A 57,069-nucleotide genomic window follows, 5' to 3' on the forward strand; every position below is an offset into this window, starting at 1 on the left:
ACCCTCGGGGTTCGTCGCCTTCAGCAGCAGCATGTGGGCGGCCAGCCAGCCCTCCCCCTCGCCGATCTTGGAGGCGATGCGCAGCGCGAACCCCTTCTTGGCGAGGATGGCGTTGCCGCCGTAGGCCGAGCCGTAGGACCAGATCTCGCGGCTCTCCGGGTAGTGGACGATGTATTTGGTCTCGTTGCACGGCCACACGACGTCCTGCTCCCCGGGCAGCAGCGGCGCGCCGACGGAGTGGACCGCCGGAACCCACTCGGTGTGGGGACCGATCTGCGCCAGGGCGTCGGCCCCCATCCGGGTCATGATGCCGGTGCTGATCACCACGTACGGCGAGTCCGTGACCTGGACGCCCAAGCGAGCGAGCGGGCTGCCCACGGGCCCCATCGAGAACGGCACGACGTACATGGTGCGTCCCCGCATGGCCCCCTGGAACAGGCCGCCGAGCGTCTCGCGCATCTCCGACGGCGGGGCCCAGTTGTTGGTGGGGCCGGCGTCGTCCTCATGCTCGGAGCAGATGAACGTGCGCGATTCGACCCGGGCCACGTCGCTCGGGTTGGAACGGGCCAGGTAGCTGTTGGGGCGCTTGGCGGGGTTGAGCTTGATGAGCGTGCCGGCGGCGACCGACTCGTCGAGCATGCGCTGGCGCTCATCCGCAGAGCCGTCGCACCAGACAATGCGATCCGGCTGGGTCAGCTCGGCGATCGAGTCCACCCAGTCGACGATGCGGGAATCGGCGTTGTCGGGTGCGTGACGGGTGAGAGTGGCGGTGGCGGTCATGAGATTCTCCAACCTTGTGGGGTGTCGCTTCGGTGCGGGATGAGCTCTTGGTTTCACCATACGGAAGGGGGAGGGCGGTTCGGGTGATCAGAATGCTGTGAACTTCGAGCATTCTTCACGTATCGTGAACTCCATGGCAGATCTCTCCACACTCGGGCACCGCATCCGGCATTTCCGCACCAAGGCAGGTCTGACTCTGGAAGAACTGGGAGAGATCACAGGAACCGCCCCCAGCCAGCTGTCCATGATCGAGAACGGGCACCGCGAACCCCGGCTCTCCCTCCTGGAAGCACTGGCCAGCGCACTGCATGTGACAACCTCGCAGCTCCTCGCCGCTGAACCGCCATCCCCGCGGGCCGCGCTGGAGATCGAACTCGAGAAGGCGCAGGCCTCACCCGCCTACAGGGAACTCGGGCTTCCCGTGCTACGCCCAAGCCGTGCCATGTCCGACGCGACGCTCAAGACGATCGTGGGCCTGCACCGCGAGCTCGATCGGCGCGCCCGGATGGCGATCTCAACTCCGGAGGAGGCGCGGCGGGCCAACACCCAGCACCGCAGCGCCATGCGGGAGCGGAACAACTACCTGCCGGAGATCGAGGTGATCGCTGAGCAGGCCACCAAGGCCGTGCGGCACGCCTCAGGTGCGCTGACCCACCGCACCGTCGCAGAGATGGCCAGGCGGGTGGGGCTGACCATCGTGCACACCGACGACCTCCCCCACTCAGCGCGCGCGGTGGTCGATCGGGAACACGGCCGCATCTACATCCCCCCGGCATCCATCCCCGGCGGCCACGGTCTGCGGTCGCTCGCGTTGCAGGCCGTGGCCAACACCGTGCTCGGGCACCAGGAGCCCGTGGACTACGCCGACTTCCTGCGGCAGCGCTTGGAGGCCAGCTATTTCGCCGCGGCCTGCCTGATGCCGCGTTCCGCATCCGTGGACTTCCTGGAGCGCGCGAAACGGGACCGCAACATCGCCATCGAGGACTTCCGCGACACCTTCGGCGTCACGCACGAGGGCGCGGCGCTCCGGTTCACCAACCTCGCCACCCAGTACCTGGGGATCACGCTGCACTACCTGCGCGTCGAAGGCGACGGCAGCGTGGTGGGTGCGTACGAGAACGACGGTCTGCCGCTGCCCCAGGACGCGACCGGCTCCACCGAGGGCGAGGTGGTGTGTCGGCACTGGAGCGCACGCCAGGCGTTCTCCCGGACGACTCGCACCAGCGAGCACTACCAGTACACGGATACGCCCGCCGGCACATTCTTCGAGTCGACCCAGACCGGAACGGGAACCACCTCGGAGTTCTCGATCACACTGGGAGTCCCTTACGCCGAGTCGAAGTGGTTCCGGGGGCGGGAATCACAGACGCGCGCGGTGTCGACGTGCCCCGACGCGCGGTGCTGCCGCCGGCCGGAGGACGGGCTCAATGAGCGGTGGAAGGGTCAGGGATGGGCGTCGCCCAGAGTGCGGACCCACCTCTTCGCTCCGCTCCCCCAGGGGACGTATCCGGGCGTGGATGACCGCGAACTGTACGAGTTCCTCGACGCGCACGCACAGGACTGAGTGGTACGGGGCGCCGGGCCGCCGGGCCGTATGGTGGGCACGTCTAGTCGAGCGCTTTGGGAGTTCCCGTTTCAGCCTCACGAGCCTCCGAGCACAGGGGAACTGATTTTCACGAGCGGGGGTGTTGACACGGGCCCGGTTCCCGTCTAACCTTCACGTTATACGCATAACTCCGAGAGGTGTTCGATGGAGAACCAGCCCACCATGAACGACGTCGCCGCAGCCGCCGGCGTGTCGCAGGCCACGGTGTCCATGGTGCTCAACGGGGCCCAGACCGGGCGCGTCTCCGCCGCCACCACCCAACGGGTACTCGACGCCGCCAGGCAGCTCGGCTTCCGGACCAACGTCCACGCCAAGGTCCTGCGCGAGGGCAAGTCCCGGATGATCGGCCTCATCGGCGACGAGGTGGCCACCACCCCGTTCGCCGGCGAGATGATCCTCGGCGCCCAGCAGGAGGCCTGGCGCCAGGGGTACGTGTTGCTCACCGTCGACACCACGGGCGACCCGCGCCTGGAAAAGGCGGCCATCTCGACCATGCAGTCCTACCGCGTAGCCGGCGTCATCTACGCGGCGATGTACCACCGGCAGGTGGACGTCCCCACGGCCCTCGCCAACACCCCCACGGTCTGCGTCAACTCGCAGGATCTCACCGGCTCGGTCACCAGCATCTTCCCCGACGAGGTGGCCGGTGGCCGCGCGGCCGCCGACGTCCTCCTCAACGCGGGACACCGTCGCATCGCCATGATCAACATCTCCGAGGAGGGTTCCACCCTCCCAGCAGCGTCGGGCCGCCTCCAGGGATTCACCGAGGCCCTTCAGGAAGCGGGCATCACCCCCAACCCCCGACACCTGCGTTTCGGCCACGGCAGCTACGAAGAGGGCCTCACGTACGGCGCGGAGCTCCTGCGCCAGGGAGACCGCCCCACGGCCATCTTCTGCGGAAACGACCGCACGGCTCTGGGCGCTTACCACGCCGCCCAGCAACTCGGCCTCTCCATCCCCGACGACGTCAGCATCGTCGGCTTCGACAACCAGTCACTGTTGACCCCGATGTTCTCCCCGCGCCTCACGACGTTCCAGCTCCCGCTCGTGGAGATGGGGCGCCTCGCGGTCGCCGAGGTACTGAGCCGCAGCTCAGCGCCGAGGCGGCTCGCCGTCGAGTGTTCTCTCCAGTCCCGCGACTCCGTCGCGTTCGCAAAGGTCCCCGCATGACTACCACCCTCGCCGCACCCGCCCAGATCCAGCCCCCGGGCCAATCCAGCAAAGCCGCTGCGTCCCCACCGCCGCGAAGGCGCGTCTCGCGCCGCACGGCGATTCTTCGCTCGTGGCAGTTATACGTATTACTCGCGCCTGGCCTCGTTTACCTGATCATCTTCAAGTACTGGCCCATGTACGGCGCCCAGATCGCGTTCCGCAACTACAACCCGGCCTCGGGATTCACGGGGAGCCCCTGGGTGGGCCTCATGCATTTCGAGCGATTCATCAACTCGTTCCAGTTCGAGGAACTCCTGGTCAACACCCTGACCATCAACACCGTCGGCCTGCTCGTCGCCTTCCCGGTGCCGATCGTCCTGGCGCTGATCGTCAATCAGCTCTCCTCGGCGCGGTTCAAGAAGATGGTGCAGACAGTGCTGTACGCGCCGTCGTTCATCTCCGTGGTTGTGGTCGTGGGCATGATCTTCCTGCTCTTCAGCCCGGGCGCAGGCATCGTCAACAACGTCATCGAACTCTCCGGCGGAGATCCCGTCTTCTTCATGGGCGACCCGGACTGGTTCCGGCCCCTGTACATCGGCTCGGATGTCTGGCAGAACGCAGGCTTCTCGATGATCATCTACCTCGCGGCGCTGACGGCCATCGACCCCTCGCTGCATGAGGCCGCAAAGATGGACGGCGCCAACAAGTTCCGCCGGATCTGGCACATCGACATCCCCGGCATCCTGCCAGTGGTGACGATCCTCTTCGTCCTGGCCATCGGCAACATCTTCAACCTCGGGTTCGAGAAGGTCTACCTCATGCAGACCCCGCTCAACCTCGAGACCTCCGAGATCATCAACACCTACGTGTACAAGGCGGGCCTCCAGCAGGCGCAGTTCAGCTACTCGGCCGCCATCGGGCTGTTCAACTCGGTCCTCAACCTCATCCTTCTCGTGACGTTCAACTTCGTCGCCAAGAAGGCCAACCAATCCTCTCTCTGGTGAGCCCCATGACCACGACCACTGCACCCCTGCCCCCGGCGTCGTCCCTGGCGAAGCCCCGCGACGGCGTCGCCACCCGCATGGCCGACCCCCTGTTCAACATCCTCAGCGTCAGCATCCTCGTGATCGCCGTCGTGCTGATCATCTACCCGCTCTACTTCATCCTGATCGCCTCGGTCAGCGACCCCAACCTCATCGCCCAGGGCAAGGTGTGGCTACTGCCCAGCGGCTTCACCCTCGAGGGCTACCAGACCCTGTTCGCCAACGATGCGATGCTGCGCGGCTTCGGCAACTCGCTGCTCTACACGGCCGTCGGCACCCTGGTCAGCGTCTCGATCACCCTGACGACGGGCTACGCCCTCTCACGCCGCGACATGCCGGGCCGCAGCCTCTTCATGATCCTGTTCATCATCACGATGTTCTTCGACGGCGGCCTCATCGCCCGCTACCTCGTGGTCCGCGACCTCGGCCTGCTCGACACCATGTGGGCGGTCATCCTGCCAGGCGCGGTCGGGGTCTGGAACCTCATCATCGCGCGTACCTTCTTCGAGACCAACGTGCCGCCGGAGCTACGGGAGGCGGCGCAGATCGACGGCGCCAACGACTTCCGGTTCTTCTTCCGGATCGCCCTCCCCCTCACCAAACCGCTCATCGCACTGATGGCCATGACGCACATCGTGGCGTACTGGAACTCCTACTTCGACGCGATGATCTACCTCAACGACGAGGCGATGTACCCGCTGCAGCTGGTGCTGCGCAACGTGCTCGTCGAGTCGCAGGCATCAGCCTCGCTGGACACCGGATCCATCGACTCCTACGCCGCCGCACAGCGCCTGGGCGAACTGATCAAGTACGGAATGATCGTCGTCTCCACGGTGCCGCTGCTCATCATCTTCCCCTTCCTTCAGAAGTACTTCGTGAAGGGCGCCACCCTCGGCGCCCTCAAGTGACCCCACCCCCGAAAGGACACATCAATGATGATCAAACGACGCAGCATCCTCGCCGGGATCGCGGCACTGGCCGCCTCAGGCCTGGTCGCCGCCTGCTCCAACGGATCCGACGCCGGGTCCCTGCCCGCCGACGGGTCCGACGCCTTCGGCTTCAACAGCGAGGGCCTCCCCATCACCGACAAGGCCCTCCCCCTCGTCTTCTCCGGCACCAAGTCCGCGCTGGCGCCCGACTACGAGACCATGGCGCTCGTCCAGCGGTGGAAGAGCGACACCAACATCGACATCGCGTGGAACAACCTCCCGGACAACGTCTACGCCGAGAAGAAGAACCTCATGCTGGCCTCCGGCGACCTACCCGACGCGCTGTTCAACACCGGCCTGACCGACAGCGACGTGGTGACCAACGGCTCCAACGGCACCCTCATCCCGCTCGAGGACCTCATCGACGCCCACGCCCCGATCCTCAAGGGCATCCTCGATGCCCGCCCGGACATCCGCGGCGCCATCACCGCCTCCGACGGCCACATCTACACCCTGCCCGCCGTCGAGGAGCTGGGCATCCTCGCCTACCCGAACTTCCTCTTCGTCAACAAGACGTGGCTCGACGAGGCGGGCCTGCCAGTGCCCACCACCATCGACGAGTACGAGGCCGCCCTGCGGGCGTTCAAGGCCCGCGGCGCCGGTGTCGTCCCGCTGTCGTTCCGCGTCGACTCGTTCTGCGCCAACGTCGCCGACCTCATCGCGGCCATCGGTGGCCTGCCGGACAACAACGACCACCGCATCGTCCAGGACGACAAGGTGATCTTCACCGCCGCCCGCGAGGAGTGGCGCACCGCCGTGAAGCGTCTCGGCGAGTGGTATCAGGAGGGCCTCATCGACCCCGAAAGCTTCTCTCAGGACGACTCCACGTACCTGGCCAAGGGCAAGGCCGACCCGATGAGCCTCGGCTCGTTCATCTGGTGGGAGATGAAGGAGGCCGTCGGCGAGGACCGCGTGGCTGACTACGCCCACATCGGCGTCCTCAAGGGCTTCGACGGCGCGCAGCGCGCGTCCGTGTCCAACTACGCCGAGATCAACCGCGGCGCCTTCGCCATCACCAGCGCCAACAAGTACCCGGCCGCCACCATGCGCTGGGTGGACCGACTGTACGACCCCGTCATGTCCGCCGAAACCCGCTGGGGCCCGATCGGCGTCACGATGGAGAAGAACGCCGACGGCATCCTCGTCCAGATCCCGGCCAAGGAGGGCGAGTCCGAGGGCGAGCGCCGCCAGCAGGTGGCCCCGATGGGCCCCTGCATCACCACGCGCGAGCACTTCGAGACGGTCGTGGCCCCCGAGCCGCGCGCCAAGGAACGCCAGGACATGTGCCAGGAGTTCTACGAGCCCCACCGCGCCAACGACGCCTACCCGCCGGTCATGCTGAGCAACGAGGAGCTCCAGCAGATCGCCGATGCCCAGACCGAGATCAACACCTACGTGGGCCGGCAGTTCGCGACGTTCATCGTCGAGGGCAACATCGACGCCAAGTGGGACGGTTACGTCGCGCAACTCGAGTCCATGGGCCTGTCCAAGGTGGTGGAGGTCTACCAGGCCGCCTACGACCGCTACAAGAGCGCCTGATCGTTCACCCACTCCGACGAGGTTCTTCTTCTGATGCTGCACACCCCCCACTACCGTCCCGCAATCCACTTCACGCCGCGGTCCACCTGGATGAACGACCCCAACGGCCTCATCCGCCACAAGGGCCTCTACCACCTGTTCTTCCAGAACAACCCGGACGGCCGCACGTGGGGCAACATCGGCTGGGGGCACGCGGTGTCGTCGGACCTCCTGGAGTGGGAGGAGCTGCCCATGGCCATCCCCGCCACCGCGGAGGAGATGGCGTTCTCGGGGTCCGTCGTCTGGGACCGGGACAACACGTCCGGTCTGGGCGACGGGCCCGAGGGCCCGCTGGTGGCACTGTTCACCAGCTCCTACACCGCCGGTCACCCTCAACGGGCGGGGCTGCAGGCACAGTCACTGGCCTACAGCCTCGACGACGGGCTCACCTGGAGCCGGTATCCGGGAAACCCGGTGCTGGACCGGGGCTCGAAGGAGTTCCGCGACCCCAAGGTGTCGTGGCACGCGCCCACCGGCCGCTGGGTGATGGTGACGGTGGAGGCGGTGGACCGGCAGGTGCTGATCTTCTCCTCCTCCAACCTCATCGACTGGGTCCAGGAGAGCAGCGTCGGTCCCTTCGGGGAGCCGGGACTGCTGTGGGAGTGCCCTGACCTGATCGAGGTGGACATCGAGGGGTGCGGGGTGTCGCGGTGGGTGCTGCTGCTCAGCACCAATCCCGGCGGCTTCGCGGGCGGATCCGGCATGCAGTACCTCGTCGGGGACTTCGACGGCGGCGTCTTCACGCCCGACGCGCGCGGGCTGCGCTGGTTCGACCACGGCCCCGACATGTACGCCGCCGTCTCCTTCCAGGGCGCCGACGAGCCCACCGTGCTGGGCTGGATGAGCAACTGGACCTACGCCAACGACACCCCGACGCGTCCCTGGCAGTCGGCGATGACCCTGCCGCACACGCTCACGCTGACGCCGGCCGAGGGTGGCCCGGTGCTGCGGCACACGCCCGTGTACCCCGTCGTGATGCCTGAGGGAACGCACCGGGTGGAATTCGAGTTCCTGGGCGCCGGTGAGGTCGTCCTGGAGACCGGCGACGACGACGCGATCAGCCGGTTCGTGTTGCGGCGCCTGCCGGACGGTGACCTGGTGGTCGACCGGAGCGCGGCCGACCCGCACGGCGTGCACGCGGGGATCAGCGTGACGCCACCCATCCCGCTCCCGGACGGTCGGGTTGCGGGTGTGCTGATCGAGGACCACGGGCTGATCGAGGTGTTCCTCGACGGCGGGAGGGTCGCGGTGACCACGCAGACGTTCCCCCACGTCGGCCCGGTACGGGTGAGGGCGTCCGGGCTGGCACAGACATGGACGCCCGACATCGTCGAGGCAGCAGGTGCCCCCCTCGCTGTCCGGTAGATGTGACGGCGAGTACGCCACCACATCTACCACTGCGGTTCGGCGCTGAGCGCGGCGGATCGCTGCCCAGCGCACAGGCTCGGCCTACGATGGAAGAGACGCGACGCCCGGCTCCCAGCCGGGACCCGCTGGGAGGTGGAGCGAGATGATCCCCGTCCGAATCGCAGGGCTTGCCCTGGACACGAGGTCGCTGCCGGTGGTGATCCTCAAGCCCATCGACGAGGAGGCCGGCCAAGGGCGGATGCTCCCCATCTGGATCGGGGGCCTGGAGGCCGCTGCGATCTTCGCCGGCGCCGAGGGCACCCCACCCCCGCGCCCCATGACCCTGGATCTGATGCGCGCCATCATCGAGGTGCTCGACGCCGAGGTGGAGCGCATCGCCGTGACCAGAATCCAGGACGGCACGTTCTACGCCGAGATCACGCTCAACACAGCCAGCGGCCAGCGGGTGCTCGACGCCCGCCCGTCGGACGCGATCGGGCTGGCGCTGCGGACCGGCTCGGTGATCTGGGTCGCGGAGGCGGTGCTCGGCGAGGCTGGGATCGCGGACGAGCGGGAGGAAGCGGTGGACGAGGAGGCTGAGGTCGCGGCGTTCAGCGAGTTTCTCGCCAACGTCGACCCGGAAGACTTCCAGGGCTGAGCAGGACGGCCGCCGGCGCCCGGTCGACGAGGTGTCCCCGGACGCCTGGCGGGGCCTCACTCAGTCCGGGTCAGTGCCGAGAGCCACGACGAGGGCCACCACCGTGCCGGCCACTGCCAGCGCTCCCGCGACCACCCACCAGGGGCCGAGAAGGCCGTCGGGCAATGCGGCCACCGCCGTGACCAGCGCCCCCGCCGCGACACTCGCGCCCACGAACACCACCGCTCCTCGCGCCATGCGACCAGCGGCACGGGGCGTGATCGTCGCGTACGACGGCGCGGCCGCAGCGAACGCCGTGGTCAGGTGAAAGACCGCCACCACCGCCGCGATCACGAGCCACTGCCACCACGACGCGCCCGCTCCCCCGGCCAACCACGACAGCGCGACGACGGCGACGAGCCCCAGCGACGCCGCGGAGTCCGGCCGCGCCACGGACGCGAACGCCAGCAGCACCGTCGTCACCAGGAGCGCCGTCGAGACCACCACCGGGAACCACAGCGCGCACAGGACTGCCGCGCCGAGCCCCGAGGAGAGGACGATCATCCGCAGCACCCACTGCTGGCCGCTGGTGATCCGCAGTGCGTAGATCCACCCCGCGACGAGTTCGGCGAGGTCCCTCATCGGCCGAGCACCCGCCTCGGGGCGGAACGGGCCGCCTCCATCGAGAGGAGCACGCTCGCGAGGCTGCTGGTTCCCCGCCACGGCGTGACAGGGATGCCGATGGTCCGCAGCCGCTCGATGGCGTCGTCGCGCTCCATCCGCCGGATCATCCACGCCTCGCCCAGGAACGTGTCGCGCCGGAACGACGCGATGTCCTCGAATCGCCCGATGCCCTCCGGCAGAGTGTCCACCCCGATCACCTCGGCGCCCAGCCGGCGCAGGCGCACCAGCTCGTCCTGCGACTCCCGCTCCAGCAGCGGTGAGCAGAAGAACACCAGCATCCCGCTCGTCACCGTGCCCACCGGCCGCAGCATGTCCCAGTCCGGCACGCTGCGATTCGCCCGCGACAACTGGTTGAGCACCACCCGCGCCTGACGCGGCCCGGTCCCGGAGCGGACGTGACCGATCCGTCGGCCCAGGTCATGGATGGCCACTCGATCACCGAAGCCGACGTAATGCCGGGAGATCGCCGCGATCGCCCGCACCGTCGCGTCGAGGCTGGTGGGTTCCGCGGGAGCGGCGGGGACCACGTCGAGGAGGGTGTCGGCGACGATGAGCACATCGGTGTCGCGCTCGGTGAGCGTCGAGTTCACGTGCACCTTCCCCAGCCGCGACGTCACGCGCCAGTTGATCCGCCGCAGCCTGTCGCCGGGGCGGAACTCGCGCACGTCCGCCAGGTCGCTGCCGTCGCCACGGTGCCGCGAGCGGTGCATCCCGACGATGCCGATCGGGTGCGCCACCCCGCTCCCACCCTCCAGCGTCGACGACGCGGGCCGGACCGTGACCTGGGCCCTGGGCAACGCCGTCGAGGCGCGCCAACTTCCGCTGAGATCGGTCACGGCGACGACCCCTGGGCCCACGTCGTAGCGGCCCCAGCGCTCAGGCTGCACCGCGACCCGCACGCCCTCAGGCACCGCAGCATCCAGCGCAGTGCCCGAGTCGGGCTCCAGCGCGATCCCCGGCCGCACGGGCCACTGCACCGCCACGAGCGCCGACGGCCATGCCCCGACCGCCCGCGCCACCAGCGGCACCGACTCCCCCTCCGGAATCACCACCGCCCTGGGCCGCACCTCCAGCTCAGGCTCGGCCCGCCGCCGGCCCCACCATCCCCACGCCAGGTGCACGACGAACGGCGCCATCAGGACCACGACGTCGGCCCGCTGGGCGACGATCGCGAGCACCCCCGACACCGCCGCGGCCGCGAGGGACCGCAGCAAGGCCGGGGTGTGCGAGACGCGCATCAGAGGGTCTCCGCGTCGGGCACCGGCACAAGGTCCAGGACAGCCCGGACGATGGACTCGGGCGCCACGTTGTTCAGCCACAGCTCGGGGCGGATGACGATCCGGTGCCCGAGCGCGGGCACGGCGAGGCGCTTGATGTCCTCGGGGATGACGAAGTCGCGGCCCTCGATCAGCGCCAGCGCCCGCGAGCACAGCAACAGCGCCAGCGATCCACGGGGAGACGCCCCCACCAGCGTGTCCTGGTGCTCACGCGTGGCGCGCACCAGGTCGATGGCGTAGCGACCCACGGACTCGGCCACGTGGACGTTCTCGACGCAGTCCTGAACGGCGAGCAGGCCTGCCGGATCGAGGACCGGCGCGACGACGACCTCCTCGCGTCTGCGCTCCATCCGCCGCCCCAGCACATCCCACTCCTCGTCGAGCGACGGATACCCGAAAGCCAGCCGCAGCAGGAACCGGTCCAGCTGCGCCTCGGGCAGCGGGTAGGTGCCCTCGTGCTCGATCGGGTTGGCGGTGGCCAGCACGTGGAAGGGTCGCGGCAGGACGAAGGTGTGCCCCTCGACGGTGACCTGCCGCTCCTGCATCGCCTCCAGCAGCGCGGACTGCGTCTTGGGCGGGGTGCGGTTGATCTCGTCCGCCAGGAGCAGGCCCGTGAAGATCGGGCCCGGGCGGAAGCTGAACTCGGCCTTGTTCTGGTCGAAGATGTAGGAGCCGGTGAGGTCGGCGGGCAGCAGGTCGGGGGTGAACTGGGCGCGGGTGAACTCGAGCCCGAGCGCCTGGGCCAGGGACCGGGCCGCCAGCGTCTTGCCGAGCCCGGGAAGGTCCTCGAGCAGCACGTGTCCGCCGGCGAGGACGCCGGCGAGGACCAGGGTCATCTGGTCGCGCTTTCCCACCAGGGCGGTGTCGACGGCGTCGAGGACCTGCTGCACGAGCGCGGCGGCCTGCGCCTGGGTGAGCGCGGTGGGGGTGCTCATAGCGAATCGATCTCCTTGAGGTGGGCGTGCAGGGTCTTGCGGTTGAGGACCTGCGGATGCTCTGCCTCGGCGCTGCGCAGGTAGGCCAGCAGCGCGGGCGAGAGGTGGGAGCCGGCGTCCCCGAGGGGGTCGGTGTGCGGTGATGGCCTGGTGATGCGGCCGGAGGTGACGAGCCGCCTGACGGTGAGCTCGGCCAGTTGGCGGGCGACGCGGCGGGAGTCGAATCCGCGGCCGGGCTGCGCGTGGGCGAGAACCGACGCGAGGCGGCGGGTGCGGATGTCGGCCTGGAAGTGCGGCGAGCGGGTGTGCCAGGAGGGTTGCTGCCATTCGGGTGGTTCGGGCGCCGGCCGCGCGTGGGTCAGTGCCCATGAGGCGGCCGCGGCCACGGCACCGGCCAGGAGCGCGAGGGTGGGGTCGACGCGGAGGTTGGCCAGGTCGTCGAGGAGGATCACGAGGGCCGCGGCGGCGACGCCCACAGCCAGTCTCGCGATCAGGCTTCGCCCGGGCGTCACGGCCTGCCCCGTCCGCTGAGTTGCTCGCTGAGGGCCTCGAGGGCTGCGATGGCACGGTCGCGGTCGGCGTCGGTCAGCTCGTGCGTGGAGAACATCGCCTGCCGGTAGAGCTCGGCGAGCGCCTCGAGGGCGGGGGCGTCGACGGCGGCGTGGCTGAGCACGTCGACGGTGAACTCCCGCGACGTCTGGGACGGCCGGCGGATGATGCCGGAGGAGACGGCCACGCGCTCGAGGCGCCGCCAGCACTCGATGACGGCGCCGTCGACGGCGAGACCCCGCCTGAGCTCCTCAGCTGCCTCCTCCAAGGTCTCGGCCAGCTCCTCGTCGTCGATCTCGGGGATGTCGGCCTCATTGCCGGTGGGTTCAGCCGCGTGCCGGCGCTCGGTGCGGATGAGCTCGCCGGAGAGGCGGTGGAGGAAGGCCGCGATGAGCGCGAGGATGGCGGCGGCGGCGAGGATCCGGACCACGTCGTCGGCCCAGTCCGGCAGGACGAGCGGCTCCTGGTCCGGCATCGGGAACAGCGGAGACTGTGACGGCAGGATGTCCATGGTCGGCAAGGGAAGCGCGGGCTCGAGCGTCGCGGTGGGGGTGGGTCTGGGGAGCACCTCGACGAGCGGGGGTCGCGGGCTGTTGGCGCCCAGGGCCACGAGGAGGAGGACCACGATCGCGACGGCCAGCGCGAGGGGGAGGGTTCCGCCTCCCCGCGGCGGCATCGGTGCGCTCACAAGGCAGGAGTCTACGGACAGGGTCGCGGCGGATGTTCCTCCAGAACAGTCTTCGGCACCTGCAAGCGGGCGAGAACGCTTCTGGAGGAACAATCACCGCACGTCAGGCTCGGGGCACCCGGGGGACTGACCCGGTCTGGCGAGGGGCCGAACCTGGTCAGGCGGGGGAAGCGGTCAGACTGCGCTGATCGCGCCTCCACATGCCCCGCGTCGAATCCAGCACGTCGGTCACCGCGTCGCGGGCCGCCGCGACCACGTCACCGAGCTGGCTGTGGCCGGGGCGCTTGTTCGGCAACGAGTACCTGAAGACCTTCGCCCACGCCGACCCAACCTGCCTGTGCATCGGGCCGGTCACGTAACGCAGGCCGTAGCGCTCCATCAGCGCCTTGATCCTGGGCGCGATCTCCGCGTAGCGGTTGCTCGGCATGTCCGGGAACAGGTGGTGCTCGATCTGGTGCGACAGGTTCCCGCTCATGATGTGCATCAGCTTGGAGCCGGAGATGTTGGCCGAGCCGAGCATCTGCCGCACGTACCACTCGCCGCGGGTCTCACCCTCGATGGACTCGGTCTCGAACGTCTCCACCCCCTCGGGGAAGTGGCCGCAGAAGATCACCGAGTGCGTCCACACGTTGCGGGCGGTGTTGGCGATGGCGTTGGCCAGGAGCGTGGCGGGCGCCGACGGGCCGGACAGCAGAGGATGCACCACGTAGTCCTTACCCATCTGGGATCGGATCTTCTTGAACACCTTCGCCAGGTCCTCCTTGAAGACGGCCTTGTCCTTGGTGCCCTCCTTCCAGCCCTTGAGGTCGAGGTCGTAGGCCGCGATGCCGTACTCGAAGAACAGCGCCGTGAAGAAGTTGGTCACCGGCTGGAACACGTGGAGCAGCTTCCACTCCTGGTCCGGGTCCACGCGCAGCACGTTGTAACCGAGGTCGTTGTCCATGCCGACGACGTTGGTGTAGGTGTGGTGCTCGACGTTGTGCGACTTCTTCCACTGCTCCGCAGGCGAGGCGAAATCCCACTCCCAGGTGCTGGAGTGGATCTTGTCGTCGCGCATCCAGTCCCACTGGCCGTGCAGGATGTTGTGGCCGATCTCGGTGTTCTCGATGATCTTCGCCACCGTCAACCCGGTGGTCCCGGCCACGAAGGCCGGCGGGAACTTCGAGAACAGCAGCACGACTCGGCTGGCCAGTTCCAGCGACCGCTGGATCCTGATCATCCGGCGGATGTAGGCGGCGTCGTCGGCTCCGCGGCCGGCCATGATCTCGTCGCGGATGGCGTCGAGCTCGCGCCCGATGTCCTCGATGTCCTCGGGGCTCAGGTGCGCGATGGGGTTGGGCTTGCCCGTGGTGGAGGTCTCGGGGCGGGCCTCGGGGCGGGTGGTGGTGATGCGGTTCGAGCGGGTGGTTGTGGCAGTCATAGTCAGGCTTTCAGATGCGGAGATGGCATGCGCCAGCAGCAGCCGACACACAGGTCTGGATGAGGACCGGGTCCTCCGGGTTGGCGGTGGTGAGGTCTCCGGTGCGGAGGTCGCGGACGCTGCCCTCGGTCATCGGGACGACGCAGTTGAAGCAGATGCCCATCCGGCAGCCCGACGGCATCAGGACGCCGGCATCCTCGCCCGCGTCGAGGATGGTGGTGGAGGCGTCGGCTGTCGTGGTGATCCCGGACGTCGTGAACGTGACGTCGCCACCCTCGCCGACCGCGTGGATCCGGGGGCGGAAGCGTTCGGTGTGCAGGCGGTCGCGGAGGCCTGCGTCGGCCCAGTGGGATTCGGCGTCGTCGAGGAGTGCGGTGGGGCCGCACGCCCAGGTGTCGCGGCTTCGCCAGTCCGGAACCACGACGTCGAGATCGGTCACGGCCAGGATGCCGTCCTGCTTCGTGAAGCGGGTGAGCAGGCGGATGCGGCCTTGCCTCGCCAGGGAATGCAGCTCGGGGAGGAAGAGCATCTCGGCGGGCGTGGGTGCGGAGTGGACGACGACGACGTCTCGGGGCAGCGGCTGGTTGCGCAGCATCCCCATGACTGGGGTGATCCCGCTGCCGGCCGTGAGGTAGAGCACCTTGTCAGGGACGTGGACGGGGAGGACGAAGTCTCCCGTGGCCTGGTCCAGCAGAATCACGGTACCCGCGCGGAGGTGGTTGAGAACGTAGTTGCTGACCTTGCCGTCGGCGATGGCACGGACGGTGATGGTGATGGTGTCGGTGGTGCCGATGGGGCTGGTGATCGAGTAGGCGCGCCACTGGCGCACCCCGTCGACGTCCACCCCGATCCGCGTGTACTGGCCGGGGCGGTGGGGCCGCCAGCCGCGGCCGGGCTTGATCGTGACGGTGGTGGAGGTGGGCGTCTCGCGCCTGACGTCCAGGACGCGGCCCCGGAGGTCCGCCCCGGAGCGGAGCGGGTCGATGAGATCGACGAAATCCTCGGGCAGCAGGGGGGTCGCGATGGCCTCCGCGACCCTGCGCGCCCCGGCACCGAGACGCGTCAACGCGCGCTTGACGGTGGAGCCGGTCACCTTGGGCGGGGCGACGAGTTCGCCCTGAGAGGTCATGCACCCATCGTAACCTACGGTTGCGTAGGTTACGCTTCTCGATCCTTTCCAGGGCACCCCGACCGCACTGCTGCGTATGGTCGGTGGTATGGCTGAGCGCATGGTCGACGCGGTGGTGATCGGGGCGGGACACCACGGCCTGGTGGCCGCGACCCTCCTGGCCGACGCAGGCTGGGACGTCCTGGTACTCGACGGTCGGGACAGGCCCGGAGGCGCCGTCGCGCATCGTGAGATCGACGGATTCGTGATGGACGAGTTCTCCTCCTGCTACCCGCTGGGCAAGGCCTCCCCCGTGCTGCAGGCGCTGGAGTTGGAGCGCCACGGACTTCAATGGGTGGACCGGCGCCCCGCGGTCGTCCACGTGTCCTCCGGCGGGGACCGGCTCGGGTCCGCCGTCGAGGCGACCCCGGATGACACCGCCGCGGCCCTCGACGCCGACCACCCCGGCGACGGCGAATCATGGCTGAGGCTGGTCTCGGGCTGGCGTCGCGTCAAGGAACCACTGCTCGACGCGCTGCTCAGGGGTTGGCCTCCGCTCGGCGCCGATGCCCGCCTGGCCCGCGTGCTGGGCGCCGGCGGGCTGATGGACTTCGCGCGCTTCGCCCTGTTGCCGTCGGGCCGGATGGGCGAGGAATGGTTCGGCGGTGCGCGGGCGCGCGACATCCTGGCCGGCAACGCCATGCACGCCGACGTCTCGCCGCTGGCGCCGGTCAGCGGGTTGCTGGGGTTCATCATGACGATGCTGGCGCAGGACGTGGGCTTCCCCGTGCCGCGCGGTGGTGCGGGGGCGCTGGCGGGGGCGCTGGCGTCGCGGGCGCGGACCGCCGGCGCTGTGGTGCGCCTCGGCTCGCCCGTCGTCGGCATCACGGTCGGCGGCGGGCGGGCCGACGGGGTGCGGCTGGCCGACGGCACCACGGTCCGCGCGCGCCGGGCCGTGGTCGCGGACGTCTCGGCGACGGCGCTCTACAGGCGGCTGCTGCCCTCCGACGCGGTGCCATCGGGGCTGCTCGCGCGGCTTGAGCGGTTCGCCTGGGATCCTCCGACGCTCAAGCTCAACCTTGCGCTGACCGGTCCCATGCCGTGGCGGGCGTCGCGGGCGCGGGAGGCCACCGTCGTGCATGCGGGGTTGTCGGCGCAGGAGTTGGTGCGCTGGCACGCGGACATCGCGGCGGGAACGGTCCCCGCGCGGGCGTTCGCGCTGGTGGGGCAGATGACGACGGCGGATCCGACGAGGTCGCCGTCGGGTACCGAGTCGCTCTGGGCCTACACGCACCTCCCGGTCACAGGGCCCGAGGGTGCGGCGAGGTCGCTGGCCACCGTGCAGGCGATGCTCGACGAGTTGGCTCCGGGCTGGCGCGACCTCGAGCGGGGGCGCTGGATCCAGACCCCCGCGGACCTGCACGACGCCAATCCCAACCTCGCAGACGGCGCCCTCGGCGCGGGCACCTCACAACTGTTCCAGCAGGGTCCCTGGCGGCCCATCGCCGGGCTCGGAGGCCCGGCCACGCACATCGACGGGCTCTACCTCGCCTCTGCCGCCACCCATCCCGGCGGCGGCGTGCACGGCGGGGCGGGCTTCAACGCGGCGAGGGCCGCCCTGCGTGGCGCGGCGTGGTGGTCGCGGCCGGGGAGCCGGGCGACGACGCGGGCGCAGCTGTGGCTGCATCGCCGCGACCCCGTGTTCTGACCCGCGCCTCAGAGCACCCGGCTCAGCACCTGGCCGTTGGCGAACTCGATCCACTCGACCTCTCGATGGCCGCGACCCTCCAGCACCGCCAGCAGGATCCGCAACGTGTCGCCGTGGGAGACGATCGCCAGTTCGTCGTGGGCGTGAGCGTCGCGGAGCTGCCCGACGAGCACGGCCATGCGCGCATGGACGTCAGCCACCGACTCTCCCCCGCCCCACCGCACTTCGCTGATGTGCAGCCCCTCGGGGACGGGTTCCTCCCGGAGGTCGTCGTAGCTGACGCCCTCGAGGGAGCCGAGCGCCTGCTCGCGGAGGAGGGCGGTGTGCCGGACCGGGGCCCCTGCCCTGGCCGAGATCACGTCCGCCGTCTGCACCGCGCGGAGTTGGTCCGAGGTGACGACGGCGGCCAGCCGGGCGCCGTCGAGGGCGCGGGCGGCGGCCGCGGCCTGGCTGAGCCCGAGCTCGGTGAGCGGCACGTCCATCCGCTGGCCCTGGAGCCGGCGCTGCTGGTTCCACGTCGACTGTCCATGGCGGACGAGGTGGAGGATCACGGGACGAGTCTAGGGTGCGGTATCTGTTCCTCCAGACGAGCATCCGGCCCCCTCACGGCGCCTAGCGGCCACCTGGAGGAACAGATACCGCAGGATGCCCTACCAGCCCCGGCCGGTGGGTCCCGGCGACGGCTCGGCGGCGCCGTCGACGAAGGGCCCTGCGCCGCCCGGCCAGGCCTTGGCGTCGCGGCCGGTCACCCACCGGTAGCCGATGGTCAGGCGCGCGGATTCGCCCTCGATGGCCGCGGCGTCCGGGCGCGCGTCACTGCCCACCAGGACCAGATTGCCGAACCGTTTTCCCTTGTGAACCACGGGTTCCATGCCGACGAGGAGATGCGGCCAGCGGTGGGCGAGCCCTCCGGCGAGGCGCTTGCTCCATGCGAACGGGGCGCGGTCGGTGGCGTTGAAGATCACCACGGCCTCGTTTCGCGTCACCCGACGGAGGTCGTCAAGGCACTCGGCGGTCGCGAGTTCGCCCGGCACCTGAGGGCCGTCGAACGCGTCGACCACGATGACGTCCGCCCAGGCCTCCGGCATGGCGGCCAGCCCGGCACGACCGTCGACGTCGCGGACCTTGATGCCCGAGCGCGGCGGGAGGGGGATCTTGCGGCGGACCTCCTCGGTGAGGTCGGCGTCGGGCTCGCACACCACCTGCGCCGTGCCGGGGCGCCGCCACGCCACCCAGCGCGGGATCGACATGCCCGCGCCGCCGAGGTGGACGACGCGGAGGCGCCTCTCTGCGGGGGCGTCGAGGACGGTGTGGTCCAGCACCATCGCGATGTGCTGGACGTACTCGAAGGCCAGGAAATCCGGCCGTGCAGGGTCCACCCAGGACTGCGAGGTCGGGCCGAATCGCACCCAGAACGCGCCTGGGGTGTCGCGGTCTGGGATGAGGCGGTCCACCCGCCGAGCCTAGTGGGCCGGCTGACGGCGAGGGGGCGGCTCGCCCGGCCCGACGCGGCCGCGGCGTAGACTCCGCCACGCCATGAGCACCTCCCGCCGCATCCTCGCCCTCGCCGTTCCGGCGTTCGCGGCACTGGTGGCGCAACCGCTCATGATGCTCGCCGACACGTGGATCGTCGGTCACCTCGGCACAGTCCCCTTGGCCGGCCTCGGCATCGGCTCGGGACTGCTCACCACCGTCACCGGGCTGATGATCTTCCTTGCCTACGGATCGACGGCCGTGGTCGCGCGGCAGATCGGCGCCGGCCGGCGGACGCACGGCATCGGGCTCGGGGTGCAGGCGATGTGGCTGGCCGGGCTGATCGGACTCGTCGTCGGCGCAGCGGTGTGGGTGACCGCCCCGTGGCTGGCGGCCGGACTCGGCGCCGCGGGCGAGATCCACACGCAGGCGGTCACCTACCTGCGCTGGTCCATCCCCGGCCTGCCCGGGATGCTGGTCATGCTCGCCGCGACCGGCACCTTCCGCGGCCTGGCGGACGCCCGCACCCCGTTGGTGCTGTCCGTCGGCAGCGCCGCGCTCAACCTGGCGCTCAATGCCGCGCTGGTCTTCGGTGCGGGGATGGGGATCGCGGGTGCGGCGCTCGGCACGGCGCTGGCCGAGACGGCGCTCGGGTCCACGGCCGCGGCGTTGGTGGCGCTGCAGGCCCGTCGATCCGGGGCCCGGCTGCGCCCGTCATCGGCGGAGATGAGGCGGAGCCTGGCCGTCGGTGTCCCGCTGCTGCTGCGGACCGTGACGCTGCGGGTGGCGCTGCTCATCACCACATACGTCGCGGCGGCTCAGGGCGCGGCCGGGCTGGCCGCGCACCACGTCGTGACGCAGGTCTGGGGGCTGATGGCGTACGCGCTCGACGCCCTGGCCATCGCCGGGCAGACCATCGTCGGCACCGCGCTGGGCGCCGACGACGCCCGCGAGGCCCGCGCGTCGACCCGCCTGATGGTGTGGTGGTCGGTTGGCGCGGGCGCGGTGATCGGAGTCGCGGCGGTACTGCTGCGCCACCCTGTGGCCTCGTTCTTCTCCCCCGACGACGAGGTCGGCGCACTGGTCGCCTGGCTCCTGGTCGTCGTGGCGGTGGCGCTGCCGCTGGCCGGCTACGTGTACCTGCTCGACGGCGTGCTCATCGGCGCCGGCGACGGTCGCTACCTGGCGAGGGCCGGGGTGATCACTCTGGTGGTGTACGCGCCCGTCGCGCTGGTCGGCTTGATCCTGCCCGCCGGCCAGCCAGGGCTCACGTGGCTCTGGGTCTCGTTCTGCGTGGTCTTCATGGGCGCACGGGCGGTCACTCTGGGGCTGCGGGCCCGCGGCGACCGCTGGATCCGCCTGGGCGGCTGATCAGGCGTCTGCGTGATCCGGGCGCTCCGCTGCGGGCCCCGACGTGGCCGCCCAACTGGCCAAGAGCTGCAGCGCGTGCTCCGACGCCGAACCGGGCTCGGCCGCGTACACCGTCATCCCCACTCCCCCGCCCGTGCGGAGGTCCACCGTCTCGTACGCAAGGTGGAGGTCACCCACGATCGGGTGGTGGAAGTGTTTCGTGCCGGATGAGTGGATGCGCACGTCGTGGGCACTCCACCGACGGCGGAAGTCCTCACTGCGCGTGGACAGCTCGCCGACCAGCTCGTGGAGCTGGCGGTCGCGGGGGTCGCGGCCGGCCTCGGTGCGCAGGTTGGCCACGGTGATGTCGGCGAAGTAGTCCCAGTCCGGATAGAAGCTGCGGGCGGCCTCGTCGAGGAAAGTGAAGCGTGCGAAGTTCGGCCGCCCCAACGGGTCACTCAGAAGGACGGAGAAGAGCGCGCGCCCGAGGTGGTTGGCGGCCAGCAGGTCCCCGCGACCGTTCCCGATCGCCGCCGGAGCGTCCCGCATCGCATCGAGGATCCACAGCAGCCCGGGCGTGGGGGTCCACTGCTTGTCGGAGCGACGACGCGGCCTCGCCAGCATGCCGCCCTGGGCCGCCGACGCCAGATCGAAGAGGTGCTCGCGCTCGGCCTCGTCGAGGTTCAGCGCCCGCGCGATCGCCTCGAGCACCGACGGCGACGCCCCGGCCAGCTGCCCCCGCTCCAGCTTCGAGTAGTACTCGACGCTCATCCCCGCCAGCGTCGCGACCTCGCTCCGTCGCAGCCCGGGCACGCGCCGCTGCCCTGACACGGGCACGCCCGCCTGCTGCGGGGTGATCTTGGCGCGCCTGCTGGTGAGGAACTCGCGCACTGTGTCTCGGTTGTCCACCCACCCACGGTAACGCCGCCCGTCGCGCCCGAGGGATGCCCTGCCGGTACACCTCACGACAGGCCCTTTCCCAGCGCTGACGGGGCGGGTTTCATGGGTGATGGGTGAGTGCGGTCAAGGGCCCGCACCCCAGGACTTTGAGGAGAACACCATGCGTGGAGTTGTGATGTACGGGCCGGGCGACGTCCGGGTCGAGGACCGCGAGAAGCCCACCATCATCAAGCCCACCGACGCGATCCTGCGGGTGACGGCTTCGTGCATCTGCGGCTCGGACCTCTGGCCCTACCGCGGCATCGAGCACCAGGACGGGCCCACGCCGATGGGTCACGAGTACGTCGGCGTGGTGGAGGAGGTCGGCAGCGACGTGCGCTCGGTCAAGCCGGGCGACTTCGTCGTCGGCTCCTTCTTCGCCTCCGACAACACGTGCGAGATCTGCGCCTCCGGCTACCACACGCACTGCGTGCAGCGCGAGGCCGCCGCGTCGACGGGCGGTCAGTCCGAGTACCTGCGCGTGCCGCTGGCCGACGGCACGCTCGTCGCCACCCCCGGCATGCCCGACGAGGATCTCGTCCCCTCCCTGCTGGCCGCCTCCGACGTGCTGGGGACCGGCTGGTTCGCGGCTGTCGCGGCCGAGGCGGGGCCGGGCACGACGGTCGCGGTGGTGGGCGACGGCGCCGTGGGGCTCCTCGGCATCCTCGCCGCCAGGCAGCTCGGCGCGGAGCGGATCATCGCCATGAGTCGGCACGCCGACCGGCAGGCGCTGGCGCGCGAGTTCGGCGCCACCGACATCGTCGAGGAGCGCGGCGACGAGGGCGTGGCCCGGATCAAGGAGCTCACCGACGGGCTGGGCGCGCACTCCACCATCGAGGCGGTGGGCACGCAGGAATCGATGATGCAGGCCATCCGGGCCACGCGCGCCGGCGGGCATGTGGGGTACGTGGGGGTCGCGCACGACGTGAACCTCCCCGGCATGGAACTGTTCTTCTCGGGCGTGCACCTGCACGGGGGGCCGGCACCCGTGCGTCGCTTCCTGCCAGAGCTCATCGACCTGATCTGGCAGCGGAAGATCGACCCTGGCAAGGTGTTCGACCTGACGCTCCCCCTCGATCGCGCGGCTGAGGGCTACACGGCCATGGACGAGCGGACGGCCATCAAGGTGCTGCTGACGCCTCCGGCCGCCGGCTGAGCCCCTCGCCAGAGCGGCGGCGGGCCCGGGCTACCGACGTGGCAGCCCGGGCCCGGGTTTCCGCCGCGGCGGGGGTCACACTTCCCCGGCCGCGGTCACGTCGCCTAAGACGCGTTGTTGTTGATGGTGAACTGCTCGACGCCGCAGGCCTTCGTCACCCCGGTGTTGTAGTTGTCACCGCTGTAGACCACCACCCAACGCCAGGTCCCCGCCGTGCTGGCGACGAACGTCGTGTTCGTCGTGGCCGCAGTGAAGGTGGCCGGTGTGGTGCCGGCAGCAGCCAGCGCAATGCCGTTGGTCTCGAGCGCCGGTGTGCCGGAGCACGTGGCGTCAGCCGGGCCGAACAGCTTGAACGAGACCGTTCCTCCCGGCACGGTGGCGCTGGAGGGCACGAAGGCGCCCGACAGCGTGAAGGTGTCGTTGGGGATCAGGCTCTGAGCCGTCGTCGCGGTGGGTCCGGCCTTGGTGAACTGGTTGGTGAACGTGCAGAGAACGTTCTGCCTGAGGCCCAACACCACGGCGGCGTCCAGGTCGGTCGTGCCGGTGGAGTTCATCGTGGTGAACCCGTTGTCACCTGTGCACTGCCTCGAAACCCTCCCCCTCCGCCACCACGCCCGCGACACCCAGCGCGGTCCCCGAGACGCACGAGTTCACCGTCGTGGAACACGAGCGCTTCGACGAACCCTGGGCGCTGGCATTCCTGCCAGGCACCGACGCCATGGCCATCACCGAGCGCGGCGGCGCCCTCCAACTCCGCGACCGCGATGGCGCCGTCCGCGAGGTCAGTGGCGTGCCGGAGGTGGTGGCTGCCGGCCAAGGCGGACTCGGCGACCTCATCCCCGGCCCCACCTTCGCCGATGACGGCACCGTCTACCTCTCCTGGGTGGAGCAGGGTGACGGCGGCACCGGCGCCGTCGTGGGTCGCGGACGGCTCGACGTGGACGCGGGCACGCTCACCGCCGTCGAGACCATCTGGCAGCAGGACCCGGAGGTCGACGGCGACGGGCATTTCTCCCACCGTCTTCTGATCCGGGACGACCGACTCTTCGTCAGCTCGGGCGACCGGCAGAAGTTCGACCCCGCGCAGGCGATGGACGGCAACCTGGGCAAGATCGTGCGGCTCACCCTCGACGGCCAGCCCGCGCCCGGTAACCCGTGGGACGGCGACGGTGGGGTCGCGGCCGAGTTCTGGAGCATCGGGCACCGCAACCCGTTGGGGTTGGCGGTCGACGGCGAGGGCCGGCTATGGGCCTCGGAGATGGGCCCGCAGGGTGGCGACGAGCTCAACCTCATCGTCGCGGGCGCGAACTACGGCTGGCCGGAGGCATCCAACGGCTCCCACTACGGCGGCGGGGAGATCCCGGACCACGCCGACGGCGACGGGTTCGAGCCGCCCAAGGCGTTCTGGACGCCCAGCATCTCACCGGGCTCCTTGATGATCTACCACGGCGACCTCTTCCCGGCATGGAAGGGCGACGCGTTCCTGGGCGCCCTGTCCGGCGAGGCGTTGGTGCGGGTCGATCTCGATGGCGAGGGCGCCGCGGTTGCCGAGGAGTGGCCCATGGGCGAGCGGATCCGCGCGGTCGCGGAGGGCCCCGACGGGGCCATCTGGCTACTGGAGGACGGAGACGGCGGGAAGCTGCTCGAGCTGCGGCCGGCGTAAGGGGCGCAGGCTGGAGTCGACGTGGGCTGCGCCGCGTCGCGGCTCGATCAGCGGAAACTCCCGCAGGCCGTGGAGCGAGGTCCACGTATCAGCCGGGCGCTCATCGACTCCTGACGAGTAACCGCCCAGTCCGGGGCGTATCCGTTAGGAGTCCTCATGCCGTTCCCGACCAACATCGTCCATCCCAGCGGCGCGAAGCTGACGCTGGTCCCCGCACAGGTGCTCGTCAAGATGCCGGCCACGCGTGCAGCGAGTGCCGCCGACACCCTGTCCGAGCTGGGCCTGGTCCCCCTCGAGGCGCCCAGCGCGAACCGGCCGGCCGCCCGGGGCGAAGGCGCGTCCGCCCTTCCGCATGCCTCGATCAACAACACCCCCGAGCTGGTCTTCACCCGGACCTCCGACGGGAAGAAGTTCAAGCCCCCGTCGGAGGAGATCGCCTCCGGCGGAGGAGCCGAGTGGGTTGCCCCGGTGTACGCCGCGGAGTTCAGCGGCTCCACCGAGTACCTGTCCCCCAAGGCGGACGCGGTCGTCCTCCCGAGCGTGACGGCCGCAGATCCGGCACAGGCCGAGGTCCTCGCCAAGTTCGGGCTGGTTCGCGACGACGTCCGCAGCCAGTGGCTCGGCGACTACGACGTCTACACCGTCACCGCCGGCCACCGCCCCGCCTACGAGATCCGCGACGAACTCTCGAAGAAGCTCGGCACCGAGGTGAAGCTCGAGTTCATCCCCCTCGTGGTCCCCACCGCCATGAACCCCAACGATCCGCTGTTCAGTTCCCAGTGGGACATGGTCCGGATCAACGCCGGCGGCGCAGGCACGACGGCGTGGGACGTCCAGCAGGGCGCGGCCTCGGTGACCGTCGCGATCCTGGACGAGGGCGTCGACCTCAACCATCCGGACCTCGTCGGGCAGTTCGCCGGCAACGGCATCAACCTCGGCACCATGTCAGGCACGGGCGCGCCCACCGGCAACCACGGGACGCCGTGCGCCGGGATCGCCGCCGCGCCCTTCAACAACTCGATCGGCACAGCGGGCGTGGCGGGCGGCTGCCGCATCCTGCCGATCGCCTTCTCCACCTGGTCCGACACCGAGGTGGCGGCAGGCATCCGGTACGCCCGAAACCAGGGCGCCCGGGTGATCTCCATGAGCTTCGGCTGGAACGCCTGGGACCCCGCCATCATCGACCCCGCCATCGCCGAGGCTCACGCGGCCGGCCTCGTCATGTGCGTGGCGACACACAACCACAACACCGCCAACGGCATCACCTACCCGGCCACCAACCCGCTCGTGATCGCGGTGGGGGCCTCGGACCAGGCCGACAACCGGAAGTCCCCCACCAGCCCCGACGGCGAGGGCTGGGGCTCCAACTTCGGGCCACAGATCTCGGTGGTGGCACCGGGCGTCCTCTGCCCGGCCCCGGACCGCACAGGGGCCAACGGCTACACCAACAACGACTACACGATGACGTTCAACGGCACCTCCGCCGCGACACCGCACGTGGCCGGTCTGGCGGCGCTGCTGATCTCGCGGAAGGCGTCGCTCACCAACGTCGCCGTCCGCACCATCATCGAGACGACGGCCGCGAAGGTGGGAACCGTGGCGTACACCACCACCCCCGGCTACGGCAACGGCACGTGGAACAACCAGATGGGCTACGGGCGGATCGACGTGCTCGCCGCGGTGAAGGCGGTGAAGATCATCAAGATCAAGTGGGAGGACGACTTCAAGCCCATCCGCCGCGAGATCGACCTCAAGCGGTGGACCGACGAGTTCGATTTCAAGCGGATCCGCGAGTTCGACAAGATGCAGATCGAGATCGACGAGATCAAGCGGTCGGGCCGGGAGGCCCCGGACCTCCGTCCGGAGAAGCTGCACGACCCTGTCGTCAACGAACTCCGACTGCGCCTTGAGCAGCTCGAGCACTCGGTCGACCGCATCGGGGCAGCGTTCATCGGCCAAGAATCCCGTCCCGACCTCGACTGATCCGATGATCGTCCTCCTTACGCATCAGTCGGACCCCTGGGCCCCCGAGCTCGTCCGTCAAGTGCGGCACCTGACGGGCGAACGGGTGGGGGTGCTCACCCCCAGGGACCTGTCCCGACGCGGCTGGGCTCTGGCGTCGCCGCCCGATGACCGGTCCGGCCGGCTGATCGTCGACGGCGAGCCCGTCGCTGCGTCGACGGTGGGGCTGGTGGTCAGCCTCCTCGACGACGTCCTGCCGGAGGAGCTGGTCTGGATCCGCGGGGAGGATACGGAATACGTCGCCGCGGAGATGGCCGCTTTCCTCCGCTTCTGGTTGGACTCCGTCAGCGACAGGGTTCTCGTCCCCCTGGGGGCTCTGTCGCTGGCGGGGCCGGATCATCCGACGGCGCGGTGGGCCCACGCCGGCGGCGTGCCCTCGTCGGGGAGCCGGCCGAGTGGCGGGGGTCGCTACCGGGAGGTGTCCGTCACCAACGGCACGTTCAGGGGCGTCGCGTCGCCGTCGCTGCAGCAGGCGGTCGCGGCCATGGCCCGGTGGGCCGAGGTGCCGTGGCTGCGGGCCTTCTTCGCGCATGACCGCGACGAGCTGTGCGCGGTCGTGCCGCTGCCATCTCTCGGGGACTCCATGCCGGAGGCCGCCGCCGCCATCGCCGCCGCCCACCACCTGAGGCGGGCGGCATGAGAGTCGACATGGATGGCGGCCCGTCGACCCTTGTCATCGCGGGTCGACCCGACGACCCGCCGCTGGCCGCGGCCTGGGCCGCGGTGGTGGAACTCGGCCTGCCGGGCGTCTTCGCGGACCTCTCCCGCGACGGCGTCGAGCTGTCCGGGAGCCGCCTGGTGGTGGACGGGGTCGAGCTGGACCGCGCGTCGCTGACGGGACTGTACCTGCGCGTCCACGGCGCTCAGGACCCGGTCCTCGCGGCCGGACTGCGCGACTGGGCGGAGCTGGCGCCGCCGTCGGTCCGCGTGGTCAACCGGCGCACGCCTTCGGCCTCCAACCTGTCCAAGCCGGCGCAGGCTCTCGTCATCCGCGCGGCGGGGTTCGAGGTCCCCACGGGCCTTCTGACCACGGACCCGGAGGCAGCCGGCGCCTTCGTCGCGCGGCACGGGAAGGTGATCGTGAAGTCGACGAGCGCGGTCAGGAGCATCGTCCGGCTGGTCGACCCGGACGAGGACTTCTCCCGGGTGGAGTGGTGCCCGACGCAGTTCCAGGCCTTCGTCCCGGGCGTGGAGTTCCGGGCGCACGTGGTCGGCGAGGAGGTGTTCGCGCACCGGATCGAGTCCAGCGCGGTCGACTACCGGTACGGCAGCTCGACCCTCGTACCCGCCGAGCTGCCCGATGCCACGGGCCGACGGTGCGTGACGCTGACCCGCCGTCTGGGCCTGGAGCTCTCGGGGCTCGACCTCCGACGCACACCCGAGGGTCGCTGGTTCTGCTTCGAGGTCAACACCTCCCCGGTATGGTCCGCCTACGACGAGGACGGCGTCATCGCTCGTGCCCTGGCCCGCCACCTGTCGGGGCACTGTCCCACTGAGTCCGGCACGGTCACCGCGACCCATGGACCCACGGCCGCCTGACGTGGCGTGTCCCCCTGCCCGCACCGCGGGTGACCTGCGGTAGTTGTTCCTCCAAACGGGTCGCCGAGTGTGCTGAGGCCCCGAGGACCTGCCTGGAGGAACAACTGCCGCGGGTAGTCACGGCTGGAGTCGCGTGGCAGACCACCCCTCCGTGGTCAATGTGCAGGAGACGCGGTCGTGGAGCCGGCTCGCCTGGCCCTGCCAGAACTCGAACTCGTCCACCACGATCCGGTAGCCGCCCCAGCCGGGTGGGCACGGCACCTCGTCCCCGTCGGCGAACCGTTCCTCTGCCGACGCGACCGCGGCCTCAAGCTCCTCCCGCGACCCCAACGGCTGCGACTGGTGCGACGCCCACGCACCCACCTGGCTGGCCCGCGGCCGACTGTGGAAGTAGTCCTCGTTCTCCTGGCGGCTCAGGCGGTGGACCTCCCCCACGGCCCGCACCTGGCGCATCAGCGTCGGCCACCACAGGTTCACGGCCGCCGCGGGGGTCGCGGCGAGCTCGTCGCCCTTGGGCGAGTCGTAGTGGGAGAAGAACACCAGCCCCGACGGCGCCGCCCCCTTGAGCAGGACCACCCGGCTGCGCGGGCGACCGTCGAGCCCAACGGTCGACAGCGTCATCGCGGTGGGCTCGGACTCCTCGGCGGCGAGCGCATCCGCGATCCAGCGGTCGAGAAACGCCCACGGCTCGAAGGAGGCCAGATCGCCCGGCAGCCCCTCGCCGGAGTAGTCGCGCCTGACGTCACGAAGTGTCGCGTTCATGGTCCCCATCAAAGCAGCGCACGACGCCCGACGACGCCCGGGGCGATTTCCGCCACGGAATTCCCCGGGCCATCCCGCCGGGCACGGCGTGCGGCTATCGTCGCGCCAAGGAGGTTCATCCATGAGCTACGACATCCTCGTCTTCGACCCCACCTCGGTGCCCCGGGACATCGAGCCCTTCCTCGCCTGGACCGAGGGCATCGGCTACGGCGGCGCGGGCGTCGACCTCGACGACCCCGAGAACGGCACCGTCGCGCTACGCAGCTGGTACTCGGATTTCACCGGGAGCTTCCCTCCGATCAACGGCCCCCTCGCCGAGGACGACGGAACCACCACCTACCGCTGCGGCTCGTCGTTCACCATGGCGCAATGCCCTGGGGGCGAGGCCGATAGGGCGGTCGAGGTGGGCCGCAATCTCGCCCGGAAGCACGGCGTCGGCTTCTTCGACCCCAACACCGACGACGACCCCGTCTTCCCCGGCGAGCAGCCGTAGCCGCCCAGGTCCGGGTGCGTCGCAGCGCGGGGCATCCGGGGATCCGGGCCCGGACGCCACGCCGCCCGCATCACCCCTAGCCGGGAGACGATCGGCCGGGGTACGCCCAGACCGGGGTCTGGCTGCGCCGTCGCACCGCGGGAGTACGCTTTTGCCTATGGCCAGCGACGAGATGCGAATCGGCGACCACGAGCGCGACGAGGCGGTGGAGCTGCTCCAGGAACACATGTCCGCCGGCCGCCTGACGTCGGAGGAGTTCGGCGAGCGCATGTCGAAGGCCCTCGAGGCCAGGACCTGGAGCGACCTCGGGGTCCTCTTCACGGACCTCCCCGGACGCAGGCCCGGGCAGCCCGAACAGCCCGCCATGCCGTTCGCGTCGCCGTCGGCCTGGGGCGCCGTGACACCGGCGCCCACCTACGGAACACCTCCCCCGCCACCCGCCGTGCAGCATCACGACGCTGGCCGGCCCTGGTACACCCAGTGGTGGATCCTCATCGTGGCGGTCATGGTCACCGGCATGTCCGGCGGCCGGATGGGTTTCCTCATCCCCGCCGTCGCCATCTGGATCTTCGTCATCGCGCCCGCGCTGGACAAGGAACGCCAACGCCGGCAGCACGCCGCGGCCGGGCCTCCGCGCCCTCTCACGTTCTACGAACGCGAGGAACTCCTCGACGAGATCCGCTCCGGCCGCCCCATCACAGCGGTCAAGCGGTACAGGGAGCTGACCGGCGCGGACCTGTACACCGCCAAGATGACCGTCGACGCGCTGCGTCGCGAGATCGGCCGCTGACTCCTCCTCCTGGGCGCCCGCGCGGGCGCTCGCCCGAACCACGCTGGAGCGTTGAGCCGGACACGGCTCTTGCCGACCCCCGTTGAGCCGGACACGGCACTCGATACCCTCTCGTGAGCCGGAGCCACGGCTCAATACACGAACAGGGCCCTGAAAACCCTTTCCGCGGAGTTGAGCCGGACACGGCATTCGTTGACGATGCGCGAACTCCAGTCCCGGCCCAATCCGACCGATTGATAGCCGTGTCCGGCTCAACTCAAGAGTCACCCCGAGTTCGGCGCCCAGCCGAGCGTCACACCTGCGCGATACCGTCGCCCACCCTGTCGAACCGAACCGTCTGGCCGTCGTGGATCTCGCCGGCCAGCAAACCACGGGCCAGCTGGTCCTCGATGGTGGTCTGCACCAGCCGGCGCAGCGGCCGCGCCCCGTAGACGGGGTCGAAGCCCACGTCGCCGAGCCACCGCTTGGCCGCCTCAGCCACGTCGATCGAGATCCGCCGCGACTCCAGCCGACGGTTCAGCCGCGAGATCTGGATCTCGACGATCTCGCCCAGCTGCTCCGGCGTCAGGGCGTCGAACAGCACCACGTCGTCGAGCCGGTTGAGGAACTCGGGCCGGAAGGCCTGCCGCACCACGCCCATGACGGCGTTGCGCTTCTCCTCCAGCGAAAGCATCTGATCCGCCATGAACTGCGACCCCAGGTTCGAGGTCATGATCAGCAGCGTGTTGCGGAAGTCCACAGTGCGGCCCTGGCCGTCGGTGAGGCGGCCGTCGTCGAGCACCTGGAGCAGGATGTTGAACAGGTCCGGGTGGGCCTTCTCCACCTCGTCGAGCAGCACGACGGAGTACGGGCGGCGGCGGACGGCCTCGGTGAGCTGGCCGCCCTCCTCGTAGCCGATGTAGCCGGGAGGGGCGCCGACGAGGCGGGCCACGGAGTGCTTCTCCGAGTACTCGCTCATGTCGATGCGCACCAGCGCCGTCTCGTCGTCGAAGAGGAAGTCCGCCAGCGCCTTCGCGAGTTCTGTCTTGCCCACGCCCGTGGGGCCGAGGAACAGGAACGAGCCGGTGGGGCGGTTGGGGTCCGAGATGCCTGCGCGCGAGCGGCGCACCGCGTCGGAGACCGCCTTGACCGCGAGCCGCTGGCCGATGAGCCGCTCCCCGATGCGTTCCTCCATGTGGAGCAGCTTCTCGGACTCCCCCTGCAGCAGCCGCCCGACCGGGATACCGGTCCAGGCGCCCACCACCTCGGCGATGTCGCCTGCCCCCACCTCGTCGGAGACCATCTGCGGGCCGGCGTCGCCGGCCTCCGCTTCGGCCAGCTCCCGCTCGACGGCCGGGATGTCGCCGTAGAGGATCTGCGACGCGCGCGTCAGGTCACCCTCGCGCTGAGCCCTGTCCGCCTCGACCCGCAACTGGTCGATGCGCTCCTTGAGATCGCCGACGCGGTTGAGCCCGCTCTTCTCCGCCTCCCACCGCGCCTCCAGCCCGCGCAGCGTCTCCTGCGAGTCCGCCAGCTCGGCGCGCAGCGCGGCCAGCCGCTCGCGCGACGCCTCGTCCTCCTCCTTCTCGAGGTGGAAGGTCTGCATGGTCATCCGGTCCACGTCGCGGCGGAGCATGTCGATCTCCTCCGGCGAGGAGTCGATCTCCATCCGCAGGCGCGACGCGGCCTCGTCGACCAGGTCGATCGCCTTGTCAGGCAGCTGCCGTGACGTGATGTAGCGGTCCGACAGGGCGGCGGCGGCCACCAGCGCCGAGTCCGTGATGCGCACCTTGTGGTGCGCTTCGTACCGCTCACGGAGCCCGCGCAGGATGGCGACGGTGTCCTCCACCGAGGGTTCGCCCACGTAGACCTGCTGGAACCGGCGCTCGAGGGCCGGGTCCTTCTCGATCCTCTCGCGGTACTCGTCCAGCGTGGTGGCGCCGATCATGCGCAGTTCGCCGCGGGCCAGCATGGGCTTGAGCATGTTGCCGGCGTCCATGGCGCCCTCGCCGGACGCGCCGGCGCCGACGACGGTGTGCAGTTCGTCGATGAAGGTGACGATCTGCCCCTCGGCCTCGCGGATCTCGGTGAGGACCGCCTTGAGGCGCTCCTCGAACTCGCCGCGATACTTGGCGCCGGCCACCATGGAGGCCAGGTCCAGGGAGACCAGGCGGCGGCCTTTGAGCGAGTCCGGCACATCGCCGGCGACGAGGCGCTGGGCCAGGCCCTCGACGACGGCGGTCTTGCCGACTCCCGGCTCACCGATCAGGACAGGGTTGTTCTTCGTGCGGCGGGCGAGCACCTGGACGACGCGTCGGATCTCCGAGTCGCGGCCGATCACCGGATCCAGCTTGCCGGAGCGGGCACGCTCGGTGAGGTCGATGGAGTACTTGTCCAGCGCGGACTCTCCCCCCTCGGACTCGGCGGACGCCACCCGCTTACCGCCGCGCAACTCCTCGAACTTCGACTTGAGGGCGTCGGTGGTGACGCCGGCCCGGTCCAGGATGGTCTTGGCGTCCGAGGCCACCATGGCCAGGCCGATGAGCAGGTGCTCGGTGGCGACGAAGGAGTCACCCAGGCCGTCTGCCAGCGTCTCAGCCGACGCCATCACGCGGGCAAAAGGTCCGGACAGCGCCGGCTGGGAGACGGACGAGCCGCTCGTGGAGGGCAGCCTGCCCATGGCAGCCGTGGCGGCCGCGTCGATCTGTGCGGGGTCCGCGCCGGCCGCCTCCAGCAGCGCGCCGACGGTGTTGTCCGGGGTGAGCAGGAGGCCATGCAGCAGATGCACGGGCTCGGTGTTGGGGTTGCCGTGCGTGAGGGCCTGCCGGACCGCCGCCGTGACGGCGTCGCGGGACTTCGTCGTGAGCTTGTCGGTGTTCATCAGGGGATGCTCCTCAGTGTGACTACAAGGTTGAGTCTACTACACTCAATCCTGGTTCATGCTGGGCGATTCCACCCCCGTCGGGCGAATCGACGCGGGGGCCGGGTGGGGGCCGGTAGCCTCTGACGCGTGATCAAGCGCACCGACGACCCTGCCCAGGCCGACGACACGGCACAGGCGTCCCCGCCTGCCGCCGCGGTCGAGTCCCACGAGGAGGAGATGCCCGAGATCACCTTCGACGAGGCCCGATTCGCCGCGCGCCCGGCGCGCCTGCGCCCGAGCGCCCGTCGGCGGCAGGGGGACGAGAGCCCGATCACCCCACCGTTCGAGCCCTCCGGCGCCAACCGCGCGTACGTCGAGTGGCTGGAGGAGCAGTCCATGCTGCACGACGCGGAGAAGGTGTCGCGGCAGCTGGCGGGCAAGCACACCATGTGGTCCAACCCGTACGCCCACCCCAACCCGCGGGCCGCGCTCCAGCGCGCCTCCGTCTGGTACACCGCCTACCCGCTCTCCCACATCACAGCCCCCGGGCAGTCGTTCCTCGGCGCCCTGGGATCCACGGAGCTGTGGGAGGCCTTCTCCGCCGTCGGGATCGACGCCGTCCACACGGGCCCCGTGAAGCTGGCCGGCGGCCTCGACGGCTGGGACGTGACGCCCAGCGTCGACGGCCACTTCGACCGCATGTCCATGGCCATCGATCCCCTCTTCGGCACCGAGGACGAGTTCCGCGAAATCGGTGAGACCGCCGCCAAGCACCACGGCACGATCATCGACGACATCGTCCCCGGCCACACCGGCAAAGGGGCCGATTTCCGGCTGGCGGAGCTGAACTACCGCGACTACCCCGGCATCTACCACATGGTCGACATCCCGGAGCCGGCGTGGCACCTGCTGCCGGACGTGCCCGAGGGTCGCGATTCGATCAACCTCACCGCCGAGGCGGAGAAGGCGCTGGCCGACGAGGGCTACATCATCGGCGCCCTGCAGCGCGTCATCTTCTACGAGCCCGGCGTCAAGGAGACCAACTGGTCCGTCACCCCGCCGATCCGCGATTACAAGGGCACCGTGCGGCGCTGGGTGTACCTGCACTACTTCAAGGAGGGCCAGCCGACGATCAACTGGCTGGACCCGACCTGCGCCGGCATGCGGCTGGTGATGGGCGACGCGCTTCACTCGCTGCTGGACCTCGGCTCCGGCGGCCTCCGCCTCGACGCCAACGGGTTCCTCGGGGTGGAGCGCTCCTTCGACCGGCCTGCCTGGTCCGAGGGCCACCCCCTGTCCCAGGCCGCCAACCAGCTGATCGGGTCGTTGGTGCGCAAGGTGGGAGGCTTCACGTTCCAGGAGCTCAACCTGGCCATCGACGACATCCAGCGCACCAGCGCCGTCGGCCCGGACCTGTCGTACGACTTCATCACCCGCCCCGCCGCCCAGTTCGCCCTGGCCACCACCGACACCGAGTTCTTGCGGCTCGTCCTCCGGGAGGCCATGGACATCGGCATCGACCAGGCGTCGCTGGTGCACGCGCTGCAGAACCACGACGAACTCACCTACGAACTCGTCCACTTCGCCGCCGCCCACCGCGACGAGACCTACACCCTCGGCGGGGTGGACTACACCGGCGCCGAGCTGGCCGAGCACGTCCAGCAGACCATGCGCGCCACCCTCACCGGGGACGCGGGACCCTACAACGCGGTCTTCACGCAGAACGGGATCGCCAGCACCACCGCGTCGATCATCACCGCGTCGCTCGGCATCACGGATCTGAACACCATCACCGACGGTGACGTCCGCCGGATCGCCGCCGCCCACCTGCTCCTGTGCATGTACAACGCGTGGCAGCCCGGCGTGTTCGCGCTGTCCGGGTGGGATCTGGTCGGCGCGCTGCCGCTCGAACGCGACGCCGTCAAGAGCCTGATCAGCAGCGGCGATACGCGCTGGATCGAGCGCGGCGCCTACGACATCCTCGGCGTGGCGCCCGACGTGAAGAAGTCCTCCTCCAACATACCGCTTGCCCGTACCCTCTACGGGCCCCTACCTGAGCAGCTCAAGCGCGACAGCTCCTTCGCGTCGCGGCTCGCCGCCATCCTCAAGGTGCGCAAGCGCAACGGGCTGGCGTCGGGGCGGCTGATCGACGTGCCGGAGGTGGGCCACAAGGCGCTGCTGGTGCTGGTCAACGAATTGGAGATCGGCGCCATCCAGATCACAGCACTCAACTTCGGCGGCGAGAAGATCGAAGCGCGGGTCCAGTCCGAGCACCTTCCTGCGGGCCGCGTATTCGACCTCAGCACCCGCCGCAAGGTCGGCGTGGTCGACGACCTGGGCGGGTTCACCGTCGAGCTTCCGGCCTTCGGGGGCCTGGCGATGATCATCCGCGACTGACCATTGCCGGCTGAGCCGGCCACGGCCCAGTCCCGCCTGGCGATTTGGGCTATCCCGTGTTCTGCAGGCCGGCCGCCGCCCCGTTCACTGTGGTCAACAGGACCCGGGTCCACAGGTCACGATCCTGATCCGCACGAGCGTTGACGGAGGGGCAGTCACGGATGATGCGCAGCGCCCTGAGCTGGAGATGGCTGAGCGCGTCGATCGACGGCGCCCTCAGCGCCACCCGTGTACGGAGCCGCGGCTTGCACTCCAGGAGCTCCTGCTGATCCAGGATCCCGAGGACGAAACGGCGCGTCAGTTTCAACTCGGCGAGGACCGCGCGGGTGATGAGGGGCTGCCCACCCAAGGCGAGGAAGGACTCCGCCAGGCGCGGGTTCGCCTTCGCAAGGCTCATCTCAGCAATGTCGATCATGCTGGCGAACAGTGGCCATTGGGAATAGGCCGCACGAAGGCGCTCCATGTCCCCCACCGCAGCCAACCCGGAGCCCAGCCCGAACCACCCGGGTACATTCGCTCGGATCTGCGACCATGCGAACACCCAGGGGATGGCTCGGAAATCACTGAGGTCCCTGCCCTTCTCGGCACCGCTGCGCCGGGCCGGGCGGGATCCCAGCCGGAGCTGCCCCAGTTCCTCGAGCGGGCTGGACTCCGCGACGACGTCGGCGAACCCCGGCTGGCCCACAAGGTTGAGATAGGTCTCGCGGGAGACGCGCTCGACAGTGGAGGCGACATCGCTGAACTCCTCAGCCGCCGTGCGGTTGCGATGGACCACATCGTCGGTGTCGGCGAGCAGCACTGCAGAGGTGAGCCGTTCCAGGTGAGCCTGGGCCAGCGTCACATCCGCGTAGCGCGCGAAGATGACCTCGCCCTGTTCCGTGACCTTGAACCGACCCGAGACCGATCCCGGCGGCTGGGCAAGGATGGCCCGGTGCACCGGGCCACCGCCGCGCCCGAGGGAGCCACCTCGACCGTGGAAGAGCGTGAGTTCGATGCCATGGCGGTTGGCCCACTCCACCAGTTCGGTCTGAGTCTGGTAGAGGGTCAGGGTTGCACTGGCCGGCCCCACATCCTTGGCCGAGTCCGAGTAGCCGACCATCACCTCGACGTGGCGGTCGACGTCCTCGAGCCAGCGGCAGGTGCTCTCCAGCGTGAGCCATTCCTCCAGTACGTCGACCGCCCCGCGCAGATCCTCCCCTGTCTCGAACAGTGGCACCACGTCCAGCCTGATGGGGCTGTCACCGACGGCCAGTCTGGCAAGTGCCCGTACTGCGACGAGGTGCTCGGACGTCTGGGTGAAGCTCACCACATGGCGGCCGCAGGACTGCACCCCCCAGCGGCCCTGCAACCAGGCCATCACCCGCATCGTGTCGAGCACCTCGCGAGTGCTGTCGGTGACGGCCTGTACGTGCGCTGGCCACCCGTTGACGGTCAACGAGTCGAGCAGCTGCAGCCGCGTGGGGCTGCCTTGCGCCTGCGGGTCCCAGTCCAGCTGCCCCAGCAGTTCGTCAAGCGCAGCCCGATGGACGGCGCTGTGCTGACGCACCTCCAGGTCTGCCAGGTGGAAGCCGAAGGTCTGGGCCAGCCACACCACGTGCTGCAGTTCCCCGAAGGCCGCCCGCGCATCCCCGGCCCGCTCCAAGGACGTCTGGATGAGGGTGAGATCGGCCACCAGCTCACCGGGGTCGCGATAGGCGAGATCGATGTGGCCCTGGCGGGTGGCGGTGAGCCGGTTGGCCACGAACAGCAACTTCTGGCGGTGCGGCTCACCGGGTGAGGACTTGCTGATGGCGTTGAAGATCTCCGGTGCTGTCACGGCGTCTCGGGCCAGTGCGTTGGCGAGTTCGGGTGACGGCGGGCTGGCCTCTTCGCTCATCGTCAGGGTGCGGGCGACGCGCTCGGTCCCGGCGGCCAGCGCCTTGAGGATGTGCTCGGCCTGGATGGTCATCGTCTGCCTGGTGACCTCAGCCGTGACGAACGGGTTGCCGTCGCGGTCCCCGCCCACCCAGGAGCCGAATCGCAGGAATGCCGGCACCACCGGTCGGCGATGCCCCGAGTCGCCGTTGGCGATCGCCGCCTCGACCGTGCGGTAGAGCCGTGGCACGGCGCGAAACAGGGTCTGGTCGAACACTGACATGATGGTGCGCACCTCGTCCGACGGATGTGGCGGGGTGGCCCGCAGGGGTGAGGTCCGGCCAAGGATATCGATCTCCTCCAGCATCCGGCGGCGAGCGAACGCCTTCATCTGGGAACCAGCACCCCTGTCGTCGTACTCGTCCAACTGCTCGGCAATGCGGTTGAGCGCCGAGGACACTGCGCGTCGGCGGGCCTCTGTGGGGTGCGCGGTCAATACCGGGTGGATGCGCAGCCCCTCCACCCGCGCGGCGGCCGGCCCGAGCGCGGCGACCGCCGGCCACACATCAGGAGCGGTGCCCGCCAGATCGGACTGCGTCCCTCGGATGAGCCGGGAACGGTAACGCTCCTCGGCGAGATTGATGAGGTGGAAATGCACGGTCAACGCGTGCGCGAGCTGCAGCGCCTGAGCAGCGCTGATCGCTTCGACGATCCGCCCAGGTTGGTCGGCATCACCACCATCGGCGGCGCGGGCAGCCAAATCCTGGAGCCGACGCATCAGCGTGGCGAGTTCACCAGCACCCGATTCCCGCAGTACCTGATCATGGAGTTCAGCGAGGAGGTCGATGTCCGCCTCCAGAAGGCGCTCGAGGCCGTCGGAGTCCGAGTCACAGTGGATCGCCTCGGCTGCGGTAAGTGGAGTGGTCATTGAAGCACCTGTTTCCTGAACATGAACTCGCGTATTATGGTTCACCATGGTAGCTGGCGACTGGACCTTTCTTTCCAACTACGGCCATGTCCTGGTGGCACTGGCCAAGAACCCCAGCGCGCGGATGCGGGACATTGCGCAGCAGGTGGGCATCACCGAGCGGGCCGTCCAACAGATCGTGAGCGAACTGGTGAGCCAGGGCTACGTGATCAAGGAGAAGTCGGGGCGACGCAATCAGTATCGACTGGCCGGAAACACCTACCTGCGGCACCCCCTGGAGGCCGACGTCGGCATTGCCGACTTCCTGGCACTCGCTTGCGCGCCGCAGCAACGTCCGACCACAGCGGGGCCACCCGTAGGGACTGTGAACCAGTCCGATCCACCCGTGCCGCCGTAATTCTGTTGTGAATTGACGCCCTGCAGGCGGCCCGCACTTCGCCCGGAGGGTTGTTGCGCCGATATTACCAGAATTGTGATTCGCGTGTCACACTGCTACATTAGCGCCATGGACGAGACCACCTTCGGCGACCTGCTCGTCGCGAACCGACGCTACGCACGGTCCGGCCCCCGCGCCTTCGATGGCATCGCGCACGCCGGCATCTGCATAGTGACCTGCATGGACTCTCGGCTCGAGCCGCTCGAGATGATCGGCCTCACGCTGGGCGACGCCAAGATCCTGCGAACGCCCGGCGGTCACGTCACCCCGGATGCCCTCACCGGATGCGTGCTTGCGGTGCACCTGCTCAACGTCGATCGGATCCTGGTTGTCCAGCACACCCGGTGCGCGATGGCCAGTGGCGACGACGATGCCATTCGCCAGCGCGTGGTGGACACGACCGGCACGGACCTCGGCACCCTGCCCATCGGCGCGGACCCGGACCAGCATGGCCGGATCCACGCCGATGTCGCACTGCTGCGGCAGCACCCCTTGATCGCCGACCGGATCAGGGTGGGCGGCTTCCTGTACGACGTAGAGACCAGCCTCCTGGAACAGATCACATGAGCGCCCCCCCTGCTCAGGACAGTTCTACCGAGGCTTCGGAGAGGACCGCCCGTTCTCCGATTCCTGCACTGCTGGTTCTGGAGGACGGGCGGTCCTTCTACGGCACGTCGTTCGGCGCCACCGGAGAGACCTTCGGGGAGGCGGTCTTCTCCACGGGCATGACGGGCTACCAGGAGACCCTCACCGATCCCAGCTACCACCGCCAGGTGGTGATCGCGACGGCGCCCCACATCGGCAACACCGGCTGGAACGACCAGGACAACGAGTCGCACAGGATCTGGGTGGCCGGATACGTGGTCCGCGACCCCTCCCGGATTCCATCAAGCTGGCGCTCCCATCGGTCGCTGGACGACGAACTGCGTCGGCAAGGGATAGTCGGCATCGCCGACCTCGACACCCGGGCGCTGACCCGCCACATCCGTGACCACGGCGCGATGCGGGTGGGAATCTCGACCGTCGAGACCGACCCGCAGCAACTGCTCGTGCGGGTGCTGGAAACGCCGCCCATGCGGGGGGCGGACCTCGTGGCCGATGTCACCGTCGCTTCGACGCAGATCGTCCCTGCAGTGGGCAGGAAACGCTTCACAGTCGCAGCGATCGATCTTGGCATCAAGGACATGACCCCCACCCGGCTCGCCGAGCGCGGAATCGAGGTGCATGTCCTGCCTGCGGCGAGCACCCTCGACGACATCAGCGCAGTGAGTCCCGACGGGGTCTTCTTCTCCAACGGACCCGGCGACCCGGCGGCAGCCGGCCGCGCGGTCGATCTTCTCACCGACGTCCTGGACGCGGGGTTGCCCTACTTCGGGATCTGCTTCGGCAACCAGATCTTCGGCCGCGCCCTCGGGTTCGGCACCTACAAGCTCAAGTTCGGACATCGCGGCATCAACCAGCCGGTGATGGACCTGACCACGGGCATGGTCGAGATCACCGCGCAGAACCACGGGTTCGCCGTCGACGCACCCCTGGGCCAGTCCGTCGCCACCCGCTGGGGAGAGGCACGCGTGTCCCACGTCTGCCTCAATGACAACGTGGTCGAGGGCTTGGAGTTGCGCAACGACTCCGGCCGGCTGACGGCCTTCGCGGTTCAGTACCACCCGGAGGCGGCCGCCGGACCGCACGACGCCGGCTACCTGTTCGACCGCTTCGTCGACATCATGACAGGAAAGGACGTCTGATGCCCCGCCGCACCGACATCTCCTCCATCATGGTGATCGGCTCCGGCCCCATCACCATCGGCCAGGCCTGCGAGTTCGACTACTCCGGCACCCAGGCCTGCCGCGTCCTGCGCGAGGAGGGCTTCCGGGTGATCCTGGTCAACTCCAACCCGGCCACCATCATGACCGACCCCGAGTACGCCGACGCCACCTACATCGAACCGATCAGGCCTGAGTACCTCGAGCAGATCATCGCCGCAGAGCGCCCAGATGCCCTCCTCGCGACGCTTGGCGGCCAGACCGCGCTCAACGCCGCCATGAGCCTGTTCAAGACCGGAGTGCTGGCTCGCTACGGTGTCGAGCTCATCGGGGCCTCCGTCGACGCCATCGAAAAGGCGGAGAACCGGCTGGAGTTCAACCAGATCGTCACCTCGCTCGAGGTGCCCGGTGCTCACGCCGACGTGGCACGCTCGAGAATCTGCCACGCCATGGACGAGGTTCTGGCCGCCGCGACGACCCTCGGATACCCCATCGTGGTGCGTCCGAGTTTCACCATGGGTGGCCTCGGCTCGGGCATCGCCTACAGCGACGAGGAACTGATCCGGATTGCCGGGGCAGGCCTGTCGGCGTCACCGGTCACCGAGGTGCTGATCGAGGAGTCGATCATCGGCTGGAAGGAGTACGAACTGGAGGTCATGCGCGACAGATCGGACAATGTCGTGATCGTGTGCTCCATCGAGAACTTCGACCCCATGGGCGTGCACACCGGGGACTCGATCACGGTGGCCCCTGCCATGACGCTCACAGACAGGGAGTACCAGGCCATGCGCGACGTGGCCATCGCGGTGACCAGAGCGGTCGGCGTCGAAACCGGCGGCTGCAACGTCCAGTTCGCGATCAACCCTGTCGACGGGCGGCTGATAGTGGTGGAGATGAACCCGCGCGTGTCGCGATCCTCTGCGCTGGCCTCGAAGGCCACAGGCTTCCCGATCGCGAAGATCGCGGCGAAAGTGGCGGTGGGCTACACCCTCGACGAGATCCCCAATGACATCACCGGCGAGACCCCCGCCTCGTTCGAGCCGTCTCTGGACTACGTGGTGGTCAAGTGCCCGCGCTTCGCGTTCGAGAAGTTCCCCACCGCTGACGGCACCCTCACCACGCACATGAAGTCAGTGGGCGAGGCCATGGCCATCGGCCGGAACTTCACCGAGGCACTCGGCAAGGCCCTGCGCTCGCTGGAGGAGCCGTCGGCGCTCTTCGATTTCACCAGCCCGATCACCGAGAGCGTGGAAGAGATGCTGCGCGGCGCCGCCCGCCCGCACGACCACCGCCTCGCCCTCGTGATGCGAGCGCTGCGCGCCGGCGCCACCTCGGCACAGGTGGTCGAAGCCACCAGGATCGATCCGTGGTTCATCGACCAGCTGCAACTGATCCGCGAAACGGCCGACCAGGTGCGCGCGGCCCCGGAGCTGACGGGCGGTCTCATGAGGCTCGCCAAGCGACACGGCCTCTCCGACGATCAGATCGCCGCCCTTCGCAACCTCAGCCCCGACGTGGTCCGGGGCCTTCGATGGGCATTCGGCATCCGGCCGGTGTACAAGACGGTGGACACCTGTGCCGCCGAGTTCGCGGCCCGGACGCCGTACCACTACTCCAGCTACGACGAGGAGACCGAGGTGGAGACGCGGACCCGGCCAGCCGTCATCATCCTGGGCAGCGGCCCCAACCGGATCGGCCAAGGCATCGAGTTCGACTACTCCTGCGTGCACGCGGCCATGGCGCTGCGGGATGCCGGCTACGAGACGGTGATGGTCAACTGCAACCCCGAGACAGTCTCGACCGACTACGACACCACCGACCGGCTCTACTTCGAGCCCCTGACCCTGGAGGACGTGCTGGAGGTGGTCCACGCCGAGCTCGCGGCCGGGCCCGTGGCCGGCGTGATCGTGCAGCTGGGCGGGCAGACCCCGCTGAAGCTGGCGCAGGCGCTCAAGGACCGCGGAGTCCACATCGTGGGCACCTCGCCCGAGGCCATCCACCTGGCCGAGGATCGCGGAGCATTCGGCGCCCTCCTCAGCTCCGCCGGCCTGCTGGCCCCGCAGCACGGCACGGCCGTCACCGCCGGACAGGCGCTGGCGGTCGCCCACGCGATCGGCTACCCCGTCCTGGTTCGCCCCAGCTACGTGCTGGGCGGGCGCGGCATGGAGATCGTCTACGACGACGCCTCACTGGTCAACTACATCCAGCGCGCAACCGAGATCGACCCCTCGAACCCCGTGCTCGTGGACCGGTTCCTCGATGACGCGATCGAGATCGACGTCGATGCGCTCTACGACGGGACGGAGCTCTACGTCGGCGGCGTGATGGAACACATCGAGGAGGCCGGCATCCACTCCGGCGACTCGGCCTGCACCCTGCCCCCGATCACCCTGGGTAGCGAGACCATCGACCAGATCCGCAGCTCCACCGAGATCATTGCCCAACGGATCGGGGTGAAGGGCCTGCTCAACATCCAGTACGCGCTGCTCGGCGATGCGCTCTACGTGCTCGAGGCCAACCCGCGGTCATCGCGGACCGTGCCATTCGTCTCGAAGGCCACCGGCACGCCTCTGGCCAAGGCCGCAGCCCGCATCTCACTCGGCGCGACCATCGCCGAGCTCCGGTCCGAGGGCCTGCTCCGCTCCTCGGGAGACGGCGCGACACCACTGGAGTCGGCACCTATCGCCGTAAAGGAGGCCGTGTTGCCGTTCAACCGGTTCCGCAGCGCCGACGGCGTCGGGGTCGACACGCTGCTCGGCCCGGAGATGAGGTCCACAGGTGAGGTCATGGGGCTCGACACGGCCTTCGGCACCGCCTTCGCCAAGAGTCAGTCGGCATCGTTTGCCACGCTTCCCACAGGTGGGACGGTGTTCGTCTCGGTGGCAAACCGCGATAAGCGGCACGCGATCTTCCCGATCAAGCGGCTAGCCGACCTCGGGTTCCGGATCCTGGCCACCGAGGGGACGGCGCAGGTGCTGCGTCGCCACGATGTTGCGGTCACCGTGCTGCGGAAGGCGTCCCAGGGTCCCGGTCCAAATGGTGAGCCGACGGTGGTGCAGGCCATCGCGGCGGGCGAGATCGACCTCGTGGTCAACACGCCGCACGGCCACTCGCTCCATGGCAGCCCCCGAAAGGACGGCTGGCAGATCCGCGGCGCGGCCATCCTCGCCGGCGTGCCCTGCGTCACCACGGCGCAGGCCCTCGCGGCATGCGTGCAGGGCATCGAATCCCTGCGCCGTGGGGCGCCCGGGGTGCGTTCGCTGCAATCCTGGAACTCCGCGGTTGACGCGGAGCTCTCCTGATCCGTGGCCACATAACACGCGGAGCTGCTCGCCCGCGGATGAGAGGATCGGTGTCATGACAGGGACTCAGTTCAGAGAAGGCGCCAAGCTTGCCATCGTCGGCGCCGGCGCGGTCGGATCATCACTGGCCTACGCGGCCCTCATCCGAGGCGTGGCCAGGCGGGTGGTGCTTCACGACGTCAACGGACCCAAGGTGCGCGCCGAGGCTCTGGACCTGGCGCACGGCGGCCAGTTCCTCCCCGAGGCGGTGATCGAAGGCTCAGACGACGTGGACATCACGCGGGGCTCGGACGTCGTCGTCGTGACCGCCGGGGCGAAGCAGAAGCCGGGCCAGACCCGGATGGACCTGGCCGGGTCGACGGTGTCCCTCATGCAGAAAGTTATCCCCCCGCTGGTTGAGCGGTCGCCGAACGCGACATTCATCATGGTCACCAACCCTGTGGACGTCACCACGCAGGCCGCGCTGAAGATCAGTGGGCTGCCGTCGAACCGCCTCTTCGGATCCGGCACGGTGCTGGACTCGTCGCGGCTGCGGCAACTGATCGCCACCACCTGTGACGTCGCGGTGGGCAACGTCCACGCCTACGTGTGCGGGGAGCACGGCGACACCGAGACCCCGATGTGGAGTACCGCCACCATCGGCGGCGTGCCGTTGACGGAATGGGAGCGCACGACGGGGCGGCTGGGCGCGGCGGAGCGCGAGGCCATCGCCCACCGCGTCGTCAACGCCGCCTACGAGGTGATCGAGGGCAAGGGAGCCACCAACTACGCCATCGGTTTGGCGGCCACGAGGATCATCGAATCGGTGCTACGCGACGAGCGTCGGGTGCTGCCGGTGTCGCGGATGCTGGAGGGCTGGCACGGCATCTCGGGCGTGTGCATGGCGGTGCCGACGGTGGTGGGGCGCGACGGCGCGGGGACGCAACTGGAGCTCCCGGTCTCGGGCGAGGAGTTGTCGCGGCTGCGCGCCAGCGCGGAACACATCCGGTCGATGGCGAAAGGCCTCGGCTTCTAGCGGCTCGTCGCGCCGCGACCCTGCGGACGCCGTGGCAGGTCCCCTCAGTGGAGGATGGCCAGCACGTCGTGCCGCGGGCCGTCGTGGTCCGTCCACCGTCCGATCAGTGAGCCGGCCGCGTTGTCCGGCGTGGGGATGGCGCGCTCGAGCAGGCGCATGACCTCCAGGCGCTCGCCCTCGCCCGGGAGCGTTCCGGTGCCCTGGGCGGTCATGGAGATGGGCAGCTGCGCGCCGTGCGCATCGCGGAGGTCGGCCTGGTGATCCGCCTCCCGGATGACGCGCGACGCTTCGTCGACGAACACCGGATCAGTGGCCGCGTCGTAGCAGTACCGCAGCCCGAGTTCGGAGTGCTCCAGCGTGCCGATGAGGTCCGCGCCGTCAAGGGGTGCCGCTCGCCAGGTCACCGGAACGAAGTAGTACTCCAGGCCGGAGCGCACCACCATGCAGTCCAGGCCCACCTCGCCGGCAGGGTCGACGAAGCGGAAGTAGGCGGCGCGCTCGAGCGTGGCGTGGTCTCCCTTGAACCAGTGCTGGCCGGGCAGCCACTGCTGCAGGAGTTCCAGCTTCGACGGCGTCAGCGTGGCCCCGACGTGCAACTCGGCCGCGGCGCTCACGACGCCACCTCGGTGCCGTAGCGCTTGACGGCGCGGGCCTGCGCCTTGATACGTTCGACGTCGCGGTCCTTGGGCGGGGCGGTGGTGACCAGTTCGTCGAGCAGGTCATCCGTGACGGCCGCCACGGCCTCGACAGCGCGCAGGAACGCCTCCTCGTTCGCCTTGCTCGGCTTGGTGAAGCCCGCCACCTTCCGCACGTACTGCAGGGCGGCAGCGTGCACCTCGTCGTGCGTGGCGGGGGGATCGAAGTTGTTCAAGGGCCGGATGTTGCGACACATGTCGCCAGCCTACGTCCGTCCACCGCCCGCGGAAAGGGAGCCGGCTAGGCCGGTTCCGAACGGAACCGGGCGACACCACCCAGTGCGGCGGTACGGAAGGCTGCGTCGTGGACGCCTGCCACGTGGGCGGCCGCGCAGGCCGACGCCCACGCCACGGTGTCGCGCACGCCGCGACCCTCGAGCACCCCGACGGCCAGCCCCGCCACGAACGCGTCACCCGCCCCCACCGACAGCCGCGGCCGATCCACCGGGCATCCGCCCCGCCACGCGACCCCACCGTCGAGATAGGCCACCCCTCCGGCGCCGAGCGTGATGATCGGCAACCCCACCCCGTGGCCCGCCAGCGTCGCCAGGTGCCCGGCCACGTCGTCGGCCCGGCGGAGCGCTCCGAGCGCGCGGACCTCGTCGTCGTTGGGCTTGACGGCCGACAGCAGACCGGTGCCGACGGCCGCGGCGAGGTACGGGCCCTGGTTGTCCGAGATCACCCGCGCTCCCCGCGCAACGAGCGCCCGCACCGTGCCGGCGAGCGCATCCGGCGGCACGACCGCGGGGACGGACCCGTTGAGCGTCACGACGTCACCCGGCTGCGCATCCGCGACCACCCGCGCCAGCAACTCCTCGGCCTGGGCGGCCGAGGCCAGCTGATACCCCGGCGAGACCATGTGCGCAGCCACCCTGTCCTCCATGAGGAGCGTCAGATTGTGCCGGGTGCGCCCCGGCACCGGGACGCTGTGCACGGTCACGCCCGCTGCCTCGACGGCGCCCCCGTGCAGCGCGCGCTCGCCCTCCCCGATCAGGTAGTACGCGTGCGCCGGCACGCCGCACTGCACCACCCGTCGCGCCACGAACACGCCCTTGCCGGAGGGCACCGACTCGAACGAGCGCGCCTGCTCGACGCCGCCCCAGGTCACGCCGTCGACGAGGAAGTGATCGTCGAAGCCGGTGTTGAACGTGACGGTGCGCACCACTGGGCCCACTGCTCCCCCTCTCGTGTCCGGCGCCGTCGTCGATGACGGATCGGCCTCCAACCTAGCGATCCCGCCCCTCAGTCGTGCCTGGCGGGGGTATCTGCCACGATGGGGCACATGTTGGCGCTGGCGAAGACGCGGCCGGGCCCGGGGCTGGAGTTGATCGAGCTGCCGCGCCCCACCCCGAGTTCGAACGAGGTCCTGATCCGGGTGATGCGGACAGGCATCTGCGGAACCGACCTGCACATCGACGGCTGGGACGGTTGGGCGTCGCAGGTGGTCACCACCCCACGGGTGCTGGGACACGAGTTCTGCGGCGAGATCGTGGAGCTCGGCTCGTCGGTGACCGGTCTCGATGTGGGCCAGTTCGTCTCCGGCGAGGGGCACTACGTGTGCGGGCGCTGTCGGGCGTGCCTGGCCGGGCGGCGGCACCTCTGCCGCAACACCCGCGGCATCGGCTACCACGTCGACGGCGCATTCTGCGAGTACTTCGCCATGCCGGCGGGCAACGTGTGGGTGCACAACTCGCCCGTCGACCCGGACGTCGCGGCGATCTTCGACCCGTTCGGCAACGCCGTCCACGCCGCGCTGCAGTTCCCCGCGCTGGCGGAGGACGTGCTCGTCAGCGGCGCCGGGCCGATCGGCATCATGGCCGCCCTCGTCGCGAAGTTCCAGGGTGCGCGCAACGTCGTCATCACGGACCTGGGCGACGAGCGGCTGGAACTGGCGCGACGGGTGGGCCTGAGTAACACCGTCAACGTGTCGCGGGAGAACCTGGCGGATGTTTACGGGCGCTTCGACATGCACGAGGGATTCGACATCGGCCTGGAGATGTCCGGCTCGGGCGCGGCGCTCACGTCGATGATCCAGCACATGACACACGGCGGTCGGATCGCGCTGCTTGGCACCCCGACGAGGCCGCTGGAAGTGGACTTCGCCACCATCATCTTCAACATGCTGACCATCCAGGGCGTGACCGGGCGGCAGATCTTCGAGACCTGGTACGCCATGAGCGCGTTGCTGCGCTCCGGGCTGGACATCTCGGGTGTCATCACGCACCGATTCCCCGCGGCGTCGTTCCGCCAGGCGTTCGACGTCGCGGCCGCCGGGCACGCGGGCAAAGTCATCCTGACCTGGGACGAGTGAGGACCACCATGTCATTCCTGGACCACATCCGCGGCGAGCTCACGCAGCTACGGAACGACGGGCTGTACAAGACGGAGGCGCCGCTGACGACGGCGCAGGCCGCGCACGTCGGCACGCCGTCAGGCGAGGTGATCAACCTGTGCGCCAACAACTACCTGGGGCTGGCGAACTCGAAGGTGCTCATCGACGCGGCCGAACGGGCGTACGACCGCTGGGGCTTCGGCATGGCGTCGGTCCGGTTCATCTGCGGCACGCAGACGCTGCACCAGGACCTGGAGGCGCGCCTGACCGCGTTCCTGCGCAGCGGGAGGAACGGGCACGACGGGTGGGACACCATCCTCTACTCCTCGTGCTTCGACGCCAACGGTGGACTGTTCGAGACCCTGTTCGGCGCGGACGACGCGATCATCTCCGACGAGCTCAACCACGCGTCGATCATCGACGGCGTCCGCCTCAGCAAGGCCGCCCGCTACCGCTACCGCAACCGCGACATGGCGGACCTGCGCGCGCAGCTTGAGGCGTCGCGGGGGGCGCGCCACCGGGTGATCGCCACCGACGGCGTGTTCTCGATGGACGGCTACGTCGCACCGCTCGACGAGATCTGCGCGCTGGCCGATGAGTACGACGCGTTGGTGATGGTGGACGACTCGCACGCGGTGGGCTTCGTCGGCGCCACGGGGGCCGGTACCCCGGAGCGGTTCGGCGTCACGGAGCGGGTGGACATCCTCACCGGCACGCTGGGCAAGGCGCTGGGCGGGGCATCGGGCGGCTACACCTGCGCACGGAGGGAGGTGGTGGAACTGTTGCGTCAACGGTCGCGGCCGTACCTGTTCAGCAACTCGCTGGCACCGTCGATCGCCGCCGCGACCATCGCTGCGCTGGACCTGCTGGAGACGTCGTCGGATCTGCTGGACCGGTTGGCCGGGCACACGGCCTACTTCCGCCGCCGGATGGTGGAGGAGGGTTTCGAGATTCCGGAGTCGGACCACCCGATCGTGCCGGTGATGCTCGGCGACGCCGTCCTGGCCGCCCGGATGGCCGATGAGGTGCTCGCGCGGGGAGTGTACGTACGGGCGTTTTCCTTCCCCGTCGTGCCTCGGGGTGCGGCGCGGATCCGGACCCAGATGTCGGCGGGATTGTCGCGGGAGGACCTGGACGCGAGTGTCGCGGCGTTCGTGGCGGCCCGCGCCGCCGTCGCGGACTGAGTGGGGCGCCCTGGGCCGCGGGAACGATCCACCAGTGCGGGTGTCCCCGCGTGGACCCAGGCGGGGACACCCGCACTGGTGGATCGTTTCCGCGCCCGTGGACCCCTGACGATCCGCGCGCGGGTGGGGGTCCGGCCCGTGAACCACCCCTGGTAGGCTCGATCACAGCCGGGGTGCCCCGAGGTAGGGGCTGAGAACACACCCGCAACACCTGATCTAGGTCGTGCTAGCGAAGGGAGCCACCTCCATGACCATCCCCACCCTCACCATCGGCGCCGGCGCCGGCGCCGGCGCTGGCGGAGCCCACACCCACGACGGCACCACCACCGTCACCGCGATCCTCAGCGCCGTACGCACCGCGACACCACTCGTGCACTGCATGACCAACACCGTCGTGCCCGAGGTGACTGCAAATGTGCTGCTCGCCGTCGGCGCCGCGCCCGCGATGATCGACCTCCCCGAGGAGGCGGAGATCTTCGCGACGGTGGCCTCGGCGCTGCTCGTCAACGTCGGCAACGGCCTCAGCGAGCAACACGAGGGCATGCGTCGCGCCGCCGCGGCGGCGGACCGGGCCGGCACCCCCTGGGTCCTCGACCCGGTCGCCGTGGGCGCCCTTCCCGTGCGCACCCAGCTCGCCCGCGACCTCCTCGCCCACCGTCCCGCCGCCATCCGCGGCAACGCCTCCGAGATCCTCGGCCTGGCCGGGGCGAGCGGCGGCGGTCGCGGTGTGGACGCCACCGACGAGGTGGAGGCCGCCGTCGAGACCGCCCGCGAGATGTCGCGACAGACGGGCGCCGTCGTCGCGATCTCCGGCCCCGTCGACGTGATCGTCAGCGAAGGCCGCACCACCCGCGTCACGGGCGGGGACCCCCTCATGCCGCTGGTCATCGGGACGGGGTGCGCGCTGGGCGCGACGGTCGCGGCCGCCCTCGGCGCCGCACGCGCCACCGGCCACAGCGCCCACGACGCCGTCGTCGCCGCGCACGCCGTCTTCGGCGCCGCCGGCCTCACCGCCGCCCGCCAGGCGCAGCACCCCGCCAGCTTCCGGACCGCCTGGCTCGACGCCCTGCACGCCCTCACCCCCGACGAGGTCGCGTCCCTGGTCACCCTCGAGGAGGCCGACGAGGCCACGTCCGGCGAGCCGCGGGAACGGCCGTGACCCAGGCGCGCCCCGGGCTGGCCGATGCCGTCGACTGGCGCCTCTACTACGTCACCGACTCGGCGATGTCGGGCGGCCCGGCACACGTCCCCGGCATGGTCGAGCAGGCCGTCCTGGGCGGTGCCGGGGTGGTGCAGGTCCGAGACAAGGACCTTCCCAGCGACGAGTTCCTCGCTCTCGCCCGCGCCTGCGTCGACGCGGCCCGACGTGCCGCTGACCAGACCGGCAGGGCCCCGGCACTCGTGATCAACGACCGCCTGCACGTCGCGGAGGAGCTGGGCCTGCACTTCCACCAGGGCCAGGACGACGGCAACATCCGCCAGGCGCGACGCCGCCTCGGCCCCGACCTCCTCATCGGCCTCAGTATCTCCACCGACGCCCAGCTCGCCCACGAGCTCGAGGACCAGACCGCCGACGTCCTCGGTCTCTCTCCGCTCTGGGACACCCCGACCAAGACCGACGCCGCCGCTGGGCTCGGCCTCGACGGCGCCGCCCGGCTCGCCCGTCGCGCCGGCGGACGAGCCAAGACGGTCGCCATCGGCGGCATCAACGCCCGCAACGCCGCGCAGGTGATCGCCACCGGCGTCGACGGCGTCTGCGTGGTCTCCGCCATCACCACCGCACCAGACCCTCGCGCGGCCGCCGCCGAGCTGCTCGCCCTCTGGAGGATTCCGTGACCACCCCGAAGATCGTGCTCAGCATCGCCGGCTCGGATCCCAGCGGGGGCGCCGGGATCCAGGCGGACCTCAAGACGTTCACCGCGCTCGGCGTATACGGCGCCGCGGCGCTGGCGGGCCTCACCGTCCAGAACACCCAGGGCGTCCGCGCGGCCCGGCCTGTCGACGCCGCCTTCGTGCGGGACCAGATCCTCGCCGTGTTCGACGACCTCCCTGTGGCCGCGACCAAGCTCGGGATGCTGTCCAACGCCGCCGTGGCCACCGCGGTCGCCGACGTCCTCGAGCAGCGCCGAGCCGACGCGGGCCTCATCGTCCTGGACCCGGTCATGATCGCCACCTCCGGCGACGCCCTCCTCACCGACGACGCCGTCGACGTGGTCCGCACCCGCCTGCTCCCCCTCGCCGACGTCGTCACCCCCAACGTCCCAGAGGCCGCAGCCCTCCTCGGCGAGGACCCGGTCACCGACACCAACGGTCTCATCCGGCAGGCCCGCGCACTCGTCGCCGCCGGGGCACGCGCCGTCCTGGCCAAGGGAGGCCACCTCACCGACTCGGAGCTCACCGACGTCTACGCCCACGGTGACACGTTCGCCCTGCTCACCGGCCCCCGCATCCGCACCCGCCACACCCACGGCACCGGCTGCACGCTCAGTTCGGCGATCGCGGCCGTGGCGGCCCGCCGCGGCGACACCCGCGGCACCGGCGTCCGGCTCGAGTCCGTCGAGGAGGCCCGCGACTACCTGATGCGCGCCCTCGAATCCGGCTCCCACTGGCGCCTCAGCCGCACGCCGGACACCGGACACGGCCCCGTGGACCACCTCGTCGGCCGCGCGGAGGTGGGGCTGTGAGCATCGGCTGGGAGCCAGGCGAGTTCAGCGCCCGCGCCTGGGCGGCCACCGCCGGAATCCGCGCCCGCATCGACCACCTCCCACTCCTCACCGAGCTGGCCGACGGCACCCTCGAGCCGCACCGCTTCGTCGAGTACCTCGGACAGGACGACTTCTACCTCCGCGGCTACACCCGCGCCCTGGCGACCCTCGCCTCCCGCGCCCCCACCTCCCGGGCCGCCGCGTTCTGGGCACGGAGCGCCGGCGAGGCCGTCCAGGCGGAGGTCCTCATGCACGACGCCCTGCTGGCCGACGACAGGCTCCGCGGCCTCCCGCGCCCCGCCGTCGCCTCCCCCACCACGCGCGCCTACGTGAACTCGCTCCTGGCGGCCACCGCGTTCGAGGCGTACGAGGTGGGGGTCGCAGCGGTGCTGCCCTGCTTCTGGGTGTACGCAGACGTGGGCGCCACGCTGGCCGATCGCGCCGCCTCGTTGAGCCCGCATCCGTACGCCGGCTGGGTGGCCGCCTACGCGGACCCCGCCTTCCAGCACGTCACCCGGGAGGCGATCACGCTTCTCGACGACGCCGCCGCGGGCACCGACGCCGTCACCAGGGGGCGGATGCTGACCGCCTTCGTCGACGCCACCTACTACGAGGAGCTGTTCTGGGCGGGCTCCTACACCCTGGAGCGCTGGCAAGTCTGAGCGCCCCCTCACCCTGACCTGGGCGGCGCCCCCGGCCACGCCCAGCAGTTGGGACTTTCCGCCGTGGCTGAACTAATCTGTGCGCATGCCTGATATTGCGCCGCCCGGACGTCTGTTGCCCGCGGACGAGACGCCGAACACCGACACCCGCACCTACGGGCCCGCGTCCACCCCGACGCACCCGCTCGCCACGGCCCCCGTGAGCGCGCCGCCCTTCTCCGTGGACGGCTTCGTGCGCGAATTCCTGCACGAACTCAACACCAATCAGGGCGTTCCGCTGTCCCTCTCCAGCGTCAACGACCAGTACCTCGCCCTCGCCAGCACCGTCAAGAACTACCTGATGGCCCGCTGGCTCGAGACCAACCGCAAGACGCGCGAGGCGAAGGTCAAGACCATCGGTTACCTCTCGGCCGAGTACCTCCTCGGCCGCCAGCTGGGCAACGCGCTGCTCGCCACAGATCTCAACGCCATCGCCGCGCAGGGCCTCGAGCTCTGCGGGTTGGATCTGCCCACTCTGCGCGCACAGGAGGTGGAACCCGGCCTCGGCAACGGCGGCCTGGGCCGCCTCGCCGCCTGCTTCATCGACTCCATGGCCACCATGGACGTCCCGAGCATCGGCTACGGCATCCGCTACGAGTACGGCATCTTCAGGCAGACCTTCGTCGACGGCCGCCAGGTGGAGCAGCCCGACACGTGGCTCGCGCTCGGCTCCCCGTGGGAGTTCCCCCACCCGGAGGCCGGTGTGCAGGTCAGCTTCGGCGGCCACACCGAGACCTACCTCGACGGCGACGGCCGCGAGCGCAGCCGCTGGGTCCCGGCCTGGAACGTGCTGGGGATCCCGTTCAACTACATGGTGCCCGGATACCTCAACGGCCGCGTGAACACGCTGCGCCTGTGGAGCGCCGCCGCCACCAAGGCGTTCGACCTGCAGATCTTCAACGCCGGCGACTACGCCCAGGCCGTGCGCGCCCAGACCTTCGCCGAGAACATCTCCAAGGTGCTCTACCCCGAGGACTCGACGCCGCAGGGCAAGGAGCTGCGCCTTCAGCAGCAGTACTTCTTCGTGGCCTGCTCGCTGCACGACTTCATCAACAACGAGCTCGAAGAGGGCTTCGACCTGCACAACCTGTCCGAGCGGATCATCTTCCAACTCAACGACACCCACCCGGTCATCGGCGTCCCGGAGCTCATGCGGATCCTCATCGACGAGAAGGGCTTCGAGTGGGACGAGGCGTGGGAGGTCACCAAGTCCTGCTTCGCCTACACCTGTCATACGCTGCTGCCCGAGGCGCTCGAGGTGTGGTCGACGGATCTCCTGGGCCGGCTGCTCCCGCGCCACCTCGAGATCATCTTCCGGATCAACGAGGAATTCCTCGCCGAGGTGCGCGAGGCGTTCCCCGGCGACGAGATGCGCGCCCGTCGGATGTCGATGATCGCCGAGTTCCCGGAGCGCGGCGTGCGCATGGCGTACCTCGCCACGGTCGCCGGCACCAAGGTCAACGGCGTGGCCGAGCTGCACTCGCAGCTGCTGCGCGACAAGGTGCTCCCGGACTTCTCCGAGATGTGGCCGGACAAGTTCACCAATGTGACCAACGGCGTGACCCCGCGTCGCTTCGTGCGGATGGCCAACTTCAAGCTCGCCGAGCTCATCACCGACGTCATCGGCCCCGGATGGGTCACCGACCTGGAGCGCCTCAAGGAGCTCGAGACGTGCGCCGATGAGCCGGAGTTCCAGGCGAGTTTCCGGGAGGTCAAGGCGTGGAACAAGACCCGCCTCACCAACCTGCTGCGGCAGCGCGACGGCATCGAACTCCCGCATGGCCACATGCTCGACGTGATGGTCAAGCGCCTGCACGAGTACAAGCGCCAGTCGCTCAAGATCCTGCACATCGTCTCGCTGTACGAGCAGGTCATCTCAGGCAAGCTCGCCGCCTCCGACGTCACTCCGCGCACCGTCGTGTTCGGCGCCAAGGCGGCCCCTGGCTACCGGATGGCCAAGGACACGATCCACCTCATCAACAGCGTGGCGAAGAAGGTCAACGCCGACGAGAGGCTCGAGGGTCGCCTCAAGGTGGCGTTCCCGGCCAACTACAACGTCACGCTGGCCGAGAAGTTGATCCCGGCCGCCGACCTGTCTGAGCAGATCTCACTGGCCGGCATGGAGGCCTCCGGCACCGGCAACATGAAGTTCGCCCTCAATGGCGCACTCACCATCGGCACGGACGACGGCGCCAACGTCGAGATCCGCCGCCTGGTGGGCGACAAGCACTTCTTCCTGTTCGGGATGTCCGAGCCACAGGTGGCCGAGCTGGGCGCCAAGGGGTACAACCCGGGCTCATACTACGAGTCGAACCCTCAGCTCAAGGCGGCGCTGGACCTCATCCTGGCAGGCGAGTTCAGCGACGGGGACCGGCACATGTTCGACTCCGTGGTCTACAACCTGCTGCACCAGGACCGCTTCATGGCTCTGGCGGACTTCGAGGATTACGTGGACGCCCAGGCCAGGGTCGAGGCGCGCTACGCCGACCAGGCGGCCTGGACCCGCTCCTCGATCCTCAACGTGGCTCGCAGCGGGTACTTCAGCTCGGACCGCTCGATGCGCGACTACCTGCAGCGGATCTGGCACACCACGCCGATGATCTGATCCCGCACCGACCCGAAGGGGCCCCGCCAACTCCAGTCCCGGCTGACATCAGCGCCCCCACGTGCACTCAGTCGGCAGCCCCCTGGTGGCGGCCGACCGGGACCACCAACGGGGTGCCGGAGACCGGGTCGGGGATGACCCGGCTCGGCACACCGAACACGTCGCGCACCATGTCCTCGGTCACCACGTCCGACGGCGCGCCCGCGGCCACCACGGCCCCGTCGCGCATCGCGATCAGCCGGTGGCTGTAGCGGGCGGCGAGGTTGAGGTCGTGCAGCACCATCACCACCGTCGTGCCCCGCTGCCGGTTGAGGTCGACGACGAGGTCGAGTACCTCGACGGCTCGGGCGATGTCGAGGAACGAGATGGGCTCGTCGAGCAGCAGGGTCGCGGTGCGCTGCGCGAGCACGGTGGCGATCCACACGCGCTGCCGCTGACCGCCGGACAGCTGATCCACCCGGCGCCCCGCCAGCTCAGCGGTGCGGGTCATCGCAAGCGCCTCGTCGACGGCGTCCTGGTCGGCCCGCGACCAGCCGCCGAGCATCGCCCGGTGCGGGTGTCGCCCCAGCCCCACCAGCTCGGCGACCGCCATCGCCTCTGGTGTGACCGGCGCCTGCGGCAGGAGCCCCAGCCGGCGGGCCAGCGCGCGGGCGGGGAGCGTGGCCACGTCATCGCCGTCGAGGAGGATCTGCCCCGACGACGGTGCCAGCAGCCGGCTGAACCCGCGCAGCAGCGTCGACTTACCGCAGCCGTTGGGCCCGACGATGCTCGTGATCCGCCCGGCGGGCACGTGCACGTCGAGGTCCCGCGCGACGACGCGCTCGCCGTAGCCCAGCGTCACCGATCGCGCGATGAGCTCACCCATGGATCTCCTCCTCCGAGGTCGAACGCAGCAGCAGCGCCACCAGCATGGGCGCGCCGAGAAGCCCGGTGATGATCCCCACCGGCAGGGGGCCCCACGGCCAGCGCGCGTCGCCCAGCAGGTCGGCGGCCAGGACGACGACGGAACCCACCAGTGCCGCCAGGGGCAGGGACGACCGGCCGGCGTTGAGCCGCCGCGCGATCGGCCCGGCCAGCAGGCCCACGAAGGCGATGGGCCCCGCCACAGAGGTCGCGGCGCCGGTGAGCAGGACCACCACCAGAAGGATGCCGAGCCGCACGCGGGGCACGCGGACGCCGAGCCCGCCTGCCAGGTCGTCGCCCACTTCGACCAGCCGCAGCGGCCGGCCGAGGAGCAGCAGCAGCGGCAGCCCGACCGCCACGGCCACCCACAGCCGCGCCACCCCGTCCCACGTCATGGACCCCAGGCTGCCGCTCAGCCAGCGCATGGCGTCGCGTGCCTGATAGACGCTGCCGCGGATCAGCACCCAGTGGATGACCGCCTGCAGCGCGAACGCGAGCGCGAGGCCGATGAGGATGATCCGGTTGGACGCCGAGTGGGCGCCACCCGACAGCACGAAGATGCCGAGCGCCACCGCCAGTCCGCCTGCGAACGCCGCCGCGGTGACCTGGGCGCCCGTGAGACCGAACATGACCAGCCCGGTGACCGCGGCCGCGCTGGCGCCCAGGGTCACGCCCATGACCTCGGGGCTGGCCAGCGGGTTGCGCAGCATGGACTGGAGGGCCGCGCCCGACCCGCCGAGGGCGAGCCCGGCGGCCAGCGCGACCAGCACCGTCGGCAGCTTGGTCTCCAGGAAGATGAAGCTGGCCGAGCCCAGATCCTCGCCGCCCAGGATGCGCAGCGCGTCGAAAGCCGCGATCTGGTAGTCGCCCAGCAGGGCGCGGGCCACAAACAGCCCGGCCACAGTGACCGCTGCGGCGCCGGTCACGAACCGACGGCGGCGCACGGTCGCGGCCCGGAGCGCGGCGGCGCTCACGCGTGTACCGACCTGCGCACCAGCGCCACCAGAACCGGCGCGCCCAGCAGGAGCACGACCAGCCCTGCGGAGATCTCCGCGGGCGGCATGACCACACGGCCGATGATGTCGGCGGTCAGCAGCAGCACGGGCCCGAGCACCAGTGACCCGGCGATGACGATGCGGTAGTCGGGACCGACGAGCAGCCGGACGATGTGCGGCACGACGAGACCGACGAACCCGATGGGGCCGACCACCGCGACCGACCCTGCGGCCAGCAGCACCGCGCCGGTGCCCAGTAGCGCCCGCGCGCGCCGGGTTCGGGTCCCGAGCGCGGTGGCGAGGTCGTCGCCAACCGCGAGGGTGTTGAGGGTGGCGCCGGCCCACACGGTCATCGCGGCGCCGGCCAGGAGGACGGGCAGCGAGGGCAGGAGCAGCGGGAGACCGCGGCCGCCGATCGAGCCCACCTGCCAGAAGCGCATCACCTCGAGCGCGGCCTGGTTGCGGATCGTCACCGCAGACACGGCGCTGAAGCAGGCGGCGGTGACGGCGGCGCCGAGGAGGACGAGCAGGACCGGATCGGTGCGGCCGCGGCTGAGCAGCGCGACGAACCCCGCGGCGGCAACTGCACCCAGCAGGCTGAGGCCCACGATGGTGCCCTGGGAGGCCCCCACTCCGGTGACGACGCCCAACGCGATCGCCAGCGCCGCCCCGGCGTTGATCCCGAGCAGGCCCGGATCCGCGAGTGGGTTGCGGGTGATCCCCT

General features: G+C 70.0%; 50 protein-coding genes and 1 riboswitch (2 of these 51 running past the window's edge). Of the genes, 29 read left to right on the forward strand and 21 right to left on the reverse strand.

Annotation, left to right across the window (positions count from 1 at the left end; genetic code table 11):
• Positions 1–780, reverse strand: the 5' portion of a protein-coding gene (locus tag ACZK5N_RS10010; protein WP_463624853.1) for a phosphoenolpyruvate carboxykinase (GTP). 1,038 nt of this gene lie to the left of the window's left edge; 780 of the gene's 1,818 nt are visible here — the first part of the coding sequence; its start codon is at positions 778–780; the stop codon falls past the left edge of the window.
• Positions 781–913: 133 nt separating this feature from the next.
• Here ACZK5N_RS10010 and ACZK5N_RS10015 point away from each other — a divergent pair, with 133 nt between their 5' ends.
• From ACZK5N_RS10015 to ACZK5N_RS10045, 7 genes are all read left to right on the forward strand, one after another.
• The gene (locus tag ACZK5N_RS10015) at positions 914–2,344 is read left to right on the forward strand and encodes a helix-turn-helix domain-containing protein (RefSeq protein ID WP_463624854.1); all 1,431 of its coding nucleotides are present in this window, start codon (positions 914–916) and stop codon (positions 2,342–2,344) included.
• A gap of 186 nt (positions 2,345–2,530) precedes the next feature.
• A complete protein-coding gene (locus ACZK5N_RS10020; protein ID WP_463624855.1) occupies positions 2,531–3,556 on the forward strand; it encodes a LacI family DNA-binding transcriptional regulator in 1,026 nt (341 codons plus the stop codon).
• The gene (locus ACZK5N_RS10025; protein ID WP_463624856.1) at positions 3,553–4,542 is read left to right on the forward strand and encodes an ABC transporter permease; all 990 of its coding nucleotides are present in this window, start codon (positions 3,553–3,555) and stop codon (positions 4,540–4,542) included. Before ACZK5N_RS10020 ends, ACZK5N_RS10025 begins: the two co-directional genes overlap by 4 nt.
• Before the next feature lie 5 nt (positions 4,543–4,547).
• Complete coding sequence (locus ACZK5N_RS10030) at positions 4,548–5,489, forward strand: carbohydrate ABC transporter permease (protein ID WP_463624857.1); 942 nt, start codon at positions 4,548–4,550, stop codon at positions 5,487–5,489.
• Between the two features lie 24 nt (positions 5,490–5,513).
• Positions 5,514–7,109 carry an extracellular solute-binding protein gene (locus ACZK5N_RS10035; RefSeq protein ID WP_463624858.1) on the forward strand — a complete coding sequence of 532 codons (1,596 nt, stop codon included), beginning with the start codon at positions 5,514–5,516 and terminating at the stop codon, positions 7,107–7,109.
• 33 nt (positions 7,110–7,142) lie between these two features.
• Positions 7,143–8,513 carry a glycoside hydrolase family 32 protein gene (locus tag ACZK5N_RS10040; RefSeq protein WP_463624859.1) on the forward strand — a complete coding sequence of 457 codons (1,371 nt, stop codon included), beginning with the start codon at positions 7,143–7,145 and terminating at the stop codon, positions 8,511–8,513.
• A 145-nt stretch (positions 8,514–8,658) separates the two neighbouring features.
• Positions 8,659–9,153, forward strand: a complete 495-nt coding sequence (locus ACZK5N_RS10045; protein WP_463624860.1) for a bifunctional nuclease family protein — start codon at positions 8,659–8,661, stop codon at positions 9,151–9,153.
• Positions 9,154–9,213: 60 nt separating this feature from the next.
• On the opposite strand, the gene ACZK5N_RS10050 is transcribed toward ACZK5N_RS10045, so the two are convergent.
• The 7 genes from ACZK5N_RS10050 to ACZK5N_RS10080 form a co-directional block, all read right to left on the reverse strand.
• Complete coding sequence (locus tag ACZK5N_RS10050; protein WP_463624861.1) at positions 9,214–9,774, reverse strand: hypothetical protein; 561 nt, start codon at positions 9,772–9,774, stop codon at positions 9,214–9,216.
• Positions 9,771–11,054, reverse strand: a complete 1,284-nt coding sequence (locus ACZK5N_RS10055) for a DUF58 domain-containing protein (protein WP_463624862.1) — start codon at positions 11,052–11,054, stop codon at positions 9,771–9,773. The genes ACZK5N_RS10050 and ACZK5N_RS10055 overlap by 4 nt, the downstream gene beginning before the upstream one ends.
• Positions 11,054–12,028 (reverse strand): AAA family ATPase, encoded by a 975-nt coding sequence (locus ACZK5N_RS10060; RefSeq protein ID WP_463624863.1) that lies wholly within the window; start codon positions 12,026–12,028, stop codon positions 11,054–11,056. Before ACZK5N_RS10060 ends, ACZK5N_RS10055 begins: the two co-directional genes overlap by 1 nt.
• Positions 12,025–12,504 (reverse strand): hypothetical protein, encoded by a 480-nt coding sequence (locus ACZK5N_RS10065; protein ID WP_463624864.1) that lies wholly within the window; start codon positions 12,502–12,504, stop codon positions 12,025–12,027. Before ACZK5N_RS10065 ends, ACZK5N_RS10060 begins: the two co-directional genes overlap by 4 nt.
• Before the next feature lie 32 nt (positions 12,505–12,536).
• Positions 12,537–13,265 (reverse strand): DUF4129 domain-containing protein, encoded by a 729-nt coding sequence (locus tag ACZK5N_RS10070; protein WP_463624865.1) that lies wholly within the window; start codon positions 13,263–13,265, stop codon positions 12,537–12,539.
• A 157-nt stretch (positions 13,266–13,422) separates the two neighbouring features.
• The gene (locus ACZK5N_RS10075) at positions 13,423–14,685 is read right to left on the reverse strand and encodes a fatty acid desaturase family protein (protein ID WP_459018771.1); all 1,263 of its coding nucleotides are present in this window, start codon (positions 14,683–14,685) and stop codon (positions 13,423–13,425) included.
• Between the two features lie 10 nt (positions 14,686–14,695).
• Positions 14,696–15,814: a ferredoxin reductase gene (locus ACZK5N_RS10080; protein WP_463624866.1), complete on the reverse strand. Its 1,119-nt coding sequence runs from the start codon at positions 15,812–15,814 to the stop codon at positions 14,696–14,698.
• An 88-nt stretch (positions 15,815–15,902) separates the two neighbouring features.
• Here ACZK5N_RS10080 and ACZK5N_RS10085 point away from each other — a divergent pair, with 88 nt between their 5' ends.
• Entirely contained in the window at positions 15,903–17,501 is a 1,599-nt protein-coding gene (locus ACZK5N_RS10085) for a phytoene desaturase family protein (protein WP_463624867.1), read from the forward strand.
• Between the two features lie 8 nt (positions 17,502–17,509).
• Here the strand turns inward: ACZK5N_RS10085 and ACZK5N_RS10090 are convergent, their stop codons facing one another.
• Positions 17,510–18,052, reverse strand: a complete 543-nt coding sequence (locus tag ACZK5N_RS10090) for a histidine phosphatase family protein (RefSeq protein ID WP_459018768.1) — start codon at positions 18,050–18,052, stop codon at positions 17,510–17,512.
• A 99-nt stretch (positions 18,053–18,151) separates the two neighbouring features.
• Entirely contained in the window at positions 18,152–18,955 is an 804-nt protein-coding gene (locus tag ACZK5N_RS10095) for a spermidine synthase (protein WP_459018767.1), read from the reverse strand.
• Positions 18,956–19,037: 82 nt separating this feature from the next.
• Here ACZK5N_RS10095 and ACZK5N_RS10100 point away from each other — a divergent pair, with 82 nt between their 5' ends.
• The gene (locus ACZK5N_RS10100) at positions 19,038–20,345 is read left to right on the forward strand and encodes an MATE family efflux transporter (RefSeq protein WP_459018766.1); all 1,308 of its coding nucleotides are present in this window, start codon (positions 19,038–19,040) and stop codon (positions 20,343–20,345) included.
• On the opposite strand, the gene ACZK5N_RS10105 is transcribed toward ACZK5N_RS10100, so the two are convergent.
• Positions 20,346–21,233, reverse strand: a complete 888-nt coding sequence (locus ACZK5N_RS10105; RefSeq protein ID WP_459018765.1) for a helix-turn-helix transcriptional regulator — start codon at positions 21,231–21,233, stop codon at positions 20,346–20,348. It lies immediately after the preceding gene.
• 151 nt (positions 21,234–21,384) lie between these two features.
• On the opposite strand from ACZK5N_RS10105, the gene ACZK5N_RS10110 reads away from it, so the two are divergent.
• A complete protein-coding gene (locus tag ACZK5N_RS10110; RefSeq protein WP_459018764.1) occupies positions 21,385–22,419 on the forward strand; it encodes a zinc-dependent alcohol dehydrogenase family protein in 1,035 nt (344 codons plus the stop codon).
• Positions 22,420–22,523: 104 nt separating this feature from the next.
• On the opposite strand, the gene ACZK5N_RS10115 is transcribed toward ACZK5N_RS10110, so the two are convergent.
• Entirely contained in the window at positions 22,524–22,973 is a 450-nt protein-coding gene (locus ACZK5N_RS10115; protein ID WP_459018763.1) for a hypothetical protein, read from the reverse strand.
• Positions 22,974–23,077: 104 nt separating this feature from the next.
• Between ACZK5N_RS10115 and ACZK5N_RS10120 the strand changes: the two genes are divergently transcribed.
• The 4 genes from ACZK5N_RS10120 to ACZK5N_RS10135 all read left to right on the forward strand — a co-directional run bounded on the left by ACZK5N_RS10120 (position 23,078) and on the right by ACZK5N_RS10135 (position 27,643).
• Positions 23,078–24,082, forward strand: coding sequence for a PQQ-dependent sugar dehydrogenase (locus ACZK5N_RS10120; RefSeq protein WP_459018762.1), 1,005 nt, complete (start codon positions 23,078–23,080; stop codon positions 24,080–24,082).
• A gap of 156 nt (positions 24,083–24,238) precedes the next feature.
• A complete protein-coding gene (locus ACZK5N_RS10125) occupies positions 24,239–26,065 on the forward strand; it encodes a S8 family serine peptidase (protein WP_459018761.1) in 1,827 nt (608 codons plus the stop codon).
• A 4-nt stretch (positions 26,066–26,069) separates the two neighbouring features.
• Positions 26,070–26,744, forward strand: a complete 675-nt coding sequence (locus tag ACZK5N_RS10130) for a hypothetical protein (RefSeq protein ID WP_459018760.1) — start codon at positions 26,070–26,072, stop codon at positions 26,742–26,744.
• On the forward strand, positions 26,741–27,643 hold the full coding sequence (locus ACZK5N_RS10135) for an ATP-grasp domain-containing protein (RefSeq protein WP_459018759.1): 903 nt from the start codon (positions 26,741–26,743) through the stop codon (positions 27,641–27,643). The genes ACZK5N_RS10130 and ACZK5N_RS10135 overlap by 4 nt, the downstream gene beginning before the upstream one ends.
• 117 nt (positions 27,644–27,760) lie before the next feature.
• On the opposite strand, the gene pdxH is transcribed toward ACZK5N_RS10135, so the two are convergent.
• Complete coding sequence (pdxH, locus tag ACZK5N_RS10140) at positions 27,761–28,405, reverse strand: pyridoxamine 5'-phosphate oxidase (protein ID WP_459018758.1); 645 nt, start codon at positions 28,403–28,405, stop codon at positions 27,761–27,763.
• 121 nt (positions 28,406–28,526) lie between these two features.
• Between pdxH and ACZK5N_RS10145 the strand changes: the two genes are divergently transcribed.
• On the forward strand, positions 28,527–28,898 hold the full coding sequence (locus ACZK5N_RS10145; protein ID WP_459018757.1) for a hypothetical protein: 372 nt from the start codon (positions 28,527–28,529) through the stop codon (positions 28,896–28,898).
• Positions 28,899–29,055: 157 nt separating this feature from the next.
• A complete protein-coding gene (locus ACZK5N_RS10150; RefSeq protein ID WP_459018756.1) occupies positions 29,056–29,688 on the forward strand; it encodes a DUF1707 SHOCT-like domain-containing protein in 633 nt (210 codons plus the stop codon).
• A gap of 292 nt (positions 29,689–29,980) precedes the next feature.
• Here ACZK5N_RS10150 and clpB read toward each other — a convergent pair whose 3' ends face one another.
• A complete protein-coding gene (gene clpB, locus ACZK5N_RS10155) occupies positions 29,981–32,548 on the reverse strand; it encodes an ATP-dependent chaperone ClpB (protein WP_459018755.1) in 2,568 nt (855 codons plus the stop codon).
• Between the two features lie 129 nt (positions 32,549–32,677).
• On the opposite strand from clpB, the gene treS reads away from it, so the two are divergent.
• A complete protein-coding gene (gene treS / locus ACZK5N_RS10160) occupies positions 32,678–34,927 on the forward strand; it encodes a maltose alpha-D-glucosyltransferase (protein ID WP_459018754.1) in 2,250 nt (749 codons plus the stop codon).
• Between the two features lie 49 nt (positions 34,928–34,976).
• Here the strand turns inward: treS and ACZK5N_RS10165 are convergent, their stop codons facing one another.
• Entirely contained in the window at positions 34,977–37,709 is a 2,733-nt protein-coding gene (locus ACZK5N_RS10165) for a phosphoenolpyruvate carboxylase (protein ID WP_459018753.1), read from the reverse strand.
• Positions 37,710–37,755: 46 nt separating this feature from the next.
• Here ACZK5N_RS10165 and ACZK5N_RS10170 point away from each other — a divergent pair, with 46 nt between their 5' ends.
• The 5 genes from ACZK5N_RS10170 to ACZK5N_RS10190 all read left to right on the forward strand — a co-directional run bounded on the left by ACZK5N_RS10170 (position 37,756) and on the right by ACZK5N_RS10190 (position 44,225).
• The gene (locus ACZK5N_RS10170) at positions 37,756–38,106 is read left to right on the forward strand and encodes a helix-turn-helix transcriptional regulator (RefSeq protein WP_459018752.1); all 351 of its coding nucleotides are present in this window, start codon (positions 37,756–37,758) and stop codon (positions 38,104–38,106) included.
• A gap of 108 nt (positions 38,107–38,214) precedes the next feature.
• The gene (locus ACZK5N_RS10175) at positions 38,215–38,712 is read left to right on the forward strand and encodes a beta-class carbonic anhydrase (protein ID WP_459018751.1); all 498 of its coding nucleotides are present in this window, start codon (positions 38,215–38,217) and stop codon (positions 38,710–38,712) included.
• Positions 38,709–39,890 carry a glutamine-hydrolyzing carbamoyl-phosphate synthase small subunit gene (carA, locus tag ACZK5N_RS10180; RefSeq protein ID WP_459018750.1) on the forward strand — a complete coding sequence of 394 codons (1,182 nt, stop codon included), beginning with the start codon at positions 38,709–38,711 and terminating at the stop codon, positions 39,888–39,890. The genes ACZK5N_RS10175 and carA overlap by 4 nt, the downstream gene beginning before the upstream one ends.
• Positions 39,890–43,210: a carbamoyl-phosphate synthase large subunit gene (gene carB, locus ACZK5N_RS10185; RefSeq protein ID WP_459018749.1), complete on the forward strand. Its 3,321-nt coding sequence runs from the start codon at positions 39,890–39,892 to the stop codon at positions 43,208–43,210. The genes carA and carB overlap by 1 nt, the downstream gene beginning before the upstream one ends.
• A 55-nt stretch (positions 43,211–43,265) precedes the next feature.
• Positions 43,266–44,225 (forward strand): L-lactate dehydrogenase, encoded by a 960-nt coding sequence (locus ACZK5N_RS10190; RefSeq protein WP_463624868.1) that lies wholly within the window; start codon positions 43,266–43,268, stop codon positions 44,223–44,225.
• A gap of 44 nt (positions 44,226–44,269) precedes the next feature.
• On the opposite strand, the gene ACZK5N_RS10195 is transcribed toward ACZK5N_RS10190, so the two are convergent.
• From ACZK5N_RS10195 to ACZK5N_RS10205, 3 genes are read right to left on the reverse strand one after another with little or no spacing between them, the layout of a single operon-like run.
• Entirely contained in the window at positions 44,270–44,839 is a 570-nt protein-coding gene (locus ACZK5N_RS10195) for a maltokinase N-terminal cap-like domain-containing protein (RefSeq protein ID WP_463624869.1), read from the reverse strand.
• Positions 44,836–45,117, reverse strand: a complete 282-nt coding sequence (locus tag ACZK5N_RS10200) for a DUF2277 domain-containing protein (RefSeq protein ID WP_463624870.1) — start codon at positions 45,115–45,117, stop codon at positions 44,836–44,838. Before ACZK5N_RS10200 ends, ACZK5N_RS10195 begins: the two co-directional genes overlap by 4 nt.
• A 44-nt stretch (positions 45,118–45,161) precedes the next feature.
• Positions 45,162–46,094, reverse strand: coding sequence for a 1-phosphofructokinase family hexose kinase (locus tag ACZK5N_RS10205; protein WP_463624871.1), 933 nt, complete (start codon positions 46,092–46,094; stop codon positions 45,162–45,164).
• Positions 46,095–46,202: 108 nt separating this feature from the next.
• On the opposite strand from ACZK5N_RS10205, the gene tdh reads away from it, so the two are divergent.
• The 7 genes from tdh (at position 46,203) to ACZK5N_RS10240 (ending at position 54,447) form a co-directional block, all read left to right on the forward strand.
• Positions 46,203–47,231 carry an L-threonine 3-dehydrogenase, zinc-binding type gene (gene tdh / locus ACZK5N_RS10210; protein ID WP_463624872.1) on the forward strand — a complete coding sequence of 343 codons (1,029 nt, stop codon included), beginning with the start codon at positions 46,203–46,205 and terminating at the stop codon, positions 47,229–47,231.
• A gap of 8 nt (positions 47,232–47,239) precedes the next feature.
• Positions 47,240–48,436 (forward strand): glycine C-acetyltransferase, encoded by a 1,197-nt coding sequence (gene kbl / locus ACZK5N_RS10215; RefSeq protein WP_463624873.1) that lies wholly within the window; start codon positions 47,240–47,242, stop codon positions 48,434–48,436.
• 159 nt (positions 48,437–48,595) lie between these two features.
• Positions 48,596–48,691, forward strand: a riboswitch (TPP riboswitch).
• Positions 48,684–49,595, forward strand: coding sequence for a hydroxyethylthiazole kinase (gene thiM, locus ACZK5N_RS10220; protein WP_463624874.1), 912 nt, complete (start codon positions 48,684–48,686; stop codon positions 49,593–49,595). It overlaps the preceding riboswitch by 8 nt.
• Positions 49,592–50,272 carry a thiamine phosphate synthase gene (gene thiE / locus ACZK5N_RS10225; RefSeq protein ID WP_463624875.1) on the forward strand — a complete coding sequence of 227 codons (681 nt, stop codon included), beginning with the start codon at positions 49,592–49,594 and terminating at the stop codon, positions 50,270–50,272. Before thiM ends, thiE begins: the two co-directional genes overlap by 4 nt.
• Positions 50,269–51,120, forward strand: coding sequence for a bifunctional hydroxymethylpyrimidine kinase/phosphomethylpyrimidine kinase (thiD, locus tag ACZK5N_RS10230; protein ID WP_463624876.1), 852 nt, complete (start codon positions 50,269–50,271; stop codon positions 51,118–51,120). The genes thiE and thiD overlap by 4 nt, the downstream gene beginning before the upstream one ends.
• Positions 51,117–51,803: a TenA family protein gene (locus ACZK5N_RS10235; RefSeq protein ID WP_463624877.1), complete on the forward strand. Its 687-nt coding sequence runs from the start codon at positions 51,117–51,119 to the stop codon at positions 51,801–51,803. Before thiD ends, ACZK5N_RS10235 begins: the two co-directional genes overlap by 4 nt.
• A gap of 85 nt (positions 51,804–51,888) precedes the next feature.
• Positions 51,889–54,447, forward strand: coding sequence for a glycogen/starch/alpha-glucan phosphorylase (locus ACZK5N_RS10240; RefSeq protein ID WP_463624878.1), 2,559 nt, complete (start codon positions 51,889–51,891; stop codon positions 54,445–54,447).
• 67 nt (positions 54,448–54,514) lie between these two features.
• On the opposite strand, the gene ACZK5N_RS10245 is transcribed toward ACZK5N_RS10240, so the two are convergent.
• The 3 genes in view from ACZK5N_RS10245 to ACZK5N_RS10255 are tightly spaced (each overlapping or abutting the next) and all read right to left on the reverse strand, a layout consistent with a single transcriptional unit that may run on beyond the window.
• The gene (locus ACZK5N_RS10245) at positions 54,515–55,312 is read right to left on the reverse strand and encodes an ABC transporter ATP-binding protein (protein ID WP_463624879.1); all 798 of its coding nucleotides are present in this window, start codon (positions 55,310–55,312) and stop codon (positions 54,515–54,517) included.
• Positions 55,305–56,324, reverse strand: a complete 1,020-nt coding sequence (locus ACZK5N_RS10250) for a FecCD family ABC transporter permease (protein WP_463624880.1) — start codon at positions 56,322–56,324, stop codon at positions 55,305–55,307. The genes ACZK5N_RS10245 and ACZK5N_RS10250 overlap by 8 nt, the downstream gene beginning before the upstream one ends.
• Positions 56,321–57,069, reverse strand: partial view of a FecCD family ABC transporter permease gene (locus ACZK5N_RS10255; protein ID WP_463624881.1) — the 3' portion only. 226 nt of this gene lie beyond the right edge of the window; only the last 749 of its 975 coding nucleotides appear in the window; its start codon lies off the right edge, out of view — the gene reads right to left on this strand; the stop codon is at positions 56,321–56,323. The genes ACZK5N_RS10250 and ACZK5N_RS10255 overlap by 4 nt, the downstream gene beginning before the upstream one ends.

Source organism: Tessaracoccus pujii (assembly GCF_055326215.1).

What these genes read in the sequence shown, in the direction of transcription:
- ACZK5N_RS10015 (WP_463624854.1), top strand. Translation starts at nt 914, where the DNA reads ATGGCAGATCTCTCCACACTCGGGCACCGCATCCGGCATTTCCGCACC.
- ACZK5N_RS10020 (WP_463624855.1), top strand. Translation starts at nt 2,531, where the DNA reads ATGGAGAACCAGCCCACCATGAACGACGTCGCCGCAGCCGCCGGCGTG.
- ACZK5N_RS10025 (WP_463624856.1), top strand. Translation starts at nt 3,553, where the DNA reads ATGACTACCACCCTCGCCGCACCCGCCCAGATCCAGCCCCCGGGCCAA.
- ACZK5N_RS10030 (WP_463624857.1), top strand. Translation starts at nt 4,548, where the DNA reads ATGACCACGACCACTGCACCCCTGCCCCCGGCGTCGTCCCTGGCGAAG.
- ACZK5N_RS10035 (WP_463624858.1), top strand. Translation starts at nt 5,514, where the DNA reads ATGATGATCAAACGACGCAGCATCCTCGCCGGGATCGCGGCACTGGCC.
- ACZK5N_RS10040 (WP_463624859.1), top strand. Translation starts at nt 7,143, where the DNA reads ATGCTGCACACCCCCCACTACCGTCCCGCAATCCACTTCACGCCGCGG.
- ACZK5N_RS10045 (WP_463624860.1), top strand. Translation starts at nt 8,659, where the DNA reads ATGATCCCCGTCCGAATCGCAGGGCTTGCCCTGGACACGAGGTCGCTG.
- ACZK5N_RS10050 (WP_463624861.1), bottom strand. Translation starts at nt 9,774, where the DNA reads ATGAGGGACCTCGCCGAACTCGTCGCGGGGTGGATCTACGCACTGCGG.
- ACZK5N_RS10055 (WP_463624862.1), bottom strand. Translation starts at nt 11,054, where the DNA reads ATGCGCGTCTCGCACACCCCGGCCTTGCTGCGGTCCCTCGCGGCCGCG.
- ACZK5N_RS10060 (WP_463624863.1), bottom strand. Translation starts at nt 12,028, where the DNA reads ATGAGCACCCCCACCGCGCTCACCCAGGCGCAGGCCGCCGCGCTCGTG.
- ACZK5N_RS10075 (WP_459018771.1), bottom strand. Translation starts at nt 14,685, where the DNA reads ATGACTGCCACAACCACCCGCTCGAACCGCATCACCACCACCCGCCCC.
- ACZK5N_RS10080 (WP_463624866.1), bottom strand. Translation starts at nt 15,814, where the DNA reads ATGACCTCTCAGGGCGAACTCGTCGCCCCGCCCAAGGTGACCGGCTCC.
- ACZK5N_RS10085 (WP_463624867.1), top strand. Translation starts at nt 15,903, where the DNA reads ATGGCTGAGCGCATGGTCGACGCGGTGGTGATCGGGGCGGGACACCAC.
- ACZK5N_RS10100 (WP_459018766.1), top strand. Translation starts at nt 19,038, where the DNA reads ATGAGCACCTCCCGCCGCATCCTCGCCCTCGCCGTTCCGGCGTTCGCG.
- ACZK5N_RS10110 (WP_459018764.1), top strand. Translation starts at nt 21,385, where the DNA reads ATGCGTGGAGTTGTGATGTACGGGCCGGGCGACGTCCGGGTCGAGGAC.
- ACZK5N_RS10115 (WP_459018763.1), bottom strand. Translation starts at nt 22,973, where the DNA reads ATGAACTCCACCGGCACGACCGACCTGGACGCCGCCGTGGTGTTGGGC.
- ACZK5N_RS10125 (WP_459018761.1), top strand. Translation starts at nt 24,239, where the DNA reads ATGCCGTTCCCGACCAACATCGTCCATCCCAGCGGCGCGAAGCTGACG.
- ACZK5N_RS10130 (WP_459018760.1), top strand. Translation starts at nt 26,070, where the DNA reads ATGATCGTCCTCCTTACGCATCAGTCGGACCCCTGGGCCCCCGAGCTC.
- ACZK5N_RS10135 (WP_459018759.1), top strand. Translation starts at nt 26,741, where the DNA reads ATGAGAGTCGACATGGATGGCGGCCCGTCGACCCTTGTCATCGCGGGT.
- pdxH (WP_459018758.1), bottom strand. Translation starts at nt 28,405, where the DNA reads ATGAACGCGACACTTCGTGACGTCAGGCGCGACTACTCCGGCGAGGGG.
- ACZK5N_RS10145 (WP_459018757.1), top strand. Translation starts at nt 28,527, where the DNA reads ATGAGCTACGACATCCTCGTCTTCGACCCCACCTCGGTGCCCCGGGAC.
- ACZK5N_RS10150 (WP_459018756.1), top strand. Translation starts at nt 29,056, where the DNA reads ATGGCCAGCGACGAGATGCGAATCGGCGACCACGAGCGCGACGAGGCG.
- clpB (WP_459018755.1), bottom strand. Translation starts at nt 32,548, where the DNA reads ATGAACACCGACAAGCTCACGACGAAGTCCCGCGACGCCGTCACGGCG.
- ACZK5N_RS10165 (WP_459018753.1), bottom strand. Translation starts at nt 37,709, where the DNA reads ATGACCACTCCACTTACCGCAGCCGAGGCGATCCACTGTGACTCGGAC.
- ACZK5N_RS10170 (WP_459018752.1), top strand. Translation starts at nt 37,756, where the DNA reads ATGGTAGCTGGCGACTGGACCTTTCTTTCCAACTACGGCCATGTCCTG.
- ACZK5N_RS10175 (WP_459018751.1), top strand. Translation starts at nt 38,215, where the DNA reads ATGGACGAGACCACCTTCGGCGACCTGCTCGTCGCGAACCGACGCTAC.
- carA (WP_459018750.1), top strand. Translation starts at nt 38,709, where the DNA reads ATGAGCGCCCCCCCTGCTCAGGACAGTTCTACCGAGGCTTCGGAGAGG.
- carB (WP_459018749.1), top strand. Translation starts at nt 39,890, where the DNA reads ATGCCCCGCCGCACCGACATCTCCTCCATCATGGTGATCGGCTCCGGC.
- ACZK5N_RS10190 (WP_463624868.1), top strand. Translation starts at nt 43,266, where the DNA reads ATGACAGGGACTCAGTTCAGAGAAGGCGCCAAGCTTGCCATCGTCGGC.
- ACZK5N_RS10200 (WP_463624870.1), bottom strand. Translation starts at nt 45,117, where the DNA reads ATGTGTCGCAACATCCGGCCCTTGAACAACTTCGATCCCCCCGCCACG.
- tdh (WP_463624872.1), top strand. Translation starts at nt 46,203, where the DNA reads ATGTTGGCGCTGGCGAAGACGCGGCCGGGCCCGGGGCTGGAGTTGATC.
- kbl (WP_463624873.1), top strand. Translation starts at nt 47,240, where the DNA reads ATGTCATTCCTGGACCACATCCGCGGCGAGCTCACGCAGCTACGGAAC.
- thiM (WP_463624874.1), top strand. Translation starts at nt 48,684, where the DNA reads ATGACCATCCCCACCCTCACCATCGGCGCCGGCGCCGGCGCCGGCGCT.
- ACZK5N_RS10240 (WP_463624878.1), top strand. Translation starts at nt 51,889, where the DNA reads ATGCCTGATATTGCGCCGCCCGGACGTCTGTTGCCCGCGGACGAGACG.
- ACZK5N_RS10245 (WP_463624879.1), bottom strand. Translation starts at nt 55,312, where the DNA reads ATGGGTGAGCTCATCGCGCGATCGGTGACGCTGGGCTACGGCGAGCGC.